57 protein-coding genes and 1 riboswitch (1 of these 58 running past the window's edge) are annotated in these 57,671 nt (G+C 31.6%); of the genes, 14 read left to right on the top strand and 43 right to left on the bottom strand.

Annotation, left to right across the window (positions count from 1 at the left end; all coding sequences use genetic code 11):
- Nucleotides 1–213: 213 nt before the first annotated feature.
- From CD129_RS06485 to cyoE, 7 genes are all read right to left on the bottom strand, one after another.
- Entirely contained in the window at nucleotides 214–675 is a 462-nt protein-coding gene (locus CD129_RS06485) for a DUF420 domain-containing protein (protein WP_174221869.1), read from the bottom strand.
- Between the two features lie 11 nt (nucleotides 676–686).
- Complete coding sequence (ctaG, locus tag CD129_RS06490) at nucleotides 687–1,640, bottom strand: cytochrome c oxidase assembly factor CtaG (protein ID WP_078356820.1); 954 nt, start codon at nucleotides 1,638–1,640, stop codon at nucleotides 687–689.
- 152 nt (nucleotides 1,641–1,792) lie between these two features.
- Nucleotides 1,793–2,146, bottom strand: coding sequence for a cytochrome C oxidase subunit IV family protein (locus tag CD129_RS06495; protein WP_078356819.1), 354 nt, complete (start codon nucleotides 2,144–2,146; stop codon nucleotides 1,793–1,795).
- Between the two features lies 1 nt (nucleotide 2,147).
- Nucleotides 2,148–2,777: a cytochrome c oxidase subunit 3 gene (locus CD129_RS06500; protein WP_078356818.1), complete on the bottom strand. Its 630-nt coding sequence runs from the start codon at nucleotides 2,775–2,777 to the stop codon at nucleotides 2,148–2,150.
- On the bottom strand, nucleotides 2,777–4,678 hold the full coding sequence (gene ctaD, locus CD129_RS06505; protein ID WP_078356817.1) for a cytochrome c oxidase subunit I: 1,902 nt from the start codon (nucleotides 4,676–4,678) through the stop codon (nucleotides 2,777–2,779). The genes CD129_RS06500 and ctaD overlap by 1 nt, the downstream gene beginning before the upstream one ends.
- Before the next feature lie 23 nt (nucleotides 4,679–4,701).
- The gene (gene coxB, locus CD129_RS06510; protein WP_078356816.1) at nucleotides 4,702–5,769 is read right to left on the bottom strand and encodes a cytochrome c oxidase subunit II; all 1,068 of its coding nucleotides are present in this window, start codon (nucleotides 5,767–5,769) and stop codon (nucleotides 4,702–4,704) included.
- Between the two features lie 37 nt (nucleotides 5,770–5,806).
- On the bottom strand, nucleotides 5,807–6,712 hold the full coding sequence (gene cyoE / locus CD129_RS06515) for a heme o synthase (protein ID WP_170167678.1): 906 nt from the start codon (nucleotides 6,710–6,712) through the stop codon (nucleotides 5,807–5,809).
- A gap of 356 nt (nucleotides 6,713–7,068) precedes the next feature.
- Here cyoE and CD129_RS06520 point away from each other — a divergent pair, with 356 nt between their 5' ends.
- Nucleotides 7,069–7,980, top strand: a complete 912-nt coding sequence (locus CD129_RS06520; protein WP_078356814.1) for a COX15/CtaA family protein — start codon at nucleotides 7,069–7,071, stop codon at nucleotides 7,978–7,980.
- Between the two features lie 59 nt (nucleotides 7,981–8,039).
- Here CD129_RS06520 and CD129_RS06525 read toward each other — a convergent pair whose 3' ends face one another.
- The 3 genes from CD129_RS06525 to CD129_RS06535 form a co-directional block, all read right to left on the bottom strand.
- A complete protein-coding gene (locus CD129_RS06525; protein ID WP_115337597.1) occupies nucleotides 8,040–11,489 on the bottom strand; it encodes a pyruvate carboxylase in 3,450 nt (1,149 codons plus the stop codon).
- Nucleotides 11,490–11,628: 139 nt separating this feature from the next.
- Complete coding sequence (locus CD129_RS06530; RefSeq protein WP_078356812.1) at nucleotides 11,629–12,825, bottom strand: FtsW/RodA/SpoVE family cell cycle protein; 1,197 nt, start codon at nucleotides 12,823–12,825, stop codon at nucleotides 11,629–11,631.
- A 66-nt stretch (nucleotides 12,826–12,891) separates the two neighbouring features.
- Nucleotides 12,892–13,167, bottom strand: a complete 276-nt coding sequence (locus CD129_RS06535) for an Fpa/YlaN family protein (protein WP_016911324.1) — start codon at nucleotides 13,165–13,167, stop codon at nucleotides 12,892–12,894.
- A 140-nt stretch (nucleotides 13,168–13,307) separates the two neighbouring features.
- On the opposite strand from CD129_RS06535, the gene CD129_RS06540 reads away from it, so the two are divergent.
- Together CD129_RS06540 and CD129_RS06545 are read left to right on the top strand one after the other, a co-directional pair.
- Nucleotides 13,308–13,790, top strand: coding sequence for a hypothetical protein (locus CD129_RS06540; RefSeq protein WP_078356811.1), 483 nt, complete (start codon nucleotides 13,308–13,310; stop codon nucleotides 13,788–13,790).
- A gap of 5 nt (nucleotides 13,791–13,795) precedes the next feature.
- Nucleotides 13,796–13,939 (top strand): DUF2197 domain-containing protein, encoded by a 144-nt coding sequence (locus tag CD129_RS06545; protein ID WP_078356889.1) that lies wholly within the window; start codon nucleotides 13,796–13,798, stop codon nucleotides 13,937–13,939.
- A 37-nt stretch (nucleotides 13,940–13,976) separates the two neighbouring features.
- On the opposite strand, the gene CD129_RS06550 is transcribed toward CD129_RS06545, so the two are convergent.
- Together CD129_RS06550 and typA are read right to left on the bottom strand one after the other, a co-directional pair.
- Nucleotides 13,977–14,315 (bottom strand): YlaH-like family protein, encoded by a 339-nt coding sequence (locus tag CD129_RS06550; protein WP_078356810.1) that lies wholly within the window; start codon nucleotides 14,313–14,315, stop codon nucleotides 13,977–13,979.
- Nucleotides 14,316–14,320: 5 nt separating this feature from the next.
- On the bottom strand, nucleotides 14,321–16,168 hold the full coding sequence (gene typA, locus CD129_RS06555) for a translational GTPase TypA (RefSeq protein ID WP_078356809.1): 1,848 nt from the start codon (nucleotides 16,166–16,168) through the stop codon (nucleotides 14,321–14,323).
- A 221-nt stretch (nucleotides 16,169–16,389) separates the two neighbouring features.
- Between typA and CD129_RS06560 the strand changes: the two genes are divergently transcribed.
- The gene (locus CD129_RS06560) at nucleotides 16,390–16,575 is read left to right on the top strand and encodes a DUF5325 family protein (RefSeq protein WP_016911319.1); all 186 of its coding nucleotides are present in this window, start codon (nucleotides 16,390–16,392) and stop codon (nucleotides 16,573–16,575) included.
- Nucleotides 16,576–17,649: 1,074 nt separating this feature from the next.
- Here CD129_RS06560 and CD129_RS06570 read toward each other — a convergent pair.
- Nucleotides 17,650–18,474: an inositol monophosphatase family protein gene (locus CD129_RS06570; RefSeq protein ID WP_078356807.1), complete on the bottom strand. Its 825-nt coding sequence runs from the start codon at nucleotides 18,472–18,474 to the stop codon at nucleotides 17,650–17,652.
- Between the two features lie 104 nt (nucleotides 18,475–18,578).
- Here CD129_RS06570 and CD129_RS06575 point away from each other — a divergent pair, with 104 nt between their 5' ends.
- Nucleotides 18,579–19,190 carry a YktB family protein gene (locus CD129_RS06575; protein ID WP_115337599.1) on the top strand — a complete coding sequence of 204 codons (612 nt, stop codon included), beginning with the start codon at nucleotides 18,579–18,581 and terminating at the stop codon, nucleotides 19,188–19,190.
- A 150-nt stretch (nucleotides 19,191–19,340) separates the two neighbouring features.
- On the opposite strand, the gene CD129_RS06580 is transcribed toward CD129_RS06575, so the two are convergent.
- From CD129_RS06580 to CD129_RS06640, 13 genes are all read right to left on the bottom strand, one after another.
- Nucleotides 19,341–19,916, bottom strand: a complete 576-nt coding sequence (locus CD129_RS06580; RefSeq protein WP_115337600.1) for a DUF4064 domain-containing protein — start codon at nucleotides 19,914–19,916, stop codon at nucleotides 19,341–19,343.
- A gap of 60 nt (nucleotides 19,917–19,976) precedes the next feature.
- The gene (locus tag CD129_RS06585; protein ID WP_158079021.1) at nucleotides 19,977–20,990 is read right to left on the bottom strand and encodes a DUF4064 domain-containing protein; all 1,014 of its coding nucleotides are present in this window, start codon (nucleotides 20,988–20,990) and stop codon (nucleotides 19,977–19,979) included.
- Between the two features lie 80 nt (nucleotides 20,991–21,070).
- Nucleotides 21,071–22,144, bottom strand: a complete 1,074-nt coding sequence (locus CD129_RS06590) for an ABC transporter substrate-binding protein (protein WP_115337601.1) — start codon at nucleotides 22,142–22,144, stop codon at nucleotides 21,071–21,073.
- Complete coding sequence (locus CD129_RS06595; RefSeq protein WP_078356802.1) at nucleotides 22,141–22,953, bottom strand: ABC transporter permease; 813 nt, start codon at nucleotides 22,951–22,953, stop codon at nucleotides 22,141–22,143. Before CD129_RS06595 ends, CD129_RS06590 begins: the two co-directional genes overlap by 4 nt.
- A gap of 1 nt (nucleotide 22,954) precedes the next feature.
- Complete coding sequence (locus tag CD129_RS06600; protein ID WP_078356801.1) at nucleotides 22,955–23,758, bottom strand: ABC transporter permease; 804 nt, start codon at nucleotides 23,756–23,758, stop codon at nucleotides 22,955–22,957.
- On the bottom strand, nucleotides 23,751–24,848 hold the full coding sequence (locus tag CD129_RS06605) for an ABC transporter ATP-binding protein (protein WP_078356800.1): 1,098 nt from the start codon (nucleotides 24,846–24,848) through the stop codon (nucleotides 23,751–23,753). Before CD129_RS06605 ends, CD129_RS06600 begins: the two co-directional genes overlap by 8 nt.
- 10 nt (nucleotides 24,849–24,858) lie before the next feature.
- Complete coding sequence (locus tag CD129_RS06610) at nucleotides 24,859–25,401, bottom strand: helix-turn-helix domain-containing protein (RefSeq protein ID WP_078356799.1); 543 nt, start codon at nucleotides 25,399–25,401, stop codon at nucleotides 24,859–24,861.
- 115 nt (nucleotides 25,402–25,516) lie between these two features.
- On the bottom strand, nucleotides 25,517–25,789 hold the full coding sequence (locus CD129_RS06615) for a UPF0223 family protein (protein WP_078356798.1): 273 nt from the start codon (nucleotides 25,787–25,789) through the stop codon (nucleotides 25,517–25,519).
- Between the two features lie 65 nt (nucleotides 25,790–25,854).
- Nucleotides 25,855–27,261, bottom strand: coding sequence for a dihydrolipoyl dehydrogenase (gene lpdA / locus CD129_RS06620; protein WP_078356797.1), 1,407 nt, complete (start codon nucleotides 27,259–27,261; stop codon nucleotides 25,855–25,857).
- 2 nt (nucleotides 27,262–27,263) lie between these two features.
- Nucleotides 27,264–28,550: a dihydrolipoamide acetyltransferase family protein gene (locus tag CD129_RS06625; RefSeq protein ID WP_107509335.1), complete on the bottom strand. Its 1,287-nt coding sequence runs from the start codon at nucleotides 28,548–28,550 to the stop codon at nucleotides 27,264–27,266.
- Nucleotides 28,551–28,592: 42 nt separating this feature from the next.
- A complete protein-coding gene (locus CD129_RS06630) occupies nucleotides 28,593–29,570 on the bottom strand; it encodes an alpha-ketoacid dehydrogenase subunit beta (protein ID WP_078356795.1) in 978 nt (325 codons plus the stop codon).
- Nucleotides 29,571–29,573: 3 nt separating this feature from the next.
- Nucleotides 29,574–30,686, bottom strand: coding sequence for a pyruvate dehydrogenase (acetyl-transferring) E1 component subunit alpha (pdhA, locus tag CD129_RS06635; RefSeq protein WP_078356794.1), 1,113 nt, complete (start codon nucleotides 30,684–30,686; stop codon nucleotides 29,574–29,576).
- Nucleotides 30,687–30,849: 163 nt separating this feature from the next.
- Nucleotides 30,850–31,482 (bottom strand): YkyA family protein, encoded by a 633-nt coding sequence (locus CD129_RS06640; protein WP_107509336.1) that lies wholly within the window; start codon nucleotides 31,480–31,482, stop codon nucleotides 30,850–30,852.
- A gap of 119 nt (nucleotides 31,483–31,601) precedes the next feature.
- On the opposite strand from CD129_RS06640, the gene def reads away from it, so the two are divergent.
- Nucleotides 31,602–32,156, top strand: a complete 555-nt coding sequence (def, locus tag CD129_RS06645; protein ID WP_078356792.1) for a peptide deformylase — start codon at nucleotides 31,602–31,604, stop codon at nucleotides 32,154–32,156.
- A gap of 150 nt (nucleotides 32,157–32,306) precedes the next feature.
- Here the strand turns inward: def and CD129_RS06650 are convergent, their stop codons facing one another.
- Nucleotides 32,307–32,579, bottom strand: a complete 273-nt coding sequence (locus tag CD129_RS06650; protein ID WP_078356791.1) for a hypothetical protein — start codon at nucleotides 32,577–32,579, stop codon at nucleotides 32,307–32,309.
- A 12-nt stretch (nucleotides 32,580–32,591) separates the two neighbouring features.
- Nucleotides 32,592–33,371, bottom strand: coding sequence for a Cof-type HAD-IIB family hydrolase (locus CD129_RS06655; RefSeq protein ID WP_115337602.1), 780 nt, complete (start codon nucleotides 33,369–33,371; stop codon nucleotides 32,592–32,594).
- A 233-nt stretch (nucleotides 33,372–33,604) separates the two neighbouring features.
- On the opposite strand from CD129_RS06655, the gene CD129_RS06660 reads away from it, so the two are divergent.
- Both CD129_RS06660 and rnjA read left to right on the top strand, forming a co-directional pair.
- Nucleotides 33,605–33,817, top strand: coding sequence for a DNA-dependent RNA polymerase subunit epsilon (locus CD129_RS06660; RefSeq protein WP_078356789.1), 213 nt, complete (start codon nucleotides 33,605–33,607; stop codon nucleotides 33,815–33,817).
- Entirely contained in the window at nucleotides 33,818–35,491 is a 1,674-nt protein-coding gene (rnjA, locus tag CD129_RS06665; RefSeq protein WP_078356788.1) for a ribonuclease J1, read from the top strand.
- Between the two features lie 58 nt (nucleotides 35,492–35,549).
- Here the strand turns inward: rnjA and CD129_RS06670 are convergent, their stop codons facing one another.
- Genes CD129_RS06670 through CD129_RS06680 form a run of 3 tightly spaced genes read right to left on the bottom strand, consistent with a single transcriptional unit; the run spans nucleotide 35,550 to nucleotide 38,602 of the window.
- Nucleotides 35,550–36,212 carry a potassium channel family protein gene (locus CD129_RS06670; RefSeq protein ID WP_078356787.1) on the bottom strand — a complete coding sequence of 221 codons (663 nt, stop codon included), beginning with the start codon at nucleotides 36,210–36,212 and terminating at the stop codon, nucleotides 35,550–35,552.
- 27 nt (nucleotides 36,213–36,239) lie between these two features.
- Complete coding sequence (locus CD129_RS06675; RefSeq protein WP_078356786.1) at nucleotides 36,240–37,256, bottom strand: cytochrome d ubiquinol oxidase subunit II; 1,017 nt, start codon at nucleotides 37,254–37,256, stop codon at nucleotides 36,240–36,242.
- The gene (locus CD129_RS06680; protein ID WP_078356785.1) at nucleotides 37,256–38,602 is read right to left on the bottom strand and encodes a cytochrome ubiquinol oxidase subunit I; all 1,347 of its coding nucleotides are present in this window, start codon (nucleotides 38,600–38,602) and stop codon (nucleotides 37,256–37,258) included. Before CD129_RS06680 ends, CD129_RS06675 begins: the two co-directional genes overlap by 1 nt.
- Before the next feature lie 184 nt (nucleotides 38,603–38,786).
- On the opposite strand from CD129_RS06680, the gene CD129_RS06685 reads away from it, so the two are divergent.
- Together CD129_RS06685 and CD129_RS06690 are read left to right on the top strand one after the other, a co-directional pair.
- Nucleotides 38,787–39,017: a glutaredoxin family protein gene (locus tag CD129_RS06685; RefSeq protein ID WP_078356784.1), complete on the top strand. Its 231-nt coding sequence runs from the start codon at nucleotides 38,787–38,789 to the stop codon at nucleotides 39,015–39,017.
- Nucleotides 39,017–39,790: a metallophosphoesterase gene (locus CD129_RS06690; protein ID WP_115337603.1), complete on the top strand. Its 774-nt coding sequence runs from the start codon at nucleotides 39,017–39,019 to the stop codon at nucleotides 39,788–39,790. The genes CD129_RS06685 and CD129_RS06690 overlap by 1 nt, the downstream gene beginning before the upstream one ends.
- Nucleotides 39,791–39,820: 30 nt before the next feature.
- Here the strand turns inward: CD129_RS06690 and ptsP are convergent, their stop codons facing one another.
- From ptsP to auxA, 7 genes are all read right to left on the bottom strand, one after another.
- Nucleotides 39,821–41,533: a phosphoenolpyruvate--protein phosphotransferase gene (gene ptsP / locus CD129_RS06695; protein ID WP_126577740.1), complete on the bottom strand. Its 1,713-nt coding sequence runs from the start codon at nucleotides 41,531–41,533 to the stop codon at nucleotides 39,821–39,823.
- Complete coding sequence (locus CD129_RS06700; protein WP_016912884.1) at nucleotides 41,533–41,799, bottom strand: phosphocarrier protein HPr; 267 nt, start codon at nucleotides 41,797–41,799, stop codon at nucleotides 41,533–41,535. Before CD129_RS06700 ends, ptsP begins: the two co-directional genes overlap by 1 nt.
- A gap of 135 nt (nucleotides 41,800–41,934) precedes the next feature.
- On the bottom strand, nucleotides 41,935–42,852 hold the full coding sequence (locus tag CD129_RS06705; RefSeq protein WP_078356781.1) for a pseudouridine-5'-phosphate glycosidase: 918 nt from the start codon (nucleotides 42,850–42,852) through the stop codon (nucleotides 41,935–41,937).
- On the bottom strand, nucleotides 42,849–43,943 hold the full coding sequence (locus tag CD129_RS06710) for a carbohydrate kinase (protein WP_115337604.1): 1,095 nt from the start codon (nucleotides 43,941–43,943) through the stop codon (nucleotides 42,849–42,851). The genes CD129_RS06705 and CD129_RS06710 overlap by 4 nt, the downstream gene beginning before the upstream one ends.
- A 696-nt stretch (nucleotides 43,944–44,639) precedes the next feature.
- Nucleotides 44,640–45,176 carry a DUF697 domain-containing protein gene (locus tag CD129_RS06715; protein WP_078356779.1) on the bottom strand — a complete coding sequence of 179 codons (537 nt, stop codon included), beginning with the start codon at nucleotides 45,174–45,176 and terminating at the stop codon, nucleotides 44,640–44,642.
- Nucleotides 45,177–45,248: 72 nt separating this feature from the next.
- The gene (locus CD129_RS06720) at nucleotides 45,249–46,421 is read right to left on the bottom strand and encodes a class I SAM-dependent rRNA methyltransferase (RefSeq protein WP_115337605.1); all 1,173 of its coding nucleotides are present in this window, start codon (nucleotides 46,419–46,421) and stop codon (nucleotides 45,249–45,251) included.
- A gap of 492 nt (nucleotides 46,422–46,913) precedes the next feature.
- On the bottom strand, nucleotides 46,914–48,212 hold the full coding sequence (gene auxA / locus CD129_RS06725; RefSeq protein WP_078356777.1) for a lipoteichoic acid stability factor AuxA: 1,299 nt from the start codon (nucleotides 48,210–48,212) through the stop codon (nucleotides 46,914–46,916).
- A gap of 147 nt (nucleotides 48,213–48,359) precedes the next feature.
- On the opposite strand from auxA, the gene CD129_RS13445 reads away from it, so the two are divergent.
- From CD129_RS13445 to CD129_RS06740, 4 genes are all read left to right on the top strand, one after another.
- Entirely contained in the window at nucleotides 48,360–48,485 is a 126-nt protein-coding gene (locus CD129_RS13445) for a hypothetical protein (RefSeq protein ID WP_256681898.1), read from the top strand.
- 125 nt (nucleotides 48,486–48,610) lie between these two features.
- Nucleotides 48,611–48,714: riboswitch (TPP riboswitch) on the top strand.
- A gap of 95 nt (nucleotides 48,715–48,809) precedes the next feature.
- Entirely contained in the window at nucleotides 48,810–49,385 is a 576-nt protein-coding gene (locus CD129_RS06730) for an ECF transporter S component (protein ID WP_078356776.1), read from the top strand.
- A gap of 11 nt (nucleotides 49,386–49,396) precedes the next feature.
- Nucleotides 49,397–50,800: an ABC transporter ATP-binding protein gene (locus CD129_RS06735; RefSeq protein WP_078356775.1), complete on the top strand. Its 1,404-nt coding sequence runs from the start codon at nucleotides 49,397–49,399 to the stop codon at nucleotides 50,798–50,800.
- Entirely contained in the window at nucleotides 50,790–51,581 is a 792-nt protein-coding gene (locus tag CD129_RS06740; protein ID WP_078356774.1) for an energy-coupling factor transporter transmembrane component T family protein, read from the top strand. The genes CD129_RS06735 and CD129_RS06740 overlap by 11 nt, the downstream gene beginning before the upstream one ends.
- A gap of 752 nt (nucleotides 51,582–52,333) precedes the next feature.
- On the opposite strand, the gene purD is transcribed toward CD129_RS06740, so the two are convergent.
- The 5 genes in view from purD to purF are tightly spaced (at most 15 nt apart) and all read right to left on the bottom strand, a layout consistent with a single transcriptional unit that may run on beyond the window.
- Complete coding sequence (gene purD / locus CD129_RS06745) at nucleotides 52,334–53,584, bottom strand: phosphoribosylamine--glycine ligase (protein ID WP_107509834.1); 1,251 nt, start codon at nucleotides 53,582–53,584, stop codon at nucleotides 52,334–52,336.
- 9 nt (nucleotides 53,585–53,593) lie between these two features.
- Nucleotides 53,594–55,072: a bifunctional phosphoribosylaminoimidazolecarboxamide formyltransferase/IMP cyclohydrolase gene (gene purH / locus CD129_RS06750; RefSeq protein WP_115337606.1), complete on the bottom strand. Its 1,479-nt coding sequence runs from the start codon at nucleotides 55,070–55,072 to the stop codon at nucleotides 53,594–53,596.
- Nucleotides 55,073–55,087: 15 nt separating this feature from the next.
- Complete coding sequence (purN, locus tag CD129_RS06755; protein ID WP_078356771.1) at nucleotides 55,088–55,654, bottom strand: phosphoribosylglycinamide formyltransferase; 567 nt, start codon at nucleotides 55,652–55,654, stop codon at nucleotides 55,088–55,090.
- On the bottom strand, nucleotides 55,651–56,685 hold the full coding sequence (gene purM / locus CD129_RS06760; protein WP_115337607.1) for a phosphoribosylformylglycinamidine cyclo-ligase: 1,035 nt from the start codon (nucleotides 56,683–56,685) through the stop codon (nucleotides 55,651–55,653). Before purM ends, purN begins: the two co-directional genes overlap by 4 nt.
- Nucleotides 56,669–57,671, bottom strand: partial view of an amidophosphoribosyltransferase gene (purF, locus tag CD129_RS06765; RefSeq protein WP_078356769.1) — the 3' portion only. The gene runs 494 nt beyond the window's last position; 1,003 of the gene's 1,497 nt are visible here — the last part of the coding sequence; its start codon lies off the right edge, out of view — the gene reads right to left on this strand; it ends in the stop codon at nucleotides 56,669–56,671. Before purF ends, purM begins: the two co-directional genes overlap by 17 nt.

The following is a 57,671-nucleotide window of genomic DNA, read 5'->3' on the forward strand; positions in this document are numbered from 1 at the left end:
ACAATGAAAGAATACATGCAGGATTAAATTATCAAACGCCAACCTCTTATAAACTTATGAATTCTGTCTAAGTTTTTGTTGACATACCAAGCATGCACGTACAAAATCGTAAGATGAAAAAATAAGCATATCACTGTAACCTTTAAAAAATCAGGTAAGTGATATGCTTATTTATTTTGCGTTGAGATTTATGTCCCAAGCACTAACATTATATTAATGCCCTAAAATTGCTTTGATCATAGAAGTTGTTTCTCCGCCATGATAGAAAACATATAGTAATAAATAAACTGCTACGCCTGTAATAGCTGTAAAGAACCATATAATTGAAGTTACAGGTCCAAACTTACGATGTCGCTCTAGTTTATTCTTCAAGCCTAAATAAATCGTATATATCCCCATAATAGCACCAACTGTAGCAAGTGTAATATGGAAAATTAAAAATATAGTATAATAAATCTTGATGCTATCAGGTCCACCAAAAGATGTGTTACCGATAAATATTGTTCTACTAGCGTAAATTGTAAAGAATATTACAGCAGCAACTGCAGCTGATAACATAAATTTTTTGTGTGTTTCGATCTTTCTTTGTGATATAAAGTACCAACCAATAGCTACTAAGACTGCGCTTAATACTATAAATGTTGTACTAATTGTCGGTAATATAGGTAAATTCATTTTTATACATCCTATCTAAATTGATTATATAAAGCTTTTCTTTCTTGTAATTTTCTCAAACTATCTTCAGTAATTTGTTTTTCATTTTTTCTCTCATAACGGAACCATCTTATAAATATAATGTATAGATATACTCCAAAGACGATTTCTTGCATTACTTTCATTATGACGCCACCAGTTTGTTGATCTTCCAATGGTGAAAAATTCGTAAAGTATTCTGGACCAGATAAGCCTGTACCTTGGACAACAGCATTCAATGTGTCTGCAGGTACACATAAAGTCATAGCGCCTAACCACGCCTCTCCAGACGTGTATGTGTCGTACATAGCATTTCCACTAAAGATAATTAGACCACATGACGGTGTTAAGAGTACACCAATGAAGAAAATATAAAGTATCTTTTTAATATTAGACATTTGATTTTCTTCAGATATATGTCTATTGAATATAGGATGCCACATAAACCATGCACTAATGAATAATATAATTGTGTACAAATCATGTAATACAACATCTTGTTTTAACGTATCTAACACTAGTGGTATGTGGTATACAGAGAATAATCCGTTGAAAAGAAATATAGCTAAAATTGGTTTTGTGAACAATTTTACTATTTTATTAATAACAGGTAATTCTTCTACATATTTAACAATGTATTCTGGAATTGCAAAAAATAGCATTGGCACAATAATTAAAAACAACAAAGCCATTTGTAACATATGAAAACTAAAAATAATATGTGAAAGTAGATCGATTGGTCCACCTTCTAATAAATATATTGATAGCATTAATATAACAAATAAAACTGCTTCACCTTTTCTTAACGGTCTGCCTCCAGGAATATCTTTATACCATTTTCCACAGATTAAAAAATATAAAATAATTACGCATAATACCCCTACAAAAAAGAACGGAGTCCAATTTGCCCAAAATCCAAATATTGATATTGAGGTTAAGTTACCCATCTAAACACTTCCCCATAAAGTCATTACTCTTATTATAAAATTTAATTCAAAGTTAAACAACCCAACAAAATAAATAGTTATGACAATGATATGACCAAATATAGAAAAAGACTCAAAAACTTATATAACAAAGTTTTTGAGTCTTAAAATCATTATTTTGTTTTAACGAATAATGGATCGCCTAACCATACAATATAAAGGAAAGTTACAACAAATGATAATCCAAAGAATATGCCTGTTATCATAAACAGTTTAGATACACCATGTTTTTCAGCTTTCATATGCATGAAATAGTAAAATTGTAATACTACTTGTAAAACAGCTAAACCTAAAATTACTGGTATAACAAATTCTTTAGGAAACTCTGCAGCAACAAGTGCGAAAGCAACAAATGTAACAAAAATCATAATTGCAAAGTTAGTAACTTGCATGCGCATTTCTTTTGTACTTTTACGTTTCTTATATGCTTTAAGTGCCTGTGCGTCATGATTTATTTGTTGGCTCATATTATCCTAACGCTCCCATCAAGTATACTACTGTAAAGATAAACACCCATACAACATCAATAAAGTGCCAATACAGAGCAGCAGTATTAAATTTATGTGCATTATAAATACTTAAACCTCTAGCTTTGTTACGGAATATAAGTAATGTTAACCATACTAGTCCAATAACAACGTGGAAACCGTGCGTTCCTACTAAGAAGTAGAATGCACTACCAAAAGCACTTGAACGGAATGTATGGCCTTGATGAACATACTCTACGAACTCATAAATTTCAAGTCCTAAGAAACCTAAACCTAGCAAGACTGTAACACCTATCCAAATGAATACGCCTTTAGCATTAAAGTTACGTAAATGGTATAAAGCATAAACACTTGTTAAAGATGATGTTAATAATAACATCGTCATTACGAACGCTAATGGTAAGTGGAATAAATCTTTAGCTAATAAATGATCTTCACTTGGTACAGCATCTTTTAATGCTAAGTATGTTGCAAATAATGAAGCGAATAATGCAACTTCTCCACCAAGGAATACCCAGAAACCTACGAGTTTATTTTTACCTTCCATAGATGCTGTTTCAGGATGGTCAGGCCAATTGTCAGCTGTAAATTTAACTTCTTCATGTGACATTAACGCTCACCCCTTTCATACTCTAATAATTCTTCTTTAGAAATATGATGACCATGATCATCTTTAAGTGATCTTACAATCATACTTCCTGCAGTAATTGCTAATCCAAGAATAAGTACATATACTGCCCAAGGTTTTTCATTTAAGTCTTTAACAGCATCTAGAGCCCATTCTTTACCATCTGCAAAATACATTGCACCGAATGATGCTACAAATAGTCCAAATGCTTGCATAAATGGAACAAATGAATTGTTAGGCATGTGTATTTCATCTAGTGATTCTGCTGGAAGAATTTTTCCATCACCATGAGTTTTCTCAACCCATAATGCATCTAGACCACGAACTAAAGGTGTTTGTGCAAAGTTATAATGTGGCGTAGGTATTGGTAATGACCATTCTAAAGTACGGCCATCTCCCCATGCATCTTTACCAACTTTTTCACCTTTAATTAATGTAATTACAACGTTAGTTACTTCTATAATTACAGCTACAGCCATAAATAAAGCACCAATTGAAGATACTAAGTTTGGTATATCATATCCTTGTCCTGGTAGATATGTAAATACTCGACGAGGCATACCCCATAGTCCTAAGAAATGTTGGATTAAGAATGTTAAATGGAAACCAATGAAGAATAACCAGAATGTGATTTTACCTAGTTTTTCACTTAACATTTTTCCAGCAATTAATGGGAACCAATAATGTAAACCTGCTAATAGCGCAAATACTACACCACCAACGATTACATAATGGAAGTGAGCAACGATAAAGTACGAGTCATGTAATTGATAGTCAGCAGGAGCTGATGCTTGCATGACACCTGTTACGCCACCCATAACGAATGATGGTATGAAGAATAATGCATATAACATTGGTGTCGTAAATTCAACACTACCGCCCCATACAGTGAGCAACCAGTTAAATATTTTAACACCTGTCGGTACAGCGATTGCCATAGTTGCAACAGCGAAAATAGCGTTAGCTACTGGACCTAGTCCTACTGTGAACATATGGTGAGCCCATACCATAAATCCTAAGAAACCAATTAATACTGTAGCGAATACCATCGCTGAGTAACCAAATAATCTTTTTCTAGCGAATACAGGTATAATTTCAGAGAAAATACCAAACGCTGGTAAAACTAGAATATAAACTTCTGGGTGTCCAAAGATCCAGAATAAATGTTCCCAAATGATTGTGTTACCACCTTGAGAAGCAACAAAGAATGATGTACCAAACATTCTATCGAATATTAACAAGAATATACCGATAGTTAATGGTGGAAACGCAAATACGATTAAAGTTGAAGCAACAAATGTTGTCCAAGTCATTAATGGCATACGCATATACGTCATACCCGGTGCTCTCATATTAACAATTGTAGCTACAAAGTTAATACCAGCAATTAAAGTACCAGCACCAGAAATTTGCAGCCCTAGAGCATAGAAGTTAATACCATGTCCGGCAGATTCAAGTGCCAAACTTGCATAAGATGTCCAACCTGCATCAGGTGCTCCACCTAAAACCCATGATAAGTTTAAGAATACTCCACCGAAGAAGAATAACCAAAAACCTAATGCATTTAAGAATGGAAATGCAACATCTCGTGCACCAATTTGTAATGGAACAACAGCATTCATATAGCCAAATAGCAAAGGCATTGCAGCTAAGAATATCATCGTTGTACCATGCATAGTTATAATTTCATTAAACAGGCCAGCTGACACAAAGTCATTTTCTGGAACTATTAACTGAATACGGATTAACATTGCTTCTATTCCACCAACAGCAAAGAATAATCCCCCAGCAATTAAATATAAAATAGCAATTTTTTTGTGGTCAACAGTTGTTAAAAAGTCCCAAACAGTTGATCCAAACCCCTTTTTACTTTGAGTAGACACTAGAGTAACCTCCCTTTCAATTCTTACTTATCGACTTTTCTTTCCATTAAGTAGGCAGATAAAGCATCAATGTCTTCATCAGAAACTTTGTATTGATCAGTCATTTTATTTCCTGGTTTAATACTTTCTGGGTCTTTTATCCATTTTTTAAGGTTTTCTTCATCATGTTCTAAATAACCTGCAATTAAATCACGATCACCAAAGTTAGTAAGGTTAGGTCCTTTAGCACCTTCTCCTGTTGGTGTAACAGCGTGACATCCTGCACATGATTTATTAAATACCTTTTCACCTTCTTTAGCTTGGCTAGAAGTAGCAGCTACAGGTTTATCAACAGATTTCATATCTTTAACCCATTTGTCAAAATCATCTTGTGGTAAGGCTTTTACTTTAAAGTCCATTAATGCATGTGAAGGTCCACAAAGCTCAGCACATTTACCGTAGAATAAATTTTTAACATCTTTTGCTTTTTTATCATTGAATTCTAAGTAGAATTTATTAATTCCTTCTACGTTAGTATCCATTTTACCACCAGCTGCAGGTACCCAGAATGAGTGTTTAACATCAGCAGAATGTAATCTGAAGTAAACTTTTTTATCTGTAGGTACTACAAGTTCTTGGCTTGTAACAATTTTTTCGTTTGGATAACTAAACTCCCACCAATAAAGGTTAGCAGTAACATCTATTACAAGCTCTTTACTTTCACCTTTTTCATCCACTTTGTCGATAGCTTTAGTATCTCCTAATGAGAACGTAAGTATTACCGTTGGGATAGCTAAAATAATAAGTAAAAGAATTGGAACGATTGTCCAAACTAATTCTAATTTATGATTACCTTCAACATCTTTAGGTACAAAATCTTCACCTAATTTTTTTCGACGGAATTTAATCATTGCAATTAAGAAAATAATAACAACTACAACAATAACTAGCAACATAATGCCTATAGAAAGCATTAATAAAAAGAATTGTTTATCAGCTACTTCACCAGCTGGTCGAAGTACTGATAAATGTTTTTCGCCACAACCTGCTAACACAAATAGCAGTGTCGCAAGCAAAGCAAACATTTTCGTGTTTTTTAAACGTGTCTTCATTCGTTTAACCCCTCTTTCATGCATTCATTCATATTAATTATATTAATTGTACAACAGTAACTAAAACCGTCATTACAAAGAAAATAACAAGATAGTTTAAAGAAAATACAAACATACTCGTAGCCCATTTTGATTTGTTTATTTCTTTTTTAAATCCATTTAAAGCTAATATCATCCAAGCTATATTAAGTAATGTAGCAATAACTATAAATACAGTACCTAATTGAGTCATCAAGAACGGTAAAGGTAATAAAAGTACTACCCAAAGTAACATACTCAAACGCGTTCTATTAAAGCTTTTTACAGATGGTAACATTGGTATATTAGCTAAAGCATATTCATCTTTACGACGATAAGCAAGAGCATAAAAGTGAGCAGGTTGCCATGCGAATAACACTAAAAATAGTGTCCATGCAAGCGGACTTAATGATGGATCAATACTCGCCCAACCAATTAATGGTGGTATTGCACCTGGAAAACTACCAACTACCGTATTCCATACGGTATGTCTCTTAGACCAAATTGAGTACAACACGACATAACCAAATATTCCAAGCAATCCAATTATCCCTGTTGGAATATTAATCATGAATAGTAAAATTTCACCCAAAATCATTAGTCCAAAACTCAATTGAATTAAGTGGCGATCACTGATTCTTCCATTAACAGTTGGTCTTTTTTGTTTTGATGGCATTATAGAATCAATATCTTGATCGTAGTAATTGTTAATAGCACAAGCTCCACCCATAATAAGTGTTGACCCTACTATCATTAATAGTACAATCGGCAAACTTTGGAAGAAGTTAAATCCACCAAATACTATTGCAAGCCATGCACCTGCAAATGTTGGGATCAGATTCCCTTGAACAAGACCCATTTTAATGATGGCTTTAATTTCATATAACGTGAGACGTCCTGTGCCTATGTCTTTTTCAGAAGTCACACTATATTGATTTTGTTGCAATTTTGTCCCTCCTTCCATTATCTTTCACATATAACTCAATGATATATGAAAATTGTCACATAATCTATACATTTTTGAAACAAAATTTTGACATTTTATTACTCCTTCTGAGTACGCATAAAAAGTCATTATTGTGTAACATTTACAATGCTCATTCATTGTTATACTATAGATATTAGTGTTTAAATCAGAATCGTATTAAAGTAATAACAATTGTTAATACGTTGTTCTCTTAAATTCTATCATATTTTTAAATATAAATAAGGTTTATTTTAGAATATAGCCCATTTTATGTACTATAAATATGAATTTAAATTTTACTTGAGGTGTTCGTATTGTTTAGTGATAAATTTTTGAAATGGCTAGCAACTCTAGCGACAATCGTAATGTTATTTGTACAATTAGGTGGAGCACTCGTAACTAAAACTGGTTCTGCTGATGGTTGTGGTAGTTCTTGGCCATTATGTCATGGATCTTTCATTCCTTCAGATTGGCCAATTGAAACGATTATAGAATTAGCTCATAGAGGTGTGTCTGGTTTAGCACTTATATTAGTTTGTATGCTTTCTTATATAAGCTGGGTTAAATTAGGACACATTAGAGAAGTTAAACCTCTATCGATAACAAGTATTGCATTTATTTTTGCACAAGCACTTATTGGTGCTGCCGCAGTTATTTGGCAACAAAATGCTTTTATTTTATCTTTACACTTTGGAATATCACTTATTAGCTTTGCTTCAGTTTTATTACTTACATTAATCATTTATGAAGTTGACAAGAAATTCGAAGCAACTAGTTTAATAATAAATAATCATTTGAAGTTTCACACTTTCGCTGTAACAACATACATTTACTTCGTAATATATTCAGGCGCATTAGTTAGACATGCAGATGCGAGTTTAGCATGTTTAAGTTGGCCACTTTGCCAAAATGGAAATATTGGGTTACCACAAAACTTTTATGAATGGGTTCAAATGTCTCATAGAACATTAGCATTTTTCATATTTATATGGATCTTATACATTTTCATTCATGCATTTAAAAATTATACACAATATCGTGTCATTAAGTACGGCTGGCTATTAGCATTCATATTAGTATGTTTACAAGTTACGACTGGTGCGTTATCCGTAATAACTAGAGTGAATTTATTTATTGCATTACTTCATGCATTATTCATTACATTACTATTTGGCTTATTATGCTATTTCATTATGCTTATTAGAAGATCCAAACGAAAATTATAATTATTTAAAAAAGCCTCTTAATTCTTTTACAATAAGAATTAAGAGGCTTTTTTTATCTATTATTCTGCTTTGTCTATCGTAATAATTAAATCATGTGTTTGAATACTGTCACCAGCTGAAACATAAATATTACTGATTGTGCCATCAAATGGCGCTTGAATTGTTGTTTCCATCTTCATTGCTTCTGTAATGATTAATGCATCACCTTGTTTGACTTCATCGCCTTGTTTAACTTTAACTTCTGATATAGTTCCAGGCATTTGAGCTCCGATGTGAGATTCATTACTTAAATCCGCTTTTTGAAGTACAGCTTCAGAAACTTTTACGTGTTCATCTTTTACATATACTTTTCTTGGTTGTCCGTTTAATTCGTAATATACCCAACGATGTCCATCTTCGTATACATGACCAATTGAAAGTAATTTAACGATAAGAATTTTACCTTTATCTATCGTTATTTCTACTGTTTCATTCTTAGCCATACCAAATAGGAATGTTGGTGTATCTAACAATGATAAATTACCGAAACTTTCATAAGTCTTAATATATTGTTCATAAACTTTAGGATAAATTGCATAGCTTATTAAATCTTGTTCTGTAACTTCACCTTGTTGTTTAGTTTGTAACTCTTCTCGTAAAGCATCAAAATCAACCGGTTTTAATAATTCGCCAGGTCGTTTTTCAATTGCTTTTTGACCTTTTAAAATTACTTTTTGTAATTCTTTATTAAATCCGTTTACTGGTTGGCCGATTTCGCCTTTAAAGAATGACACTACTGATTCAGGAAAGTCTAATGAGTTTCCTCTTTTAATAACACTTTGTTCGTCTAAATCATTTTGAACCATGTATAATGCCATATCACCTACTACTTTTGAAGATGGTGTTACTTTAACGATATCTCCAAATAATAAGTTAACTCGTTTATACATATCTTTAACTTCATTAAATCTTTCACCTAAACCTAAACTTTTAGCTTGTTGGCTCAAGTTAGAATATTGTCCACCTGGCATTTCATGTTGATAAATTTCAGTATGTGGTGAACGAATATCACTTTCAAAGTCAGAATAATAATTTCTTACTGTATCCCAATATTGAGATAATCTTTCTAGGCCATCTATATTTGTTCTTACATCTCTATCGTTACCACTTAAAGCATAATATAAAGAGTTTGCAGAAGGTTGAGATGTTGTTCCACTCATACTTGCAACTGCTGTATCTATTACATCTACACCTGCTCTAATAGCACTTTGATATATTAATAAACCATTTCCGCTTGTATCGTGTGTATGCAAGTGAATAGGTATGTCAATTTGTGTTTTCAATTCACTAATTAGTTCATATGCAGCTTTAGGTTTCAATAAACCTGCCATATCTTTTATACCAAGAATATGAACACCTTCACTTTGTAATTCTTTTGCTAAATTGACGTAATAATCTAAAGTATATACATTTGATCTTTCTGGATTTAGAATATCACCCGTATAACAAATAGCACCTTCAGAAATTTTTCCTGATTTTTGTACCGCTTCATTGGCAACTTTCATTTGATCTAACCAGTTTAGTGAATCAAATATTCTAAATACGTCTATACCAGCATCTGCACTTTCTTGAACAAATTTTTCTATAACATTATCTGGGTAGTTTTTATAACCTACTGCGTTTGATGCTCTTAATAACATTTGGAATAATACATTAGGTATTTTTTTACGTAATCTAGTTAAACGTTCCCATGGATTTTCTTTTAAGAAATTATAAGCTACATCAAATGTTGCACCGCCCCACATTTCTAATGAGAAGGCATCATTTAAATATTTCGCAGTTTCAGGTGCAATTTGCAACATATCATAAGTTCTCATACGAGTTGCTAATAGTGATTGATGTGCATCCCTAAATGTAGTATCTGTTAAAAGAACTTCTTCTTGTTCTTTTAACCATTTACTAACGCCTTCTGGACCTTGTTGTTCTAGAATTTGTTTAGTACCTGATAAAGCTGATAATTCTTCTTTTGTTACTTCTTCTATTTTAAATTTTTCAAAATGAGGCTTTTCTCTTTTTTCAACACTTGGAAAACCATTTACAGATATATTACCAATATATTGTAGTGTCTTAGTACCTCTATCTCGTGATGGTGTTATTTCAAATAATTCTGGATTGTTTTCTAAGAATTTAGTTGTATAAGTACCTTTAGCAAATTTCTCATGGTTTACTACGTTATAAAGGAATGGAATGTTAGTTTTAATACCTCTAATTCTCATTTCTTTAAGGGAACGTAACATCTTTTCAGTTGCTTGTCTTAATGACATTGCGTGAGTTGATACTTTCACTAATAGAGAATCATAATAAGGCGAAATTTCTGCACCTTCAAACCCATCACCAGCATCTAGTCTAACTCCAAAGCCACCACTTGAACGATAAGCAATAATTTTACCTGTATCAGGCATAAAGTCATTTAAAGGATCTTCAGTTGTAATACGACTTTGAATTGCAAAACCTAAAGTTTTAATATCTTCTTGCTTAGGCATTTCAATTTTATCGCCAAATAAATTTTCACCTTCAGCAACTAATATTTGAGTCTTAACTATATCCACACCAGTTACCATTTCTGTAATTGTATGTTCTACTTGTACACGTGGATTTACTTCAATAAAGTAAAACTCATCGCCTGAAACTAAAAATTCTACAGTACCTGCGTTCACGTAACCGATTTTATTCATTAAGTCTAGGGCTACATCACAAATACGATGTCTAAGCTCATCACCTAATGATACAGATGGTGCTACCTCTACAACTTTTTGATGTCTTCGTTGAACTGAGCAGTCTCTTTCGTATAAGTGAACGAGATTGCCGTGTTCGTCCCCTATTACTTGTACTTCGATATGTTTAGGTTGATCTATGTATTTTTCGACATAAACTTCACTATTTCCAAATGATTTGCCAGCTTCAGATTTAGCACGTTGATAGGCATCTTCTAATTCACTTGCATCATTTACGATACGCATACCTTTACCGCCGCCACCTGAGATAGCTTTAATAATTACTGGAAATCCACTTTGTTTTGTAAATTCTTCAACTTCTTCAAAAGATTGTACAGAACCTTCTGTCCCAGGGATAACTGGTACTCCAGCTTCAATAGCTGTTGCTCTCGCTTTAACTTTATCGCCAAACATATCTAAATGTTTAAGTTCTGGACCAATAAATTTAATGCCTTCTTCAGCACATCGTTTTGCAAAAGTTTCATTTTCACTTAAAAAGCCATACCCCGGATGTATCGCATCGACATCTGCTTTTTTAGCTACTTTAATAATCGCTTCTATATCTAAATAACTTTCTGTTGGTCCAAGATTTTCATCAACTAAATATGATTCATCAGCTTTATATCTATGTAAAGCTCCTAGATCCTCATTAGAATAAATTGCTACTGTTTCAATATCTAATTCTGTTGCCGCCCTAAAAATTCTAATTGCAATTTCGCCTCGATTGGCTACTAATAATTTGTTTATTTTGCTCATAATTGGAGGCTCCCCTCAATGTATTTGAATATTCTAAAAACAATATATTAGTCTATTATATAAAAAAAACGGATTATATTCTACTATAATCCGCTTTTTTCATATAATTTATTAAATTCACTGATTAAATATGCACATATTATTTTCTGTGATATTGATCAATTCTAATTTGTTTAGCAGTTAAAAGTAAGATTCCTGTAGCTATACTTAAACTCAACATAGACGAACCACCAAATGTCATAAATGGTAAAGGGACACCCGTCAATGGTATAGTTCCAGAAATACCAGCTAAGTTAACAAACGTTTGTACACCTATATAACTTGAGATTCCTACACATACAAGTTTAAAGAAATAAGAATCTGTTAATGCTGCATATAAAAATCCTTTATATACAATAAATAGTAGTAAACCAAGAATGATTAGCACTCCTACTAACCCTAATTCTTCAGCAATAACTGCAAAGATAAAATCGGTATGTGGTTCAGGCAAATAACCTAATTTCATAATACCATTACCTAATCCTTTACCAAAAATACCTCCATTACCAATTGCTAATAACGAGTTAGCTAAGTGATAACCGATACCACTCTCATAGTTGAATGGATTTTCAAGCACATGGAAACGGTCAGCTTGGTGCTGAGATAATATGCCACCTTTAAATACAATACTAAAAATAACTAATAACACTACACCTGCAAAGATAGGACCAGACCATTTTAAAATTGCCTTAATACCTATTCCAGAATAAGCAAATATACATAATACAATCATACAAAGTATAAGTGCTTGTCCAGTATCATTTTGTAATAAAACTAATCCTATACAAGTACCAATTAGGAACAATGGCATCATTAGTGCAAGTTTAAACTGTTTGAGTCGATTTCGTCTTTTATCAATAATAAAAGATAAATATAAAATCATAGCTACTTTTAATATTTCTGAAGCTTGTAAATTCATAAATCCGAGGTTAATCCAACTTTTCGCACCATTAATTTCAGTACCAATTAATAATGTTAGTATAAGTAATCCAAAAATAGTGAATATCACGATTTGTTGAACACGCTTATTTTTCAAAATATTAATATGCATAAAGTATGACATGAAAAAGACAATGGAAAATCCTACTATACAATACAATAATTGTCTAATGAAAAAGTATGTGCCTGCAACAGGTATACCACCAGTTAAAGTACCTTTTGTAGCAGCTACCATACTTGCACTATATACCATGACTAAACCTATCAAAGATAAAATAATATACGTTATTAACAATGTGAAATCTATGTATTTGGAGTAATTCTTAATGTACTGAAAAAAACTTTTAATATAGTCCATCTACTCATTCCAATTCTAAAAAAATAAGTCTAAAGAAAGATTTCTCCTCTCTAGACTTTGTATCATTTAAGCATTTGTGAAAGCATCATGCAATTTAGATAGTTCCTTTTCTAAACTTGCCATAAGTGTCTGACCCTTTTCTCTATCAACAAGTCCAATTTGTACTGCAAAATCTACTTCCTTTTGAAGACCAAACATTTGCGTATCTAAAACTTCCTCGTATAAAGGACATTGAGGCATTGTTAAGTTGTCCATTTGTACCTTTATTAACTGAAGGATTTTTTCAGAATCGTTATATAATTGGTCATATGCCTTTTGACAAATTTCTGAATCGTTATGCATGACATACTCCCCCTTAATTTTTTATGTTTCTATACTTATAAAATTTTAGACTAGAAATGTGAAAATTGCAAGCGAAAACAGAAGGTTATTAATTACAAGTATGTTAAAATTAAATTGTGAATTTGATAGGAGTGAAAAAATTGATACAAATTAAAGGGAATTCAAAATTTACTATTACACTAGACGCAACAACTTGGATATTTGATGATCGTAAAGTAAAAATTGAAGATTTAGAACAAGGAATCTTTAATGGAGAAAGACCAATTGAATTTGAGAACAATGTAGCATGGAACCGTGCTATTTTAGAAGGTGCTACAATGCCACCTACTTTAAATAGCGAAACAACTTACAAAAAACGTTCATTTCTACAAGAAAGCTTCGTAATTAATGCAATGCCTTTCATAAAGAATTCTGAACCGAATGATAATGCGACTAAAGTTGTTTTAAAAAATGATACTGATTCAATAGAAATACCGATTGAAAACTGGCCATACTTATTCTTCCACTTTTCTAAAGAAGGAAAAATGATTTATAAAGATGGTAAGATTGATGCTTTCACTTATGATCAAGAAAATGGATATCAAAATAAATTCAGCTATGTAGCTGAAATTGAGGTTGTTTAACCATGATTATGAAAGCTAAATGTATAATCTGTGATTCTATCGTTAATTTAGATTCTAAATCTAAAGAAGCAAAACGACTAAGAAATCACCCTATTCGTACATTTATGTGTGATGACTGTAAAAGTAAATTAGATAAACCAAAATCTTAGAAATAAAAAAAGGCAGCTCACAATGAGCTACCTTTTTTTATTGTTGTTTTTGGCTACGTCTTTCTTTATGAAGTCTGTAGCGATAAAGACCTAAAACAATTGCTGCTATTATTAAACTTTCTCCTACAGGTAAAAATACTGCAAGAAATGTTAATAATAAACAACCTAAAAACAGTAATATATAGATAATAATGTTTTGCCAAAACTTAAGTTTTCTTGCAAACCCTAAATTATAAACTATCGCACTTAATACGAATATTGTTAATAATAAAAGCCACATACCAAGCTCTGGGTTCTCATCTACTCTAAATAACTTACCAAAAAATGAAAGCCTGTCTGTTGGATTAACACTTACATTTTTAGCAACTAAGAGCATCTATATCACTCCTCTTCTTGTTCAGCCATTTTTTGTCTCTTCTGAGCTCTTTCTCTTTCTGATTTATCTAAGATTTTTTTTCTTAAACGAATAGATTCTGGTGTTACTTCTACTAATTCATCATCATTCAAGTATTCTAATGCTTCTTCAAGTGTTAAAATTCTTGGTTTTTTCATAGTAGTTGTTTGTTCTTTTGTAGCTGAACGAATATTGTTAGCTGCTTTAACTTTTGTAATGTTTACAGTTAGGTCATTTTCACGAGTGTTTTCCCCAACGATCATTCCTTCATATACTTCTGTTCCAGGTTCCATGAAGTTTACGCCTCTATCTTCTAAGTTCATGATAGCATAAGTACTTGCTACACCTTTATCGATAGAAACAAGAACACCATTTCTTCTTCCGCCAATACGTCCTTTAATTCTTGGACGATATGAATCGAATGTATGGTTAATAATTCCATAACCACGAGTCATTGACATGAATTCAGTTGAGTAACCAATTAATCCACGAGCTGGTACCATAAAGATTAATTTAGTTTGACCATTTTCGTTAGATTGCATATCTAACATTTCACCTTTACGAGAACCTAATGATTCAATAATTGCACCAGTATATTCATCTGGTACGTCAATTTGAACACGTTCGTATGGCTCTGATTTAACACCATCAACGTCTTTAACAATAACTTGAGGTTTAGAAACTTGCAATTCAAAACCTTCACGTCTCATATTTTCAATTAAAATAGATAAATGTAATTCCCCACGTCCAGCAACTACCCATGAATCAGGTGATTCAGTTGGTGTTACACGTAAAGATACGTCTGTTTCTAATTGAGTTTCTAATCTTTCTTCGATTTTACGAGCAGTAACAAAAGTACCCTCTTTACCAGCAAATGGTGAATTATTTACTGAGAAAGTCATTTCTAATGTTGGTTCATCAATACGTAGAACAGGTAATGCTTCAACATTATCATGAGGTGTAACTGTTTCACCAACGTTGATATCTTCCATACCACTTACTGCGATTAAGTCGCCAGCGTATGCTTCATCAATTTCAACACGGTTTAAACCAAAGAAACCAAATATTTTAGATACTCTGAAGTTTTTAACAGTACCATCAATTTTAACTAGTGAAACTTGTTGTCCAACTTTTATTGTACCTCTAAATACACGTCCAACTCCGATACGTCCAACATAGTCATTATAATCTAATAATGCAACTTGGAATTGTAACGGTTCATCTCTATTATCAATAGGTGCAGGAACGTAATCTAAAATTGTTTCATATAGACATTGCATGTTTTCATCTTGTTTGTCAGCATCTAAACTTGCTGTACCACTTAATGCAGAAGCATATACAACTGGGAATTCAAGTTGTTCGTCATTAGCATCTAATTCGATAAATAAATCTAATACTTCATCTACAACTTGTTCTGCTCTAGCAGAAGGTTTGTCTATTTTGTTCACTACTACTACTGGTTTTAAATTTTGTTCTAGTGCTTTTTTAAGTACAAAACGTGTTTGTGGCATTGTTCCTTCGTATGCATCTACAACTAAAACGACACCATCAACCATTTTCATAATACGCTCAACTTCTCCTCCGAAGTCAGCATGTCCAGGTGTATCTAATATGTTAATACGGTGTTCTTTATAATCTATCGCCGTATTCTTCGCTAAAATTGTAATTCCTCGTTCTTTTTCTATATCATTTGAATCCATCGCACGTTCTGCTATATGTTCATTTTCACGAAAAATACCTGATTGTTTTAATAATTCATCAACTAGTGTTGTTTTTCCGTGGTCAACGTGGGCAATAATTGCAATGTTACGTACATTCTCTCTTAAATTAGTCATGCAAAAAATTTTCCTCTCCGATTTAAAATTAATCGACTTTTTATTCGACTTATATTTATAACTTGATAATTATAACATAAAACGCTAGAAAAATAACTATTATTGAACATATTTACTCAAATTCCCATTTTTTTAATTAAGTAGTTTGATAACAACCGGTTGATTTTTATAAACATGTGACGCATAATAAAGTAATGAAAACGGTTAAAGGATGGATATAAATGAAAAAATCTAAAGCAATCTTTGTACTACTTGCTTTAATTGTAACATTTTTCCTTTTAGTGTTTAGCTTTGCATTAGCTGAAGGTTCTATTTTGTTTATGCTATTAGCAGTTTTGCTAATCGTCGCAACAATGGGATTTGGTTTTACACTTAAAAAGAAATACCGTGAAAACGGCTGGCTATAATCATAAACGACATAATATGTGCTTGGGACATAAATCCTAACTCAAAATAAATAAGCATATCACTTAACTGAATTTTTCAGTTTTATAGTGATATGCTTATTTTTTTATATAATCTTACGATTTTGTACGTGCATACTTGCCTAGGGGTATAGTTCGAACCTGTAGTCTCTCACGCATACTATTCCCTCGGGCGTCAGCACTTCATAAAATCGTTACCAATATCTATTTTTATAAAATCTTACGATTTTGTTCGTGCATGCTTGCCTAGGGGTATGGCTCGAGCCTGTAGTCTCTCACACATACTATTCCCTCAGGCGTCAGGACTTCACAAAATCGTTACCAATATCTATTTTTATAAAATCTTACGATTTTGTTCGTGCATGCTTGCCTAGGGGTATGGCTCGAGCCTGTAGTCTCTCTCACATACTATTCCCTCAGGCGTCAGCACTTCACAAAATCGTTGCTAATAGCTATTTTTATAGAAAAATGAGATAAGTTGTAGATTAATCCATTAGTTAATCGAAGAGTTCTGCCAAGTCTTAGATTAAGTCCTAAGTTAATCGAAGAGTTCAACCAAGTTGTAGATTAAGTCACTAGTTAATCTAAGAGTTCAACCAAGTTGTAGATTAAGTCCTAAGTTAATCTAAGAGTTCTTCCAAGTTATAGATTAAGTCCTAAGTTAATCTAAGAGTTCGACCAAGTTGTAGATTAAGTCCTAAGTTAATCTAAGAGTTCGATCAAGTTGTAGATTAAGTCCTAAGTTAATCTAAGAGTTCGACCAAGTTGTAGATTAAGTCACTAGTTAATCTAAGAGTTTGACCAAGTCGTAGATTAAGTCCTAAGTTAATCTAAGAGTTCGATTAAGTTGTAGATTAATCCAATAGTTAATCGAAGAGTCCGACCAAGTTGTAGATTAAGTCCTAAGTTAATCTACGACATCCCAAAATATTTTATACAAAAAATAAGTGCAGAAATTCAGGCTTACTAATGAATTTCTGCTCTTATTAAATTTCTAGGACGTTTATGTCCAAGCTTTATTTCAATTTGTGATTTAGATAAATTATTTTTTAAACTCTATGATTTACCTCTAAATCTATCATTATGAATTTGTTCTAATAGTGCTTTATGTGGTAAAAAGTATTCATTGAATAATTCGTGATGTATAGACTTATTACCTACTAATATAGAATTTGCTTCTAATATGTTTAACTTTTCTCCTAATTGATTCGTGACAACAGCGCCTACTTCTTCAGCGATTATTAATCCACCTGCAAAGTCCCATGGTTGTAATCTCATTGTCAAATATGCACTCGTAATACCTTTAGCTACATTCGCAAAATCTAATGCTGCTGATCCATATGCTCTAGTACTTCTAGCATCGTCTACTATAGGCACATAAATATCAGAAAGTTTTTCTTTTGTTAACCAAAGTGGATTTGTTGATATCAAACTCGTTTTCAATTCAGTATCTTCTAGTGGTTTTAGTTGTTCATCATTTAGCCATGCCCCTTTACCAGCTAAAGCATGATACATCTTATCATTCATTACATCATATACAAATCCTGCATATTTCTCTCCATCGATATATATACCAATAGATATTGCAAAATTCTCTTGTTGGTGAACAAAATTCAATGTCCCATCAATTGGATCAACTATCCATAATACGCCATCAGTATCTTTAATATCTTTGCCATGTCCCTCTTCACCTAAAATTCTATGATTTGGGTATGCAGACATAATATTATTAAATAATCTATCTTCTGTTTCTTTATCTATATTTGTTACTAAATCATTTGGATTGGATTTAGTTTCAATTTGAATTTCTTCATCTATTGATTCTCTAATAACTTTGCCTGCGTCATTAATAATTTGATATGCGAACTTGTATATTTCCATGACAAAACCTCCTATGTTATTTTTATATTAGCATTGTTCTTTATATATTCAAAAAAAATTATGATAAAATATACATATGTACCATAGATTTAAGGAGGACAACTATGACTAAGTATACTTTTAAACAAAAAGATTTTAAAGTCTTTAGTGTTGACGGTTTAGAAAATAGAATGCAAGCACTAGATGAACATGTAAGACCACAATTGAACGCTTTAGGTGAAAAATACACAAATTATTTAACAAACAATACTGGAGATACTTTTTATTATCATGTAGCAAAACACGCTCGTAGAACAGTAAACCCACCGAAAGATACATGGGTAGCATTCGCTACTAATCAACGCGGTTATAAAATGTTACCCCATTTTCAAATAGGATTATTTGAATCTCAATTATTTATTATGTTTGGCGTTATGCATGAAAATAAAAATAAAGGAAACATGGCTGATTTCTTAAATAAAAATATACACCTATTAGAAGAACTTCCAAGTGACTATTCATTATGCTTTGATCATTATAATATTGATAAGTCGCCAATTGACTCATTATCAAAAGCTGACTTAAAACATCATATTAAAAGGCTGAAAGATATTAAAAAGGCTGAGTTTTTCATAGCTAGAACTTTAGATCCAAAATCAGAAGTGTTAAAAACAGATAAATCCTTTACTGAATATTTAGATGAAACATTTGATGAATTGATCAAATTCTATAGTTAGTCATTGCCTAATTCGAATATAATTAAACAAATTTTACTAGGCAACTTTTATTTCTGATATTTAAAAATATAAAACTCTCTCAATCCATAAATAAATCGGATTGAGAGAGTTTTATTGTGGGTATAAATGATATTTCATACTCTAGTTAAATTAATAAATATATGGATCGTCGTCTTTTTTCTTTTTATCAGTCTCATCTAAATTGTTTACTTGTTTTTCATTTGATTCAAAGTTATTTCGATTATTGTCGTTTGATTCAAAGTTATTTTGATTATTGTTTAAATCGTTTTGAAAGTTAACATCTTCGAATTGATTGTTTGTTTTGTTCTTTCTAACCAATAACATGATTCCCGCAACAATTAATAGTAAGAATGATATAAAGTTCATAATCAATATTGATACTAAACCTGCTACTATTGCTAATACCCCTGATAAAATTCTTTGCTTTTTAACAAATATAATAGCAACTATTGTTAATAAGATGCTGATTACAAGTATTACAAGTGCATAATTTGTAAATCCAGCAAATGAATTCAACACTTGATCTGCAGATAGAGAACTAGGTATATCCTGCGTTCCTTGTATCTCTTCATTAAAAGAAGATTTAAATTCTGATTTAAATTCTGGTGTTTTTGAAACAAATTTAATTACAAATGCAAATACAATTCCAATTAATGAAAACACTGCACCAATAATTAATAATGTATATTCAATCGTTCTTTTCATTTAAATCCTCCTAATTTTTGTCAATTCTAATTATCTCAATCTATAGTTTATTTTTCAACCTTATTTATCTTTTTTCTCAACATCTTGCTCAGAATTATTTTTTTCTTCAAAATAATTTTTCTGTTGTTGCATTCTTTTTTCGTAATTATTTCTTCTTTCAAATGTTGCATTTGGCTTTTCTTTTTTAACTTTCTTTTCTTTCTTTTGTCTACCAGGTTGAACTTGATACTCATCTGAATGAGTCGTTTCATAATTATAAGGATCTTGGTTTCTTTGACCTAAATCTTCTTGATTATTCACTTCATTTTGGTCAAATTCAACTTGCTCATTATTAAATTCATTCATTTGTTCATTTTGTTTTTGATGTTTTTGATGTTTTTTACTTCGAGATAAAACTTCTTCATTATTTGTAGTTTCACTATGAACTTCGTGTTGTTGTGATTCTACATGCTCTTCTTCTTTTGTATTTGGTTGATTTGCAATAAATGCTTTTTCGTTGTTTTGCTCATTTTTTTGTTGATAATTTGATTCCATTGGTTGAGATTGTCTAGACTCTGATTGTCTAGGCTGATTATTTACCCTACCTTGATTATCTTGAAAAGATTGTTGTTGTTCCATACCTTGTATAGGCAATATTTTATCTTTTCTTACAAATAATAAAATACTCACTATAAAGAAAAAGAGTGGCACTAAAACAATAAATAATGGAATTGTAATTATTGCTAAAAGTAAAAATACAATAGCTGCAAATACTCTCCATCTCATCATCACTAATCCTATAAATGAAAAGATTAAAACAATTATCAAATAAATAATAAATAGCCATATTCCATTTTGAATATTTAGTGCAACGTCACTAGCAGACAATAACTGTCCATTAGCAGTGATATTAATATTTAAACGATTAATTAACGATTCCAGTCTATTTAAATTGTTAGGATTATTTAATACTACAAGTGCTGCAAATAAAGACAATGCTGTAACACCTAATAAAATTATCCAAGAAAGCCAGCCTAAAAATTTTTCTACGCCTCTGCTAACTGGCTGCCTCACATGTTCTACATATGAATTCATCATATTTACCTCCTAATAATGAATTGGTTTCAATTATACCAAAAAAAGGGCTTCGTTTCTCACAAAGACCCTTTTAAATATTAATTTAATGACATCTTAAATTTTAAAAATGCTTCATTATAATTTGAAATGTTTTCTTTACCTAAATCTTCATATACTTCAAGTTTACTTCTAACTGTTGAATCTGGATAAAATCGTTCATCTTCTCTAACATTTTTATCTAATAGATTATATGAAGCTTTATTTGGTGTAGCATATCCTACCCACTCTGCATTTTGTTTACCATTTTCTTCTTCTAATAAGAAATTAATAAATTTATGTGCACCTTCAACATTTTGTGCTGTTTTTGGTATTACGAGATTATCAAACCATAAATTTGAACCTTCTTTTGGTACTACGAAGTCTAATTGATCATTTTCTGACATTATATCTGCAGCCATACCACTCCAAACCACAGCAACGTCAGATTCATTCTGAACCATCATTGTATTAATTTCATCACCAACAACCCCTCTTACATTTGGTGATAATTTAATTAATTTGTCTTGAGCTTTTTTAAGTTTTTGTTCATTTATTTCATTTAAGCTTTCATGCATACTATTTAAAGAAAATCCAATTCCTTCACGAGATCCATCAACAATTAATACATCATCTTTCAGTCGCTTATCCCAAAGACTATTCCATGAATTGAAATTCATTCCTTTTGTTTTTTCAGGATTATACAATATACCAACTGTTCCCCAAAAGTATGGAATTGAATATTGATTTCCTCGATCAAAAGGCATATTCATAAATTCTTTATCTAAATTTTTCATATTTGGTAATTTCTTTTGATCAATTGGAATTAATAACTTTTCTTTTTTCATTTTTTCCACTGTATATTCACTTGGAACTGCAATGTCATATGACGTACCGCCGTTTTTAATTTTGGCCATCATTGCTTCATTTGAGTCAAACGTTTCATATACGACCTTTATACCAGTTTCTTTTTCAAACTTTTTAGTAAGTTCAGGGTCTATATATTCACCCCAATTGTAAACATATATAACATCTTTTTTACCTTTAGAAGGTGGCGGATCAATTAATTTAGTTGATAACATTAATAAAGCTCCAACGATTAATGAAATACCTACTAATTGCATTAATTGTTTCATCTTAATATGCCCCCTCTTTTTTCAATTCTTCTTTGTTGACCTCTTTTTATGAAATAGTAACCTAAAATAAGTATCATCACTAATCCAAATAGTAAAGTAGAAATTGCATTGATTTCCATCGTAATTCCTTTTCTAGCCATAGAATAAACTTCTACTGATAAGACACTAAATCCACTACCAGTAACAAAGAAACTTACTGTAAAGTCATCTAAAGAATATGTGAGCGCCATAAAGAAACCACCAATTGCACCAGGCAATATATGAGGTATGATTACTTTAATTAATGTTTGCCACGAAGTTGCACCTAAATCTCTCGCTGCATCTATCATAGACGTATTCATATCATATAGTTTTGGTAACACTAATAACACTACTATTGGCACACAAAAAGCAATATGTGAAATTAAAACTGACCAAAATCCTAATCCCATTCCTGTAAAATGACCTATAAATGTAAATAATAATAAGAATGAAGAACCGATTACAACATCAGAACTAACCATAAGTATATTATTTAATGTTAATAAACCGACTTTTAATTTTTTATTTCTTAAATAGTAAATTCCAATAGCTCCACATATACCAATTAATGTTGATATACTTGCAGCTAACAAAGCAATTGCTATTGTATTTACTATAATGACAATTAACCGTTTATTTTGAAAAACAGATAAATAATGATCAAACGTAAAACCTTTAAAACTAGTCATATTACCAGCAGCATTAAATGAATAATAAATTAAAAAGAAAATCGGTAAGTATAAAAATACGAGTATAATTGATAAATATATTTTTCCAGTTATTTTCATACTATACCTCCTTATTTTCTGATTTAGATTTAGTTACAATCAATATAAATGCCATTGCTAATATTAGAAATACTGCAATCGTTGAACCCATTCCATAGTTTTGAGTAACTAAAAACTGTTCTTGAATTGCTGTACCTAAGTTCACGACTTTATTACCCGCAATTAATCTCGTAATCATAAACAAAGATAAGGCAGGTATAAATGTAATTTGAATACCTGTTTTGACACCTTCTAAAGTTAAAGGAACGACTACTCTTCTGAAAGTTGTGAAATGACTTGCACCTAAGTCTCTAGATGCTTGTAATAAATTTTCAGGTATTTCTTCCATAGAATTAAAAATTGGTAAAAGCATAAATGGAATATATATATAAACTGACACGATAATAAAAGCCGTACTCGTAAATAATAATTCAGTTGTAGGTACATTAAAGACATTTAATATTTTATTTAATAGTCCATCATGACTTAAAATACCGATAAAGGCATATGTTTTTAACAATAGATTAATCCAAGTAGGTAATATAATAAGTAAAAGTAATATCTCTTTAGCTTTGGCATTTCGTAATACAAGTGCTAGAGGATAACTAATTATTAAGCAAAAAAACGTAATAATAAATGCGTACCAAGCTGAACTTAAAGTCATTTCTAAATATGCACTTGTAAAAAAGTTTTTATAATTTTCAAAAGAAAAATGTCCATTAATATCAAGTAGTGATGAATAAAAAATCATAGCTATTGGTACAATAATGAATAAAGCGATCCAAATCATGTAAGGTACAAGTAATAATGATTTAATCTTATGCATTATCATCATCCTCATAACTTTCAATTCGACGATCAAATTCTTCTTCCGTTTCCCCTGGTAACATTATATGAATTGCTTCAGAATCAAAATCCAATCCTACAGTTTCACCAATAGTCGCTTTCTTAGTCGTTTGTATGATCCATTCATTTCCTTGCGCATCATAACAGCATATTTCATAATGGACACCTCTAAATAATTGAGAGTCTACAACTGCCGAAATTCTGCCTTCACTTTCTGATTTTATCGAAATGTCTTCAGGACGTATTACTACATCAACTTTTGCATCATTATTAAATCCAGCATCAACACATTCATAAGAAATGCCATACATCTCAACTTCATAGTCACGTTTCATTACACCACTCACAATATTTGATTCACCTATAAAATCAGCAACAAATTTATTTACAGGCTCATCATATATATCAACCGGCGTACCACTTTGTTGAATTTTTCCGTCTTTCATTACAAATATATAATCGCTCATTGCTAAAGCTTCTTCTTGATCGTGTGTAACAAATATAAATGTAATACCTAATCTTTGTTGTAATTCTCGTAATTCATATTGCATTTCAGTTCTCAGTTTTAAATCTAATGCTGAGAGTGGTTCATCTAAGAGAATAATTTCTGGTTCATTAGCTAATGCTCTCGCTATAGCTACTCTTTGTTTTTGACCACCACTCATTTCCGTAATTTTACGCTGTTCATATCCTTCAAGCTTTACTAATTTCAACGCTTCTTTTACTTTGATTTGTATGTCTTTTTTATTTAATTTCTTTATTTTTAATCCAAATGCTACATTATCGTATACGTTCAAATGCGGAAACAAAGCATAATCTTGAAATACTGTATTCACTTTTCTATTATTTGCTGGTACTTTGTTAATAATTTTGTTATTAAATAATATATTTCCATTTGATGCTGTTTCAAAGCCAGCTATTAATTTCAAAATAGTCGTTTTACCACATCCTGAGGGACCTAGTAATGTGTAAAATTTTCCTTCTTCAATTTCAAAACTGACATCATTTAATACTTGAGTGTTATTAAAGTTTTTTGAAATACTTTCGAACTTTATGATTGGTTGTTTCATAAATTGCCTCCTATAAATACGATTCTGTAGCAACGATTAATACTTCTGCATCTTTCGATGATTCATTTAAAAACTGATGTTCTTCATGAGCTTTAAAATAAAAACATTCTCCGGTTTTTGCAGTGTAATTTTGCTTTCCAATTTTTAATGTTATATATCCTTTTTTTACATATGCAAATGTCTCTGAAGATGATGGACTAAATGTTTTATATTTTGAACCACTTTTTAAAGTTATAATGACTGGTTCCATTTCAAATTCATTTGAATCTGGTACTAACCATTTAATTTTGTACCCTAGATCATACTCATCATAAACAGTTTGTTCTTGTTTAGGATAATGGATGCGGGCTTGATATAATTTTTCGTTAAAAAATTCGCTCGGCTCAATACCTAATACATCTAATATATTTAAAAATGTTTCCATAGAAGGAGAAGATAAATTCCTTTCCAACTGTGAAATATATCCTTTTGATAAGTCTGTACGTTCTCCTAATTCTTCTTGAGTTAAATTTTTCTGATATCTTAAATTTTTAAGTTTTTCTCCAATATTCATAAATCCCCCAAAAAAGTGTGTTGTTTACTTTTACTAAACATTAAGTTTAGTACCTTTAATAAAATAACAGAAATTATTTTATTATTCAACACTTTTTTGGGGGATTCTAATATTTTTATTTAACTGAAATCGTAGATTGTCCATTATTTTCTTTTAATGCTTTTACTGCTTTATATCCATCATAACCACTTACTTCTTTAAATTCTTTATAAAAATTATTTTCATCTGATTTACCAGGCACAATTTTTTTAAAGTTTTTATATGCTTGGTTAAATTGTTCTTTATTTGTACTGCTTTCATACGCATCTTCAATATGATTGTAGAACTCAATCACTTGAATCATTTCTTCTTGTGTCCAATCAACGTCTATTGGATAACTATATTCCATTTACTTTTCTCCTTTACAAAAAAAGAATCACTGAATGAACAGTGATTCTTTAGTATTGTCAATGATTACATTGTATGGATAGGTGTTCCTAGAGCAACTTCAGCAGCTTCCATAGAAATTTCACCTAATGTTGGGTGAGCATGAATAGTTAATGATACGTCTTCAGCAGTCATTCCTGACTCAATTGCTAAACCTAATTCAGCAATTATATCTGAAGCACCAGTACCAGCTACTTGTGCACCAACTAATAATCCATTTTCTTTTAATGTTACAAGTTTAACGAAACCAGCAGTTTCATTTAAAGCTAAAGCACGACCATTTGCAGCAAATGGGAATTTAGCAGCTTTCACTTCTAAACCTTCTTCTTTAGCGCTAGCTTCTGTATGACCAACTGTTGCTAATTCTGGTTCTGTGAAACAAACTGCAGGGATTGCTAAGTAATCAACAGCAGATTTTTCACCAGAGATAGCTTCAGCAGCTACTTTAGCTTCATAACTTGCTTTATGTGCAAGTGGAGGTCCAGCAACGATATCACCAATTGCATAGATATTTTCAATTGAAGAACGGCTTTGTTCATCAACTTCAACTAATCCACGCTCTGATAATTTCAATCCTAATTCTTCTAGACCTAATTCATCAGTATTTGGACGACGTCCTACAGTAACTAATACATAGTCAGCTTCGATTTCTTTTGTTTCTCCGCCAGCTTCATAAGTAACTTTTACGCCATTATCAGTTTCTTCAGCAGATTTAGCCATTGCTTCAGTTACGATTTCAACGCCTTTTGCTTTAAGACCTTTTTTAACAATTTGAGTCATTTGTTTCTCAAATCCACCTAAGATATCTTTTGCACCTTCAAGGATTGTTACTTCAGAACCAAAGTTAGCATAAGCAGTACCTAGTTCAGAACCAATATATCCGCCACCAACTACTACTAATTTTTTTGGTACTTCTTGAAGTGCTAATGCACCAGTTGAATCAATTACACGTTTACCAAATTTGAAATTAGGAATTTCAATTGGACGTGAACCTGTAGCAATAATTGCATGTTTAAATGTATAAGTTTGAGATGCTTTGTCAGTCATAACTTTTAAGTTATTTTCATCTACAAAATATGCTTCACCTTTAGCTACTTCAATTTTGTTTCCTTTCATTAATCCAGCAACGCCGCCTGTTAATTTTTTAACTACGCCATTTTTGAATTCTTGAACTTTTTCAAAATTTAATGCAACTTTCTCAGCAACAACACCCATATCTTCTGAATGTTGTGCATTGTGGAAACGGTGTGATGCTGATAATAAAGCTTTAGATGGAATACAACCAACGTTTAAACAAACGCCACCTAATTCGCCTTTTTCGACGATTGTTACTTTTTGTCCTAATTGTGCTGCACGAATTGCTGCAACATAACCACCAGGACCTGCTCCAATTACTATAGTATCTGTTTCAATAGGAAAATCTCCAACTACCATTTTTACCCCTCCATTAATAATAATTCTGGATTATTTAATAATCTCTTAATATGATTCATTGCATTTTGTCCAGTAGCACCATCAATTTGTCTATGGTCGAAACTTAATGATAATGATAATACAGGTGCTGCTATAATTTCTCCATCTTTAACGATAGGTTTTTGAGCAATACGACCAATTCCTAAAATTGCAACTTCAGGATGGTTGATTACTGGAGTGAACCATTGTCCACCTGCTGAACCAATATTACTAATCGTACAAGTTGCGCCTTTCATTTCGTTAGCTTGTAATTTACCATCACGTGCTTTAACAGCTAATTCGTTGATTTCATCAGAAATCTCGAACATTGATTTATGATCAGCATTTTTAACTACTGGTACTAATAAACCACGATCAGTATCTGCAGCTATACCTACATTATAGTAATGTTTATGAACAATTTCACCATTTTCTTCATCAAATTCAGTATTTAATGCTGGATATTTCTTAAGTGCTGATACTAATGCTTTAACAACGTATGGTAAGAATGTTAATTTAGTACCTTGCTCAGCAGCAACTTCTTTGAATTTTTTACGGTGATCCCATAGTTCTTGAACATCAATTTCATCCATTAATGTTACGTGAGGCGCAGTGTGTTTAGAATTAACCATTGCTTTAGCAATTGCTTTACGCATAGCAGGGATTTTCTCACGAGTTTCAGGATATTCTCCTTCTGGAACTTGTGGAGTTTGTACAGCTTGTGTATCTTCGCTAGATGCTTGAGTTGCCTCTGCAGCTGGTTGTTCTGATTTAGAACCACCATTTAAGTATGCTTCAACATCATCTTTTAAAATACGACCGTTTTTACCTGAACCTGAAACAGCTTTAATGTTTACATCGTTATCACGAGCGAATTTACGAACTGAAGGCATAGCAATTACGCGTTTAGAATTATCAACGTCTTCTGATTGTGTTTCAGTAGTTGCTTCTTCTTTCGCTTCTTCTGCTGGAGCTTCATCTTTTGTTTCTTCTTCATCTTCATCATGACCTTTAAATTGTAAACCTTCTGCGTCTGGTGCATCAATTTTAACAATTGTATCACCAACAACAGATACAGTACCTTCTTCAACCATAACTTCTTCTACTTTACCTGCAACAGGTGATGGAATTTCAACGACTGATTTATCATTTTGTACTTCACATAATACATCGTCTTCTTGAATTTCGTCTCCTGCTTTAACAAACCATTTTACAATTTCACCTTCGTGGATACCTTCACCGATATCTGGTAATTTAAATTCGAATGACACGATTTTTTCCTCCTAAATATTAAATCCGTATTTTACTGCGCATTAAAATTCTAATGTTTCTTTAGCTTGCGCTACGATATCTTTTTTGTTTGGTAACCAAACACTTTCAGCTTGTGTGAATGGATAAATAGTGTCAGCAGCAGCTACACGTGCAATAGGAGCTTCTAATGAAAGAACTGCTCTTTCAGATATTTCTGCTACAACACTTGCACCAACGCCAGCTTGTTTTTGAGCTTCTTGTACAACAATAACACGGTTTGTTTTTTCAACTGATTTAACAATTGTTTCAACATCTAAAGGTTGAACAGTGATTAAGTCAATTACTTCAACTGAGTATCCGTCTTTTTCTAAGTCTTCTGCTGCTTTTAATGATTCTTGAACCATAGCACCATAAGTGATGATAGTTAAGTCAGTACCTTCACGTTTAACTTTAGCTTTACCGATTTCTACTTCGTACTCTTCTTCAGGTACTTCTTCACGGAATGAACGGTATAACTTCATGTGTTCTAAATATACAACTGGATCATTACTGCGGATTGCAGAAATTAAAAGTCCTTTAGCATCATATGGGTTTGAAGGAATAACAACTTTCAAACCTGGAGATTGTGCCATTAAGCCTTCTAAGTTATCAGCATGTAATTCAGGTGTATGTACACCACCACCGAATGGAGCACGGATTGTTACTGGTGCTGTTTTTGAGTTACCTGAACGGAAACGATGACGAGCTATTTGACCTGCAATTGAGTCCATAACTTCAAATACGAAACCAAAGAATTGGATTTCCATGACAGGACGGTAACCTTCAAGCGTTAAACCTAAAGCTAGACCACCAATACCTGATTCAGCTAGAGGTGTATCAAATACACGATCTTCACCGAATTCTTTTTGTAAACCTTCTGTTGCACGGAATACACCGCCGTTTACACCAACGTCTTCACCGAATAATAAAACATCTTCGTCTCTTTTTAATTCGTTTTGAAGCGCATTGTTAATCGCTTGAATCATTGTCATTTGTGCCATGACTTATTTCGACTCCTTCTCTTTGTAAATTTCATATTGTTCAGCTAAGTTATGAGGCATTTCTTCATACATATTTTCCATTAAGTCTGTAACTTTTTGTTTAGGAGTATTGTCTGCCTCTTTAATTGCTGTTTTAATTTCTTCTTTTGCTTTTTCCATAACTTCGTTTTCTTTTTCTTCAGACCATAAGTTTTTAGCTTCAAGATATTTTCTGAAACGAACTAATGGGTCTTTCTTTTCCCAATCTGAATCTTCATCTGAAGTTCTATAACGAGTTGGGTCGTCACCAGCCATTGTATGAGGACCATAACGGTAAGTTAATGTTTCAATTAGAGATGGGCCATCACCATTAACAGCACGATCACGAGCTTGTTTAGTTACAGCATATACAGCTAATGCATCCATACCGTCAACTAATACACCTGGAATACCAACTGCTACTGATTTTTGAGCTAATGTTTTAGCTGCAGTTTGTTTGTCACGAGGTGTTGAAATCGCATAGTTGTTATTTTGAATTACGAAGATTGCAGGTGCTTTATAAGCAGATGCAAAGTTAATACCTTCATAGAAATCACCTTGTGAAGAACCACCGTCACCAGTGTAAGTAATTGCAACATTTTTCTTACCACGTTTTTTAATACCAAGTGCTACACCAGCAGTTTGGATAAACTGTGCACCAATAATAATTTGTGGACTTAATGCATTTACACCTTCTGGGAATTGGTTACCAATAAAGTGTCCACGTGAGAATAAGAACGCTTTAGTTAGTGGTAAACCATGCCAAATTAATTGTGGAACATCACGATAACCTGGAAGTACATAATCTTCTTTTTCTAACGCATAATGTGAAGCTAATTGTGAAGCTTCTTGACCAGCTGTTGGTGCATAGAAACCTAAACGACCTTGTCTATTTAATGAAATAGAACGTTGATCTAGAACACGTGTCCAAACCATTCTTTCCATTAATTCAACAAGTTCTTCGTCAGACAAGTCTGGTAATAAATCATTATTTACGACATTTCCTTCTTCATCTAACACTTGAATCATTTCAAAATTAGACTCTATTTCATTTAAAGTCGATACTGCATCGAATTGGGCTTTTTTTCTCGGAGCCATTCAATTCACCATACCTTTCCCTATATTAGATATTCATTTCTAATTCAGTTTAACATAAATCTGTTTTACTGTTAAATAAAAAATACTAACATTATAAAAAGCCTTGTACAAAAGGCTTTTTATAAACTGTATTACAACATAATTAAGTCTGTACTAATACAAATTATTCATTTAAAATATTTGAAACATCTTTCTTTTCTTGTTGTACTTTTTTTAGATCATTTTGATATTCAGTTACTATTTTTTCAGTCTTTTTATTAACTTCTTCTAATTTTTTTGAACGTTTATTAGTTCCTTCTTGAGTAGCATTATCTTCTGTTAAATAGCTAAATAATTGATGCTCAGTATCCAACACGTCTTTATAGCCTTTGATTACTTTATCATGTGCTTTATATTTGTCGTCCAAAGCTTTCTTCAAATCATTAGCTGCTTTCAATTGCTCCTCATCTTCTATATTTTTGTAGTCATCTTTAGAAGTCTCGTAAATCTTTTTTGATTTATCCATAGCTGATTTTTCATTGTCTATAATTTCTTCTCTATTTTTTATACCTTCAGTTAATTCTTTTGCTTTTGATTTAAACTTTTCATCTTTTGCATTATTTAGTTCTTCAATTTTCTTCACTTTTTCTTTTTCAGCTTTAGTCATTTTTTCATTCAAATCCACAATAACTTTTTCTTCTTGGTTTGCTTTTTCTACCTTATTATAAAAAGATTCAAGTGATTCTTTAGATTGACCACATGCTGTTAAAATCACTGTACTAGCCAGTGTTAATGTTAAAAATTTCTTGCCAATCATTATATTGCCTCCTTACATATCTATAAACATGTTACTCTGTTTTTTTTATTTATACAATCAATAATAGATGTAAAACTGAGTAGATTTTGATATATTTTATATGAGGAAGGTGTATGTAAATGATTACGATGGAAAATATTATTCGTGACGGCCACGAAACACTTAGAAAAAAAGCCGATGAAGTAGAATTGCCTATTTCAAGTGAAGATAAAGAAACTTTAAATGAAATGTTAGAGTTCCTAAAAAATTCACAAAATGAAGACTTAGCTAAAAAATATGGATTACGTTCAGGAGTTGGCTTAGCTGCGCCACAAATAAACGTTTCAAAAAAAATGTTAGCTGTGTATATCCAAGATGATGGCAAAGGTAATTCAATTGAACTACAACTTATCAACCCTAAAATTGTTAGCCATAGTGTACAAAAAGCATATTTAAATGGTGGAGAAGGTTGTTTAAGTGTAGATGAATCTAAACCTGGTCTAGTACACCGCAACTTTAAAATAACAATTCAAGCATTTGATATAGAAGGAAATCCATTTAAAAAAAGATTTAAAGGATATCCAGCAATCGTATTGCAGCATGAAATTGACCATTTAAATGGTGTGATGTTCTACGATCACATAAATCAAGAAGATCCATTTATGCCTTTAGAAGATGCAGTTGAAATCAACTAAATAGTTACAAAATTAAAGATGCTGAGACAATTAAATTGTCTCAGCATCTTTTTGCAGTTTAATTTAGTCAAATCGCACGAAGACTTTCGAGATATCGTGCGATTCAGCTATTAATTTAGTTGTTGTATCTTCATTTAATCAAAACACTATCTACATAAATTCGTCTCTGCGTTCTATAAAATGAATATCTTTTTCTTTTAAAGCTTTTTGAATTACAGCTAGCTCGTCTAAACTTAACCATTCTGGGTCTTTATTATGTCGAATATAGTGAGGGTCTTGTTGTACGTTATTAACCACTTCATCATAATTATAAATCATAACAACTTCATTTCTACGTATATTAAATTCAATACCTTTGAATTGTTTGTCAGTTCTGCCCTTTTCATTTTCGACTGTTTTGATAATACGTTCGACTTTATCCATTCATCTCACATCCTATTCGTCTATCAAACCTAATTCTTTACATGCATAGTATATTCCATCTTCATCAACTGATTTAGTTTCATAATCACAAACTGTTTTTAATGCATCAACTGCATTTCCCATTGCGACGCCTTGACCTACTTCTGAAATCATTTCAATATCATTTGGACCATCTCCAAAAGCAACTACTTCACTGAGTGGAAAACCTAATTTTTCACTTAGTTCTTTTATTCCTTCTGCTTTCGATCGATTATTCGGTACAACATCTCTACTTAATGTATGCCATCTATAAAATTTCAATGAATTAAATTTATCATCATATTTATCATCTTCATCCTCAGTATGGAAAATAAGTGCTTGGTAAACTGGATGTTCGAGATAATATGTATTGTGATATTCAGGATAATCCATTTTTAGTGATCCTAAGCTTTCTGATATGTGATTATCACTTTCAACATTTGCATATACTGCTGTTTCACCAAAAAATACTAGTGGATGATTATTTGTATGTGCTTTTTCTACTATATTAGTTAATTCCTCTTTATCTAACGGGTGTTTCCCTATAATTTCTCCATTATAAACAACAATTTGTCCATTTAGTGAAACAAAAGTTTCTATTCCTGTTTCTTTAATGACTTCTTTAAACATGTAAGGCGCTCTTCCAGTTGCAATTGCAACTATATGCCCTTTTTCTTTTAATTGTTTTATGGCAGTGATTGTAGATTTCGGTATATTTTTATCTTCATCATAGATTGTTCCGTCTATGTCGAAAAATATTAATTTCTTATTCAACTTTGATCGCCTCCTTATATCTATATTAGTCCATAATCAATATATATGAAAGATTTAGTTAAATATCTTTATTTATCTCTAATTATCATGTAAAATGAACTTATTAAAAGGGTATCTATATTTATTTATATAGCTACTTTTCAAATTGAACGGGAATCAAATTTCAAAATTGACTAACCCTAGACTTAAAACTAGGGCTTTATTTATGTTAATTAACCTAGGAGGATTTATATATGGCAGTATTTAAAGTATTTTTTCAAGAAGATAAAAGTGAAGTAATTGTACGTGAAAGTACACAAACAAAGTATTTTGAAGGACAAACTGAAGAACAAGTTAGAAGATATTTAACAGACCGTAATTACAATATCGAATTTGTCCAAAAATTAGAGGGCGCTCATTTAGATTATGAAAAACAATCAGATCATTTTAACGTGGAGACTATCTAAATGAAACCTCTACAAAAAAATGAAGTAGGCGTATACGCACTGGGTGGTCTCGGTGAAATTGGTAAAAACACGTACGCCCTCGAATATCAAGATGAAATTATCGTTATAGACGCGGGTATAAAATTCCCAGACGATGATCTTCTTGGTATCGATTACGTGATACCAGATTATACGTACTTAATTCAAAATAAACATAAAGTGAAAGCTTTATTTATCACTCATGGACACGAAGATCATATTGGTGGTGTTCCATTTTTATTAAAACAAATGAATGTTCCGATTTATAGTGGTCCATTAGCATTAGGACTTATTAGAAATAAACTGGAAGAGCATCACCTACTTAAAACAGCTCAATTAAATGAAATTGACGAAGATTCTGTTTATGAATTTAAGCACTTCAAAATTTCATTCTATTTAACAACGCATAGTATCCCTGAAGCTTACGGTATTATTGCAGATACACCAGAAGGAAAAATCGTCCATACAGGAGATTTCAAATTTGATTTCACGCCTGTAGGTAAGCCTGCGAATATTGCCAAAATGGCTCAACTTGGAGAAGAAGGCGTTCTTTGTTTATTATCAGACTCTACTAACTCAGAGGTGCCTAACTTTACTTTAAGTGAAAAAGAAGTTGGACAAAATGTAGATGAAATATTCCGTAAATGTTCAGGTAGAATTATCTTCGCAACATTTGCATCTAATATTTACAGAGTGCAACAAGCCGTTGAAGCAGCTGTGAAGTACAATCGTAAAATTGTTGTCTTCGGTCGTTCAATGGAAAACAACATTAAGATTGGTACTGAATTAGGCTACATTAAAGTACCACCAGAAACATTTATTGAACCTAATAAAATCAATTCAGTTCCTAAACATGAAATTCTTATTTTATGTACTGGATCACAAGGTGAACCTATGGCAGCACTTTCTAGAATTGCCAACGGTACACATAGACAAATAAGTATTATTCCAGATGACACTGTTGTATTTAGTTCTTCACCTATTCCAGGTAACACTAAGAGTGTTAATAGAACTATCAATTCATTGTATAAAGCTGGTGCTGATGTTATTCATGGTAAATTATCTAACATTCATACATCAGGGCACGGTTCACAAGATGAACAAAAATTAATGCTACGTTTAATTAAGCCAAAATATTTCATGCCAATACATGGTGAATATAGAATGCTTAAAAAACATAGCGAAACAGGTATTAACTGTGGTGTAGATCCTGACAATATCTTTGTTTATGAAATTGGAGATGTACTAGCACTTACTAAGGATTCAGCTAGATATGCTGGACGTATACCTTCAGGCAATGTATTTGTTGATGGTAACGGTATCGGAGATATCGGCAATGTCGTTATTAAAGACCGTAAAGTTCTATCAGAAGAAGGTCTTGTCATTGTTGTAGTAAGTATTGATTTCAAAACAAAACAATTACTTTCAGGTCCAGATATCATCTCAAGAGGCTTTGTTTATATGAGAGAATCAGGACATTTAATTTACGACGCACAACGATTAATCAAAAAATCAGTAATTGAAAAGTTAAATAATAACGAAAAAGTAGAATGGCATCATGTTAAAGCTACGATTACTGAAGCATTACAACCATATTTATATGAAAAAACAGCTCGTAAACCAATGATTTTACCAATAATCATGAAAATAAAATAATAATATTTAAAAGCACCGACGATGTCAATTGACATTGTCGGTGCTTTTTTACTATATCTTATTCATTTACAAGTTTTTTCTCAAATCTATTTAAATCATTATCGTGACCTATCACAATTAATATATCATGATATTCTATATTTTCATTTGGATCTGGCGCAACGATAATATCTTTCCCTCTTTTTACAGCAATAATATTGATGCCAAAGTTCGCACGAACATCTAATTCTAATATCGAATTTCCAGCAAGTCTTTCACCTGCTTTTATTTCAACAATAGAATATTCATCTGATAGTTCTAAGTAGTCTAAAACAGATGCACTTGCTACATTATGTGCAATGCGTCGACCCATATCTCTTTCTGGATGAACAACTGTATCTGCACCAATTTTATTTAAAATTTTAGCATGGTAATCATTTTGAGCTTTAGCAGTAACTTTCTTAACACCTAATTCTTTAAGAATTAAAGTAGTCAGTGTACTTGCTTGAATATTTTCACCAATTGCTACAATGACATGATCAAAGTTTCTTATCCCTAAACTCTTCATCACTGCTTCATCTGTAGTGTCCGCAATAACCGCATGTGTGGCGATATCGCTATATTCATTTACTCTCGCTTCATCAGCATCAATGGCCATAACATCCATATCTAAGGCATTTAGTTCTCTAACAATACTTCCACCAAATCGACCTAAGCCTATAACTACATATTCCTTACTCATGATATGCCTCCATACTTTTGATTGTTATTATTTTTTACCTTTAACGTAATCTGCATCAAAGATAAATAATCTTAATAATAATATTAGCGATGGAACAAGTAAAAGTAAACCTAAAATAAATACGATAATAAGCATTAATGCCATTTGATCATTTACAACTGATTTATTAATATTTATAAACGGATATAGAATATACGGTAATTTACTAATACCGTATCCGAAAAATGCAGTTCCAAATTGTAATAATATCATGATAAATGCAACACCATGCGCTTTTTTTAAGTAAATAAGTACAACTGCTATAATGAAGAATACGATACTTAAACCAAATAACCACCAGAAACTACCTAAAGCGTTATTAAAGTGGTCTTCATTATGTTGTCTTAATGATAAGAATACAAATTGACAAATAACAATCATTGGGACTGCCCAAATAAGGAACCACTGTCTCAATAAGTGATATGCTTCAGAATCTTTTGCTTTATTTGCATAAAATGTTAAGAATCCTGAAGAAATGTACAATACAGAGATAATCGCTAAAAAGACAACCGCCCAAGCATAAGGACTTAGCAATAATTCAACCCATTGCAAGCTGACTCCTTTATCTGTTTCTTTAATATATCCACCTTCAGCTATCGTCAATATTGTTGAAAATGATGCAGGAATAAGTAAACCTGTAGCACCATATAAGAATAACCAAGACAACTTGCTATCTTGTCCATAGTTTTCAAATGCATAGAAACTACCACGTATTGTTAATAGTATTAAAGCTATACTACCTGGTATCAATAATGTTGACCCAAAGTAATATGCTGAGTCTGGAAAGAATCCAACTATTCCAACAAAGAAGAATACGAAGAATACATTAGTCACTTCCCAAACTGGGTTTAAATATCTAGATATTAAATTATTAATAATATGATCTTGTTTTGTTAATTTTGCATGAAAAGCAAAGAACCCAGCACCAAAATCTATCGCACCGATAATGATATAACCATACAAAAAGAGCCAAAGTACAGTGATTCCTATATGTTGATAATCCATTATACTTCACCCTTTCTGTCTATTATTTTATTCACATCATCCGTAGCTTTACTATGACTGAACATTCTAATTAGAACATAACTTGATGAAATACCTAGTATTAAATAAAGAATTGCAAAAGCTATAAATACTAGACTTAAACCATCAGCATGTGTAGCTGCATCTGCAACTTTTAAATAGCCTCGTAATATCCAAGGTTGTCTACCCATTTCTGCTAAGAACCAACCAAATTCTATAGCTAGCATTGCTAATGGACCTGTCAAAACAGCTAAATACAATATAGGTTTACTATATTGAGACCATTTCTTGAACCATTTTAATACGATGAACAATGCTGAAACTGCAAAACAATAAACACCGAAGAACACCATTAAATCAAAGAAATAATGAATAATAAGCGGTGGTGTTTCATCACTTTTGAATTCATTTAGCCCTTTTACTTCAGTATTGAAATTATTATCTGATAAGAAGCTTAGCGCCCCAGGAATTTTAATAGCACCTTTAACTTCTTGTTTATCTTCATCTACTAATCCAAATAATACAAGGTCAGCTTTTGATTCACTTTCAAAATGCCACTCCATAGCTGCTAGCTTTTCTGGTTGTTCTTCATGTAAAAATTTTGCAGATAAATCACCTGCAAGCATAGCGAATAAACTCGCAATAAGACCTACTGTCATAGTAAGTTTAAGTGCTTTTTTATGATATTCTTTATCGTCAATGAATTTATTCTTGATTAAACGATATGCTGCAATACTTGCCAAAATAAATGCAGCTGTCATAAAAGCAGTCGCAATTACATGGAATGATCTTACCCCAAATGATGCATTAAACATTGCTGCTAATGGATCAATATTCATTAATTTCCCGTTAATAAAATCAAAACCACTAGGCGTATTCATGAAAGAATTCACAGATGTAATGAAAAACGCTGAGAATGTTCCACCAATAATAACTGGTAAATTAATTAAAAAGTGTGTCCATTTTCCTTTAAATCTATCCCAAGTATATAGATAAATACTTAAGAAAATCGCCTCAAAGAAAAAGGCAAATGTTTCCATAAATAATGGTAGCGCAATAACTTGACCACCTAATTGCATAAATGACGGCCACAATAATGATAATTGTAAGCCAATAATCGTCCCTGTAACAACACCAACTGCTACAGTAATTGTGTAACCTTTAGACCAACGCTTTGCCATAGCAATATACATAGGATTGTCTTTCTTAATACCTATGAATTCAGCAATAGCAAACATTAATGGGATACCTACACCAATTGTTGCAAATATGATATGGAATCCCAAGGTCATAGCAGTCAGTAAACGACTAATAACTACTGCATCCATAATATTCCTCCATTCAACATTTGTGATTTACATCACAATTTAAACTCAGTATACATCATTTTAAACATTAATAAAATGTTTAACATTTACAAAGTAATGACAAATTAGTGGCATTATTAAACATAATCGTTGAACACAATTAGAAATCGTTATAATATGACTATATAAAGTCGAGGTGAAAGCAATGAATAAAGTTACGATTTATACACAAGATCAGTGTCCCCCTTGCCAATTTGTTAAACAATATTTCAAGGAAAAGGAAATTGATTACACTGAAAAAAATATTAAAAATAAACAGTTCAAAAATGAATTAATAGATTTAGATAGCTTTTCAACGCCTACTGTTCTTATAAATGATAAAGTATTTTACCAAGTTGATATAAATTCTTTCAATGAAGCTTTAGGTAAAAACTGATGAAATTTCATTTTCCAAATTCTAAAATAAAGTTAGTAACGCATTCACTTCAAAGTAATTTATCTACTAATTTAAAGATAGTCCATATTTCAGATTTACACTTAGGCTATTATTCTACTTTAGAATACTTACATCAACTTGTTCTTTTAATAAACAAACAAGAGGCTGATATAGTTTGTTTTACTGGTGATTGTTTTGACAATATCAAATATGCTTCATTTGATCCTTATCTTGTTATACCTTTATTTAGAACGATTCAATCAAAATATGGTAAGTTTTTCGTTCCTGGCAATCATGATTACGGGTCAAACAGTATACAAATCGTATTAAACATCATAAAAAAGTCTGGTTTTCAATTACTACTAAATGATTATTATAAAATTGTGACTCCAGCTGGTAATATTTTAATACATGGAATAGACGATATATGTTTTGGCCAACCAAATTTTAATAGTTCCTTCCAATTAGCAGATGGTCCTATCGCATATAGAATAGGTTTGATGCATGAACCTGATAAAGTTAAATTGTTGGACCCTAACATCGACTTAGTATTATCTGGCCATACACATGGAGGCCAAGTACGCGTGCCTAAAATTGGTGCATTATATACACCTACTTTTGGCAAAAAATATATTCAAGGTTTATATCATATTAGAAGACAGCAACATCTATTTGTAAACAAAGGTATAGGCATGACGAGATTACCTATTAGAATATTTTGTTCACCTGAAATTGGCATATTTAATATTAAAGCTAAAAAAAGTAGGACGTGAGTAAATCACGCCCTACTTTTTATTTACCATTTATGATAATTCATTAACAAGTTCTACAACTTCTTCTTCAGTTGCACAGTTAATAGCACGACTTGCTAATTCTTGCATTTCTTTTTGATCTAATTGTTTGATTTGTTTTCTTGCTTTAAGAATACTTGTCGCACTCATAGAAAATTCATCTAAGCCTAATCCAAGTAATAATGGAATTGCCGTGTTATCTCCAGCCATTTCTCCACACATACCTGTCCATTTACCTTCTTTATGTGAAGCTTCAATTACTTGCTTAACTAAGCGAAGAATTGCTGGGTTATATGGTTGGTATAAATATGAAACACGCTCAGACATACGATCAGCTGCCATAGTGTATTGGATTAAATCGTTTGTACCGATACTGAAGAAATCAACTTCTTTATCAAAGATATCAGCAAGTGCTGCAGTTGATGGAATCTCTACCATAATACCGATTTCGATATCATCATCAACTTTAACACCTTCAGAAACTAATTTCTCTTTTTCTTCTAGTAAGATTGCTTTAGCGTCTCTGAATTCTTTAATTGTAGCTATCATTGGAAACATGATATTTAATTTACCGAACTCAGATGCACGTAATAATGCTCTTAATTGTGTTCTAAAGATGTCAGTTTGGTCTAGACATAAGCGAATAGCTCTATATCCTAAGAATGGGTTCATTTCTTTAGGTAAGTTTAAGTAAGATAATTCTTTATCTCCACCAATATCTAAAGTACGAACAACTACACGTTTACCGTCCATTTCTTTTAATACTTTACTATAAGCTTCGAATTGTTCCTCTTCTGAAGGCATATTGTCTCTACCCATGTATAAAAACTCAGTACGGTATAAACCGATACCTTCTGCACCATTATTTTTAACACCCGTTAAATCTTTAGGTGTTCCAATATTAGCTGCAAGTTCTACATGAACTCCGTCTTTAGAAACAGATTCATCATTAACAAGTTTCGCTAGTTCTTCTTTTTCAGCTAAGAAGTTAGTATGTTTTTGTTCGTAAGCTTGAACTTCATCCTCTGTAGGGTCAATAATTACATCACCAGATAGACCATCAATGATAAGACTATCTCCATGTTTCACTCGGCTAGTAATATCTTTTGTACCTACTACAGCAGGAATTTCTAATGAACGACTCATTATTGCTGAGTGTGAAGTTCTTCCACCGATGTTTGTAGCAAAACCTTTAACAAATTCTTTGTTAAGTTGTGCTGTATCAGATGGTGTTAAATCTTCACCAACAATAATAACGCTTTCATTAATCATACTAGGATTTGGCAACTCTACTCCCAATATATGAGCCAAAATACGTTTCGAAACGTCACGGATATCTGCCGCACGTTCTTTCATGTATTCATTATCCATATTTTCAAAAATCGTAATGAAATTTGAAGATACTTCTTCTAATGCTGTTGGCGCATTAACTTTATTATTGCGAATATTTTCTTCAATTGGATTGAGTAATTCTGGATCTTCTAACACTAATAAATGTGCATCAAAAATCGCAGCTTTATCAGCTCCAAGTTGTTTCTCAGCATTATTTCGAATCTGAGTTAATTCAACTTTAGATTGGTTAACAGCTGCTTTGAACTTTTCAACTTCGCCATCTACATCGCTGATATTTTCGCTAGAAAATGATAAGTCAGGTTCAACTAATAAATATGCTTTACTAATAGCCACACCATCAGATGCAGCTATCCCTTTTAAAATTTCAGACATTATTTAGTTAATCCTTCTTTTGATAATACTTCAGTAATTGCTTCGATTGCTTCTTTCTCGTCACTACCCTCAGCGTAGATAGTGATTTCAGCATCTTTACCAACACCTAGGCTCATTACACCCATAATAGATTTTAAGTTTACTTTTTTAGCGTTATATTCTAATTGTACATCTGAATCAAATTTAGATGCAGTTTGTACTAACATAGTTGCTGGTCTTGCATGAATACCCGTTTCGTCAATTATTACGTAAGAATTTTGTTCCATATTATTGTCTCCTTCTAATTCCTATATTTAATTTGTATAAAATCAAATTTTATCTATACGATTAAAGAATATCAAAAAAACACTTACAATTCAATCAAATTACATAACTATGCAGTTATTTGATTCAATTCTCCTTTATTTTGATAGGTTCGAATATTCAACTGCTATTTGTGTTCCAATTTTGGCATTATGTTCAACAAGTTTAATATTTGTTTCTAATGATTTTCCATCAGATTGTTTAACAATTTCACCTAATAGGAATGGTGTTGAATCTTTACCATGAACGCCTTCTTTTTCAGCTTTTGCAACTGCTTTATCTATAATTCCGTTAATAAAACTTGAGTCTAATTGATCTTCTTCAGGAACTGGGTTCGCAATTACGATACCTGAATCTAATCCTAAATCCCATTGTACTTCTGCTAATTGTGCAATTGTTTTTACATCATCGATTCTCGTATTTAATTTCAAACCACTTTCTCTTGTAAAGAATGCAGGAAGTTCATCTGTTTGATAGCCAACCACTGGTACACCTTTAGTTTCTAAATATTCTAAAGTTTTGTCTAAATCAAGGATTGATTTTGCGCCAGCACAAATTACTGCTACTTTAGTTTTTGAAAGTTCATCTAAATCAGCTGAGATATCCATTGTATGTTCTGCGCCTTTATGAACACCACCGATTCCACCTGTTACGAAGAATTTAATATCAGCTAATTGAGCACAAATCATAGTTGATGCTACAGTAGTTGCACCGATTTTTTTAGTAGCTAATATTTCTGCAATGTCTCTTCTTGAAACTTTGGCAACATCTTCTGCACTTGCTAATAATTCTAGTTCTTCATCATTTAAACCGATTTTTATTTCTCCATTAATAATTGCTATAGTTGCTGGAACTCCACCATTGTCTCTTACAATTTGCTCCACTTTTTTAGCCATTTCTACGTTTTGTGGGTATGGCATACCGTGTGAAATAATTGTAGATTCTAATGCAACGATTGCTTTATCTTCCTGTTTAGCTTTTTCTACCTCTTTTGAAAATTGAATATAGTTTTTCATTTTATTTCCTCCATGTCTTTTATTAGTTGTTTTCTATCTAAATCTTGTCTAACTGTATAAGATGTTTTAATAGTCTTTGAAGCATTTGCTCTAGCTAAATTAACAATTTGTTCTATATCATATGATTTCAGCCATCCGTAAATTAATGCTGATGTAAAAGCATCTCCAGCTCCTGTTACATCTACAACACGGTCTACTGCGTTAACCTGAAACTCATGTTGTCCCTCTGTACCTACATAAAATATCTTTTCTTTACCAGATGTAACAATTAAATTGCTAACACCTAATGACTTAATCTCACTCATATAACTTTGTAATTCTAATTCTGAATGTGCTTCTTTACCAACATATGATTCAACCTCATCTTTATTTAAAATCAACCAATCTACTGCGTGTAAATTGTTTGGAAGTCTATTCATTTTTGGTCCTGAAACAGCGATCAGAACAAGTTTAATTTGTTTTTTCTCTGCATATGAGCATAAGAACTCAAGTGTTTCTTTAGGACAATTTAAGTCAGCAATGATACATTTCGACTTATTTAATAAATAAGTATTCTTAATCATAAACTCTGGCGTAATTTTGTCATATACTGACATATCCGCGAGCCCCATCGTCATATTTCCATCTTGATCTAACAATGCTGTATAACTACCTGTAGCTTCACTAGAAATTTTCTCAACATAATCTACATTCATAAATGGTGACGATAAATCAGCAATATGTTGCCACTCTGCATCATTTCCTGAAGTTGTTAATAGAAGTACATCTTCACCTATACGTCCTAAGTTTTCTGCGACATTTCTTGCAACTCCACCAATAGATGATTCAGATGTAACAGGATTCGAAGTACCTTGTACTAATTTGTCTGTAACATGAAACTTCCTATCAATGTTCGCACCACCTATACAAACAATAGGATTTTGTTCATTTAATACATAAGCTTTTCCTTGCACATATTCTTTCTTTACTAATCCTGATATTATATTTGCAACAGCTGGTCTTGATAAACCAACTTTATCTGATAATTCTTGTTGTGAAATAAAAGGGTTCTCTTTAATTAAATTAAGTATTAACTTTTCATTTTCATTCAAGTAACTCACCTCACAAACAAATGTTTATTTTTAGAACTTATGTTTACAAATTCATTATAAAGCGTTTTCATTTAAAATGCAAATTTAAAAATATTAGGAGTAGTACAAAGTTCTAATTTTATAAAAATAGATTTTGTCATACTACTCCCGAGAAAAATTATTTTATTTAAAAAAGATTGATATAAGTGCATAATTAATCCAATCAAACACCGCCTATATAATGATGAAATGCTGAAACATAAATAAGTTTATAAAAAAATGAGTTAAGTCGTAGATAAATTAGACAATTAAGCGAAGAGTTCGACCAAGTTGTAGATTAAGTCAGAAGTTAAACTAAGAGTTTGGCTAAGTTGTAGATTAAGTCGGTAGTTAATCTAAGAGTTCAGCTAAGTTGTAGATTAAGTCAGGAATTAATCTAAGAGTTCGACCAAGTTGTAGATTAAGTCAGAAGTTAATTGAAGAGTTCAGCCAAGTTGTAGATTAATTAGATAGTTAAGCGAAGAGATTGGCTAAGTTGTAGATTAAGTCAGGAGTTAATCGAAGAGTTTGGCCAAGTTGTAGATTAAGTCGGAAGTTAATCGAAGAGTTCAGCTAAGTTGTAGATTAAGTCAAAAGTTAATCTAAGACACCCTCAAAATCAACAATATACAATAAGAGGATGGGACAAATTAATTGTCCCATCCTCTTTTTATAACACTATTCACCTATAAATTCTTGAATAACTGTTTCACATTTCTTAATGTGATCGTCACCCATTTTTTTCATTAAATAATAACTAATTGAACCAGCAACAGCTTGACCTACAAGTGGTATCCATCTTGATTGTTTAGCTGCTTCACGTTTAACTACTGATTTAAAGAATACTTTCACCATAGCATTAGTAACTTTTTGTCCTATGAATTGACTACCTTTCATGGCAGCTGATGTAAGCACTTTTTGTTTTAAATCATCTTGCATTTTGTTCACTTGTTTATGACTTAGTCCATAAATTTTATTGATATCTTCAATAATATCACCCATAAGTTTAATATCCATACCCACACCTAAACCTGGGATAGGAACTACATTCGCTGCAGATGACATTAATGATTTTTTATAAACTAGTTCTTTAGCTCTTTTTCTACGCTCTAATAATTCATCTTGTGTTACTGGTAACTCAGAACGTTTTTTAATTTCTTCTATGCCTAATGCTTTATTTCCTGCTTTTGTACTAATTTTATTAAAAATACCCATTATGTTCAATCTCCTCACAGTTTCGTTAGTATTCAATACTAGAATATTAACTTATACCCGTTTTAGGAAATTTTAACCATTTATTTGGACAAAGACTACTTTTAAATACTTGCTCGGTTTGTAATGTGGATGGCTCTTAAAGTCTTTAGGTAAGCCCATTACATCTGAAATTGTATAATCTACATCTAGCGCATCCAATGTTTGGTTAATCATCTTCTTAAACGCTTTTTGAGGAAAAGCACTTGAATTTGTACTTAATACTAAAGTACCTTGTTCATTTAGTAGTTCTAAAGACCCTTCAATTAATTCTGGGTAATTTTTCTGAACGCTAAATGTTTTTTTCTTATGACGAGCAAAACTTGGAGGATCAATAACAACTACATCATAACTCAAACCGTGACGAAGAGCGTATTTGAAATAATCGAATACATCCATGATGAATATATGATTATTATTTAAATCAATTGCATTTAATCCAAAATTAGCTTCAGTAAGTGGTCTTGCTCTGTTTGCTAAATCTACACTAGTCGTGGAATTAGCATTCTCACTTGCTGCAACAGAAAAAGCACCAGTATAACTAAACAAATTCAGCACATCTTTATCTTCGCTATAATGATCTCTTAATTTTTTTCGTACATCTTTTTGATCTAGGAAAATACCTGTCATCGGTCCATCGTCTAAATCGATATTATAATATAAATGATTTTCTTCCACTACGTATGGGAAACCAGGTGCTGTTCCGTCAACAAAATCAGATGCAGTTTCCATTCCTCTAAATCTTCTTTTTTCAAAAATAGATTTATATTCAAATACTTCTTTAATAGCAGGTAACAATCTATCTTTCAAACGATAAATACCTACAGAGTACCATTGAATCAGTAAATGTCCGTCGTAATAATCAATTGTCAATCCACCGATACCGTCACCTTCAGCATTGAATATTCTATATGCATTTATACCATCAACATGATCATAATATTCTCTTTCACTTTTAGCCGTCTTAAATAGATTTACAAAAAAGTTATGATCTATCTTTTCAGTTGAATCTAAAGATAATACCCAACCGATACCTTTATTTTGTTCACCATAATAAGCTGTAGCAATAAATCTTTTACCAGAATCTACAAGCGCTACTAATTCACCTTCATCTGTACTTGGCATATCAAATACATCATCTTTTTCAACAAGAGGGAAACCTCTTAAATATTTATCTTCTTTACCTCTTTTGAGCATTAACTGTTTCATTATTTTTTGGCCATCCTTTCGAAATGTCTCACATATTATAACGTATATTACGCAAAACGCCAAAAAAACAGAGTATCCCCCTTTAGAATACTCTGTTAACCGAATTTATTAATCAAAATTTCCCCCAGAAAGTTTGATCCCCTTTTATGTAAACGTTTACTAAAATTAGTATAAAGGATAAGATTATTCCGTGCAATACATTTTCCAAAGAAATTCATTAAAAATATTTACTTTTTACATTTTTAATTTCACTATCAAGCTAAATATTTATTTTAATCTATATATATAAAATGTTATATAACTCTTGAATTGTGTGAATATAGTTGCCCTTGTTTACACTTCTCTTCAGTTTTGTCACTACACCTATCCATATTTACTCTACTTACATGTTGTGTGAATAAAAAAGTCCTACAAAAAGTATACTGATACTCTAAAACATAAAAAACCTGTCAACAAAGTTCGACTTTGTTGGCAGGTTTTGACTATATTTCTCTAGAAAGATTTTTTTAGATGAATTATAAATGCTGGTGTTACAAACAATAATAGTAAAAATGAAATTGGTGTTATGAATACTGAGAACTGTGATGTTTGAATTGCTGAGACAAAGAATGTCGTTGCAATTTCAAAGAACAGTGCTGATATAACGAATAGTTTCCCAAAATTATTTTTATTTTTATAGTTTGTCGTGTAATTAAAGTATGCATATAAAATGATAAGCAACAACATTATAAATAATGTTAACCATTCAAACACATATTGAGTTTGTGATAATTTCCATTCTCCTGATAAGAATAAGCCATTACGATTGTTAAACTCAATAAAAGTAAATAAGAATAAAATTGCTGTACAAATCCATTCTATATAACTTTTCTTTAACCATTTAGGTCTTCTCATCCATTTCGGAATATCATCATCTTCAATTTTTATAATTTCTTTCCATTTTTCACTACGTTTTTTTCTTTTAGCAATTGCTTCTTCAGAGTTAAACTTTTCTAAAGTTGTTTGCTTCAGGCTTTGTGATTTTTCATAAAAACTTTCAGATATGCTAAATATTTTACTTGTTAATAAATTATTATTTGCTCTTGAGTGTTTTTCATCATTAACCATTTCAATATCTTTATCACTTACTGGTAAAGATCTTCTTAAATATAAACTAATCCATACGGACATTTGACTAAAGCACCATAATAATACAAAGAATAAATTAACGCTCATTACATCGATAGGCTTTACATTTTCCGCATCAATGTTATGGTTCATTGCAAATTGAGAAATGAAATAACATATACCATAAGAAATGATAATCCATAAATAATGCTGTTTCCGTTTCATCGGATTAAGCTCATTTTTATAAACAACATATCCAATGTGAATACTGAATGGGATAATAAATAAGAATGATGCAAAACTATAAACTTGGAACATCGTCATCATCATGACAATCATTAATATTATCGTCAAGCCGATATAAAATATAGAAATGTCATAATCATAATTCGTTGTTCTTCTTAAAGTACGTCCAATCAGTAAAATAAATATACCAAATAGTAAAATTATTATTGCTGCTATTACAGGAAAACCACCAATATAATGGTGCAATATTCTAACCAACTCATCAAAAAAAGCTACAAAAAAGTCCCAAATATTTCTTATATGGATATCATTTGATTCCTTGATATTATAATCTTTAATACGTGGTGCATTAAATAATATAAGTAATCCGGTAATTAAAATGAATATTCCTATAATACGACTAAAATGAACTTCCCAGCTTTTTTTCTTTATAGACATGTTCTTCACCTCATTGAACATTATAATTGTTTCATTTTCAAATGTCTTTAATTAAATTGAAAATCAGTCCCAAGTAGTACATTAAGTTTAAAACTCATATGTTGTTGGGTATATAATAATATCATACATTTTAAAGGAGTGTTATTTATGACACATAACGATAAACATAAAGACGAAGCAGAAAAAGCTAAGAAACAAGAACAAGAAAATAAGAAAGACGATAAAAATGGACAAGACGAAACAAAAGATAATATTCAAGATACATTTGAATAAACAACTTTCGTAGTTCTAATAAATACCCTATGGAAACATTCTATCTTTTCATAGGGGGTTTTTTTGTTCATTATAGCCTATTGACAAAATGCATGATAAGACTTATCGTAGTGATAACAATTTAATAAATGCACTAGGGGTGTTTTAAACTGAGACAGACATGAGAAGGTCTGAACCCTTTGTACCTGATCTAGATGATACTAGCGTAGGAAAGTGTTCGTAAATCATATAATAATATTCATTTATAAATGATAACAATATTTTTGTGCGCTTCTATTTAGATATAGGAGTGCACATTTTTTTATAAAAAAGGAGATAATTAGCATGTCAAAGAGATTAACTTTATCTGATATTTTGGTCACAGTTTTAATTGGTGCTTTATTTGCAATCATTTATAAATTTTTATGGATTCCATATGAAATATTAAAACCTTTAGGATTACATTTAGAACAATCCGTATATGGTTTTTGGTTTATAGCAGCAATTATAGCGTATTTAATTATTCAAAAACCAGGTGTGGCTTTACTTGCAGAATTTGCTGCTGGTGCTGGCGAAACAATTGTAATGGGACAATTTGATATACCTACTTTTGTTTATGCATTACTTCAAGGTTTAGCTTGTGAAATTGTATTTTTAGTAGTTCGTTATAAATATAGAAAATTATCAGTTGCTATTGTTGCCGGAATGTTGGCAGGTATTATTACGTTACCGATTGATTGGTTTTATAATTATTTAAGTGATGTTGCATTATGGAATGTAATTTTGATGTTCACAATTAGAATTTTAAGTGGTGCTATTGTAGGCGGCGCTTTAGGATATGCAATTGTAAGAGCGCTTGATCAGACTGGCGTCACTAAACTATTTAGACCTGCATCTAAAAAAGACTATGACTTACTATAGGAGTAAACCAATTGTTATCACTAAAAAATTTAAGACTTAAATACCCAGACGATGAACGCATTATATTTAAAAATTTAGATATTCAAATTAATGATAAAGAGAAAGTACTGTTATTAGGACCAAGTGGTTCAGGAAAAAGTACATTACTAAATGTATTAAACGGCATTATACCTAGGTCATTGGATATTCCAATGAAACTTGATTCTATAACTATCGACACACTTCCAGGAGTTGTTTTTCAAGATCCTGATACACAATTTTGTATGCCTGAGATTAAAGAAGAATTAGCTTTCGTACTTGAAAATATGAATGTAGATCCAAAAGAGATGGATGGAATGATTAATGAAGCAATGAATAAAGTGAATTTAAATGCTGATGCCTCGTTAAAAATCAACCGTTTAAGTGGTGGTATGAAACAAAAATTAGCTATTGCTTCTATATTATTACAAAATTCTCAAACATTATTTCTAGATGAACCGACAGCTATGCTCGATCATCAGTCTACAACGCAACTTTGGGACTTAATAATGCAACATTGGAAAGATCAAACTGTTGTAATTGTAGAACATAAAGTTGATTATATTTGGAATTTTGTCGATAGAGTGATTGTTATGAATGAACAAGGACAAATCACACACGATAGTACTCCATCTGATATATTGGAAAATCATATAGATATTTTAAATCAGTATGGTGTATGGCATCCACTTTCTTGGAATTATGCACCTCAATTAAAAAATAAATCTTCCGCACAAGAAACTTTATTAACAATTAAAGATTTAGATATTTTAAGAAGTAACAGAAAACTTTTTACAATAGATAACTTAACTATTAATAGTGGTGAATGGATTGGGCTTACAGGACAAAACGGTTCTGGTAAGACTTCATTCTTAGAAAGTATAATGCAACTTATAAAATATAATGGACAAGTTAAATATAAGAATAAACAATTAAAAAAAGTTAAAGATGCATCTAAACATATGTACTTTGTCTATCAAAACCCAGAATTGCAGTTTATAGAAATATCTGTCTTTAATGAAATATTTATCAATTTTGCTTTTCAAGACAAAGAAACCGCAATTGAAAAAACTAATGAAATGTTAAATCTTTTAAACTTGTATCATGTTAAAGACCAACATCCTTTTGAACTATCTATTGGCCAAAAGAAACGTTTAAGTGTAGCAACAGCATTAAGTACTAATTCAGAAATTATTTTATTAGACGAACCAACATTTGGTTTGGATAGTCATAATACTTTTGAACTTATCAAGTTATTTCATGAAAGAGTTCGCAAAGGACAAACTATATTAATGATCACGCATGAAAATGAAATAATAGAAAGATATGCTACAAGAACATTAGTCATTAACAATCATCAATTAGACGTTAACGGTGGTGAATCACATGTTAACTAATTGGAAAAAATATTCTACTTTTATAGATGATGTAAATATTTTAACCAAACTTTTATTAGGTATAGTATTATTTTTCTTTGCTATATTTATTCATGATTTTGATTTCATGATTTATTTAACCCTTATAATGTTTATTTATTTAATTATAATGAGTGGTGTTAAATGGTTACCCCTTCTCATTATAATTATGATTACATTATTCTTTGGATTTACTTCTTCTTTGTTTATGATTTTTTATGGTGAAGGAGATAATACTATATTTCAGTTAGGGATCATTCATATAACAAATGAGAGTTTACTAAGAGGTTTACATGTAACAATGCGTACACTCGTCATTTCATTTTATGGGATGGTCATTCCTTTTACTTCTCAAATTATTTTCGTGTTTTACAGTTTCATGCAACATTTAAAGTTAAAACCTAAAATTGCTTATGCTTTTATGGCTTCAATTAGATTGATACCAATTATGTTTAGTTCATTTATGCAATTAAGACAAGCTTTAAAAATGAGGTATTCAGTTATAGACAAAAGTAATCGTAAAGGATTGAAATGGGTAAATCATTTGCTTATACCTACTTTAAGTCAAAGCATTAGAAAGTCTCATAGATTAGCTGTGGCAATGGAAGCGAAAGGATTTACGAATCAAAAAAGAACTTACTATTATAAAGTACCTATTACAATGAAAGATTTATATTTTGTTCTAATGACGATTTTGCTTGTAGTTGTTGCGTACTTATTAAGTATTTATATACCCATAACAAGCATTTCTGATATTAGATAACATTGCGTTATATTTGACCATACCTTTCCCAAAAGAATGAAGTATAACGCAATGTAAAAATGCTTAGGACATAAATCCTAACTCAAAATAAATAAGCATATCACTTAACCGATTTTTAAAGATTACAGTGATATGCTTATTTTTTATATTACGATTTTGTTCGTGCATGCTTGCCTAGGGGTATGGCTCGAGCCTGTAGTCTCTCACACATACTATTCCCTCAGGCGTTCGCACTTTACAAAATCACTACTAATAACCATTTTTATAAAATCTTACGATTTTGTTCGTGCATGCTTGCCTAGGGGTATGGCTCGAGCCTGTAGTCTCTCACGCATACTATTCCCTCAGGCGTCCGCACTTTACAAAATCACTCTCAACAACTATTTTTATATAGAAATATGGTAGCTCTAAGTGTTACTTCGGACTGTAGTCAAACTAAACTTAAATTTATAAGTTTAGTTTAGTTTTTTGATTTAATAAATATATTTATTAAATCAACTCTTGAATAAATTCCACCTATATTATAAATATTTAATTAATATTTGGCATTTTTTAGCGCTGACTCCTGCGGGAAAAGCATGATTCGAAGACTACAGGCTGAGAACATGCCCGCGGAAAGCATGCGCATAAAAAAATGCCAACAAAGTCTATAGTTGACACAATGATTTTCATAAAAAATAAGAGCAGAAATTCAATTTTAATAATGAATTTCTGCTCTTTTTAAATTTCTAAGACATTTATGTCCAAGTTATTTACTTATTAGCTTTTATAGCTTTATGTGCGATGTCTTTTCTATAAAACAACTGATTACTTTTAATTTTACTAACTTGGTTATAAGCATCTTGTTGAGCTGATTCTATATCATCACCCATACCGATAGCTATCATAACTCGACCACCATTGTTCTCATATTGCCCTTTGTCATTCTTTTTCAAAGCACTAACAAAATATTGATTTAAGTCTTCAAGTCCTTCAACTAAATGACCTTTGTCATAGGATCCTGGATAACCTTTAGAGGCAAGTACTACACCCACTACACTTTCATCTTTCCACTCAAGCGTGATAGGTTCTTTTTTATAAACTTTTTCTAAAATTTCTATAAAATCAGAGTCCAATCTAGTTAGGAGCACTTGTGCTTCTGGATCACCAAATCTTGCATTAAATTCTATTACTTTTGGACCATCTTCAGTCAATATAGCACCTATATAGATTAATCCGAAATAGTTGATTCCTTCGCTTACTAAAGCGTCTGCAATAGGTTGTGCTATTTTTTCGTTAGTTTCTTTTAAGATGTCGTCAGATATATGAGGAACTGGGCAATATGCTCCCATACCACCTGTATTTGGACCTATGTCACCATCATATGCACGTTTATGATCTTGAGCGATACAATCGAATGGAACTGCAAACTCATTATTCACAAACGTCATAACTGAATATTCTTCACCATCAAGAAATTCTTCAAAAACAACTTTTTCATTTTGAGTTTGATATAAAGTCTCAACACCTTCTCTAGCCTCATCACGTGTTAATGCAACAATTACCCCTTTTCCAGCAGCTAATCCATCTTTTTTAAGCACTATTGGAATTTTACATTGTTCAACATATTTTTTTGCTTTATCTTTATCCGTAATAGTTTGATATTCAGCAGTTGGAATATTATATTTTTCCATGATTTTTTTTGCAAATTCTTTTGAACCTTCTAATTGAGCAGCTTGTTTATTAGGTCCAAACACTTTAGCATTGGTCTGTTCTAATTCATCTGTTAACCCATCAATTAATGGTTGTTCTGGTCCAATAATTACCCATTCAATTTCGTGCTTTACAACAAAATCTCTAATTAATTTATGATCTGTTTCATCTATATCTGAAACTATTGTAGCTACTTCAGTCATCGCATCGTTTCCTGGAATAACAAATACTTTATCAACTAACTCTGAAGTACTACATTTTTTAGCTAATACATGCTCTCTTCCACCCGATCCTATAACAAGTACTTTCATATTGACCTCCTAATGTTTAAAGTGTCTCATACCAGTAAATACCATACTGATTCCATATTTATTAGCCATATCAATTGAATCTTGGTCTTTAATTGAGCCACCAGGTTGAATGATTGTCTTAATTCCAGCTTTTGCAGCTGTTTCAACTGAATCTCCCATTGGGAAAAATCCATCAGACGCTAAAGCAACATTGTCATTCATTTCGATTGCTCTATCAATTGCTATTTTTGCAGAACCTACTCTATTCATTTGACCCGCTCCTACACCGACAGTTTGGTGGTCGTTTGCAAGTACAATTGCATTACTTTTTACTGAACGTACAACTTTCCATGATAATTCTAAAGCTTTCCATTGCGCTTCTGTAGGTTCAACATCAGTTACAACTTTCATCTCATCTCTAGATATAACAGCATTGTCTTTATCTTGTACTAAGTAACCGCCAGATACAGAAACAAATTCTTGTTCATCTTTTGTTTCTGTCATATTAATTTCTAACAATCTAATATTTTTCTTTTTAGTCAATACTTTCAAAGCTTCTTTTTCAAAGCTTGGTGCAATTACTACTTCTAAGAAAATTGAATGTAATGATTCCGCTAGTTTTTTAGTAACTGGTCTGTTTAATGCAACAATTCCACCGAATATAGATTGAGAATCCGCTTCATATGCGTAATCATAAGCTTCTTCGATTGTTTCTCCTACACCTACTCCACATGGATTCATGTGTTTAACAGCTACTGCAGCTGGTTGTTCGAATTTTTTAATAAGTGATAAAGTTGCATCAGCATCTTTAATATTGTTAAAGCTTAATGCTTTACCGTGTAATTGTTTAGCACCAGCTAATGTGTTTGTTTCGTTTGACGTTTTTACAAATGTCGCACTTTGTTGAGGATTCTCACCATATCTTAATTGTTCAGATTCATTTGCGAAAAACTCAACAATTGTTTTGTCATAATCATTTGTATGTTTAAATACTTTAACCATTAAAGATTTGCGATATGTTTCATCAAGTTTATTATTTTCAATACGATCAATGACTTCGTTATAATCTTCCGGGTCAACTACTGTAGTTACAAATTTAAAGTTCTTTGCAGCAGCTCTTAACATTGTTGGTCCGCCAATATCTATGTTTTCAATCGCTTCATCTTCGGTGACATTGTCTTTTTTGATTGTTTCTTTAAATGGATATAAGTTTACAACAACTAGATCAATTAAATCGATATCTTGTTCTTTCAATGCTGATAAATGTTCAGGTATAGAACGATTTGCAAGAATCCCACCATGTACACCTGGATGTAAAGTTTTTACTCTTCCATCCATTATTTCAGGAAAATGTGTTAAATCAGAAACGGAATAAACTTCAACTTTCGCATCTTCTAGTGCTTTTTTAGTGCCACCTGTTGAATATATTTTATAACCATTTTCTATAAGTTTACTTGCAAATTCCACTATATTTGTTTTATCTGAAACACTTAATATTGCATTCTTCATTTTGTAAAGACTCCTTTATTGAATGATTTCTTTTATGACACGTGGGTATAATTCGTATTCCAAGTTTTGTATTCTTAATTGCAATGTTTCTCTTGTATCATCTGGATATACAGAACAACTTAATTGATCAATTATTTTACCAGTATCCATACCACTATCAACATAATGTACAGTTGCACCTGTGACACGCACACCATAATCAAGTGCTTGTCCAACAGCATCTTTACCAGGAAAACTCGGTAAAATAGAAGGATGAATATTCAACATTTTACCTTCATATTGTTTCAATAGTGTTGGACCTACAATTCTCATATAACCTGCTAAAATAACCCAGCTCACTCTATCTTGTGATAATTTCGTTAACAGTGCTTCTTCATATTCTTTTTTATCGTCATAAGTTTTTGGATCAATAATATATACTGGTAAATTAAACCGTCTTGCTCTTTCAATACAAAAAGCATTCGGATTATCTGTATATAAAGCAGTAACCTCAATATGGTTTAAATATCCTGCTTCAATGTTTTCCATAATTTTTTCGAAGTTTGAACCATTTCCTGAAGCAAATACTGCAATTTTAATCATGATTGAACCCCCGATATATTGATCTCTCCAGTTCCATTTGTAATTCCACCAATAACGAAAGCTTCTTCATTATGTTGTTTTAAAATATTCAATGTTTCTTCTTGGTCTTCTTTATTAACAATTAGAACAAATCCAATACCCATATTAAATACATTATACATTTCTGAAGCTTCAATATTTCCTTGTTTTTTTAGCCACTCAAATATTTGAGGTACTTTATATGTACTAACATCTATTTCAGCATCTTTATCATTTGGAATAGCTCTAGGAATATTCTCTATGAAGCCTCCACCAGTAATATGCGACATACCCTTCACTTTCACTTTATCTAATACTGAAAGTACTGGTTTAACGTATAGTTTAGTTGGTTCAAGAAACGCTTCTAAGTATGTTCTATTTTCATCAAATTGATCATTTAAATTGATTTTACTTTCTTTAATTAAATTTCTTACAAGACTATATCCATTAGAATGTATACCACTAGATGTTATTCCGATTATAATGTCACCTTCATCAACATTACTTCCATCGATGTAATCATCTTTTTCAACCGCTCCAACACAAAAACCAGCAATATCATATTCACCTTGATGATACATTTCACCCATTTCTGCAGTCTCTCCACCAATTAACGCACAATTAGTTTCTTTACAACCTACAGATACTCCAGATACGATTGCTTCAATTGTTTCTGGTTCTACTTTATTTGTTGCAATATAATCAAGAAAATATAAAGGTTCAGCACCAGTCGTCAATATATCATTAACACACATCGCCACTGCATCAATACCTATCGTGTCGTGTTTATTATAATCAATAGCCAATTTCAGTTTAGTGCCTACACCATCAGTACCCGATACTAAAACGGGTTTCTTCATATTTAATTGAGACAAATCAAATGCTGCACCAAATCCACCTAATCCACCTAGTACTTCTTTTCTCATCGTACTTTGTACATGAGACTTCATTCTATTTACCGCTTCATAGCCCGCTTCTATATCTACACCAGATGCTTTATATGCTTTCGACATTAAGATTACCCTCTTTATCAAAGTATTGTTTGTTATTTTCTAGATAAGCCTTTTGACGTGGACTTAAATTTTCATAATATCTCTCTTCATAATCATATAGCCCTGCAGGATAGTCTCCTGTAAAACTTTCAACACAAAGACCATGATATGGAACATCTTTATCTAAACCTATTGAATGAATTAACCCATCAACAGATAAATATGATAATGAATCTGCACCAATATAATCTCTAATTTCCTCAGGTGATTTATTAGCAGATATTAATTCTGAAGACGTCGAAACATCAATCCCATAAAAACTAGGAAACATAAATTCAGGTGAAGCAATGCGAACATGTATTTCATTTGCCCCAGCATCCTTTAACATCTTCACAATTCTCTTACTTGTAGTTCCTCTAACAATTGAATCATCAACAAGCACAATATTTTTTCCATGTACGATATCTTTTACAGCTGATAATTTAACACGGACACCTTGTTCACGTAATTCTTGAGTTGGTTGGATAAATGTTCTAGCTACATATTGATTTTTAACTAGACCCATTTCATAAGGTAAGTGGCTTTCTTCTGCAAATCCAGATGCTGCTGAAAGAGATGAATTAGGAACACCAATAACCATATCTGCATTAACAACAGGACTTTCTTGGGCTAGTTTTTTACCTGACTCTTTACGAACAGCATGTACGTTTTTACCTGCTATTGTAGAATCTGGTCTAGCAAAATAAATATATTCCATAGCTGAAATTGCAGTTGTCGTGTCTTTTGTATAAGACTCAACTCTTATACCATCATCATTAATGACAATAAATTCCCCAGCATGTATATCTCTAATAAACTCTGCGCCAAGAACATCGATTGCACATGTTTCACTTGCAATAATATAAGCACCTGTTTTCATTCTACCTACTGCTAAAGGTCTTATTGCATTTGGATCTACTGCTCCATAAAGTGCATCTTTAGTTAATAATGCGAACGTAAATCCACCT

The sequence above is a fragment of the Mammaliicoccus fleurettii genome (assembly GCF_003970575.1).
GTDB lineage: Bacteria > Bacillota > Bacilli > Staphylococcales > Staphylococcaceae > Mammaliicoccus > Mammaliicoccus fleurettii.

Excerpts from the sequence above, each read along its gene's own strand:
- purH (WP_115337606.1), bottom strand. The coding sequence starts at position 55,072 with ATGAAGAATGCAATATTAAGTGTTTCAGATAAAACAAATATAGTGGAA.
- CD129_RS06605 (WP_078356800.1), bottom strand. The coding sequence starts at position 24,848 with ATGAAACAACCAATCATAAAGTTCGAAAGTATTTCAAAAAACTTTAAT.
- CD129_RS06715 (WP_078356779.1), bottom strand. The coding sequence starts at position 45,176 with ATGGGTATTTTTAATAAAATTAGTACAAAAGCAGGAAATAAAGCATTA.
- CD129_RS06495 (WP_078356819.1), bottom strand. The coding sequence starts at position 2,146 with ATGAGCCAACAAATAAATCATGACGCACAGGCACTTAAAGCATATAAG.
- CD129_RS06740 (WP_078356774.1), top strand. The coding sequence starts at position 50,790 with ATGTTAACTAATTGGAAAAAATATTCTACTTTTATAGATGATGTAAAT.
- CD129_RS06590 (WP_115337601.1), bottom strand. The coding sequence starts at position 22,144 with ATGAAACAATTAATGCAATTAGTAGGTATTTCATTAATCGTTGGAGCT.
- CD129_RS06580 (WP_115337600.1), bottom strand. The coding sequence starts at position 19,916 with ATGAAAAGAACGATTGAATATACATTATTAATTATTGGTGCAGTGTTT.
- CD129_RS06670 (WP_078356787.1), bottom strand. The coding sequence starts at position 36,212 with ATGAGTAAGGAATATGTAGTTATAGGCTTAGGTCGATTTGGTGGAAGT.
- CD129_RS06525 (WP_115337597.1), bottom strand. The coding sequence starts at position 11,489 with ATGAGCAAAATAAACAAATTATTAGTAGCCAATCGAGGCGAAATTGCA.
- CD129_RS06615 (WP_078356798.1), bottom strand. The coding sequence starts at position 25,789 with ATGGAATATAGTTATCCAATAGACGTTGATTGGACACAAGAAGAAATG.
- CD129_RS06720 (WP_115337605.1), bottom strand. The coding sequence starts at position 46,421 with ATGAAACAGTTAATGCTCAAAAGAGGTAAAGAAGATAAATATTTAAGA.
- CD129_RS06595 (WP_078356802.1), bottom strand. The coding sequence starts at position 22,953 with ATGAAAATAACTGGAAAAATATATTTATCAATTATACTCGTATTTTTA.
- purD (WP_107509834.1), bottom strand. The coding sequence starts at position 53,584 with ATGAAAGTACTTGTTATAGGATCGGGTGGAAGAGAGCATGTATTAGCT.
- CD129_RS06600 (WP_078356801.1), bottom strand. The coding sequence starts at position 23,758 with ATGCATAAGATTAAATCATTATTACTTGTACCTTACATGATTTGGATC.
- rnjA (WP_078356788.1), top strand. The coding sequence starts at position 33,818 with ATGAAACCTCTACAAAAAAATGAAGTAGGCGTATACGCACTGGGTGGT.
- typA (WP_078356809.1), bottom strand. The coding sequence starts at position 16,168 with ATGACTAATTTAAGAGAGAATGTACGTAACATTGCAATTATTGCCCAC.
- def (WP_078356792.1), top strand. The coding sequence starts at position 31,602 with ATGATTACGATGGAAAATATTATTCGTGACGGCCACGAAACACTTAGA.
- CD129_RS06730 (WP_078356776.1), top strand. The coding sequence starts at position 48,810 with ATGTCAAAGAGATTAACTTTATCTGATATTTTGGTCACAGTTTTAATT.
- CD129_RS06575 (WP_115337599.1), top strand. The coding sequence starts at position 18,579 with ATGACTAAGTATACTTTTAAACAAAAAGATTTTAAAGTCTTTAGTGTT.
- CD129_RS06530 (WP_078356812.1), bottom strand. The coding sequence starts at position 12,825 with ATGGACTATATTAAAAGTTTTTTTCAGTACATTAAGAATTACTCCAAA.
- CD129_RS06560 (WP_016911319.1), top strand. The coding sequence starts at position 16,390 with ATGAAAAAATCTAAAGCAATCTTTGTACTACTTGCTTTAATTGTAACA.
- CD129_RS06705 (WP_078356781.1), bottom strand. The coding sequence starts at position 42,852 with ATGAAAAACTATATTCAATTTTCAAAAGAGGTAGAAAAAGCTAAACAG.
- CD129_RS06500 (WP_078356818.1), bottom strand. The coding sequence starts at position 2,777 with ATGTCACATGAAGAAGTTAAATTTACAGCTGACAATTGGCCTGACCAT.
- CD129_RS06700 (WP_016912884.1), bottom strand. The coding sequence starts at position 41,799 with ATGGAACAAAATTCTTACGTAATAATTGACGAAACGGGTATTCATGCA.
- CD129_RS06640 (WP_107509336.1), bottom strand. The coding sequence starts at position 31,482 with ATGATTGGCAAGAAATTTTTAACATTAACACTGGCTAGTACAGTGATT.
- CD129_RS06485 (WP_174221869.1), bottom strand. The coding sequence starts at position 675 with ATGAATTTACCTATATTACCGACAATTAGTACAACATTTATAGTATTA.
- CD129_RS06630 (WP_078356795.1), bottom strand. The coding sequence starts at position 29,570 with ATGGCACAAATGACAATGATTCAAGCGATTAACAATGCGCTTCAAAAC.
- CD129_RS06690 (WP_115337603.1), top strand. The coding sequence starts at position 39,017 with ATGAAATTTCATTTTCCAAATTCTAAAATAAAGTTAGTAACGCATTCA.
- auxA (WP_078356777.1), bottom strand. The coding sequence starts at position 48,212 with ATGTCTATAAAGAAAAAAAGCTGGGAAGTTCATTTTAGTCGTATTATA.
- CD129_RS06680 (WP_078356785.1), bottom strand. The coding sequence starts at position 38,602 with ATGGATGCAGTAGTTATTAGTCGTTTACTGACTGCTATGACCTTGGGA.
- CD129_RS06685 (WP_078356784.1), top strand. The coding sequence starts at position 38,787 with ATGAATAAAGTTACGATTTATACACAAGATCAGTGTCCCCCTTGCCAA.
- CD129_RS06585 (WP_158079021.1), bottom strand. The coding sequence starts at position 20,990 with ATGAATTCATATGTAGAACATGTGAGGCAGCCAGTTAGCAGAGGCGTA.
- CD129_RS06610 (WP_078356799.1), bottom strand. The coding sequence starts at position 25,401 with ATGAATATTGGAGAAAAACTTAAAAATTTAAGATATCAGAAAAATTTA.
- CD129_RS13445 (WP_256681898.1), top strand. The coding sequence starts at position 48,360 with ATGACACATAACGATAAACATAAAGACGAAGCAGAAAAAGCTAAGAAA.
- ctaG (WP_078356820.1), bottom strand. The coding sequence starts at position 1,640 with ATGGGTAACTTAACCTCAATATCAATATTTGGATTTTGGGCAAATTGG.
- ptsP (WP_126577740.1), bottom strand. The coding sequence starts at position 41,533 with ATGTCTGAAATTTTAAAAGGGATAGCTGCATCTGATGGTGTGGCTATT.
- CD129_RS06650 (WP_078356791.1), bottom strand. The coding sequence starts at position 32,579 with ATGGATAAAGTCGAACGTATTATCAAAACAGTCGAAAATGAAAAGGGC.
- CD129_RS06675 (WP_078356786.1), bottom strand. The coding sequence starts at position 37,256 with ATGGATTATCAACATATAGGAATCACTGTACTTTGGCTCTTTTTGTAT.
- CD129_RS06535 (WP_016911324.1), bottom strand. The coding sequence starts at position 13,167 with ATGCATAACGATTCAGAAATTTGTCAAAAGGCATATGACCAATTATAT.
- purM (WP_115337607.1), bottom strand. The coding sequence starts at position 56,685 with ATGTCGAAAGCATATAAAGCATCTGGTGTAGATATAGAAGCGGGCTAT.
- pdhA (WP_078356794.1), bottom strand. The coding sequence starts at position 30,686 with ATGGCTCCGAGAAAAAAAGCCCAATTCGATGCAGTATCGACTTTAAAT.
- purN (WP_078356771.1), bottom strand. The coding sequence starts at position 55,654 with ATGATTAAAATTGCAGTATTTGCTTCAGGAAATGGTTCAAACTTCGAA.
- CD129_RS06570 (WP_078356807.1), bottom strand. The coding sequence starts at position 18,474 with ATGGAAATATACAAGTTCGCATATCAAATTATTAATGACGCAGGCAAA.
- coxB (WP_078356816.1), bottom strand. The coding sequence starts at position 5,769 with ATGAAGACACGTTTAAAAAACACGAAAATGTTTGCTTTGCTTGCGACA.
- lpdA (WP_078356797.1), bottom strand. The coding sequence starts at position 27,261 with ATGGTAGTTGGAGATTTTCCTATTGAAACAGATACTATAGTAATTGGA.
- CD129_RS06550 (WP_078356810.1), bottom strand. The coding sequence starts at position 14,315 with ATGCTCTTAGTTGCTAAAAATGTAAGTGTTAATCCAACAGACAGGCTT.
- CD129_RS06660 (WP_078356789.1), top strand. The coding sequence starts at position 33,605 with ATGGCAGTATTTAAAGTATTTTTTCAAGAAGATAAAAGTGAAGTAATT.